At 67.6% G+C, this 56,648-nt stretch carries 50 protein-coding genes, 4 tRNA genes and 2 pseudogenes (1 of these 56 running past the window's edge); 23 read left to right on the forward strand and 33 right to left on the reverse strand.

Going from position 1 to position 56,648, the window contains the following annotated elements; translation table 11 throughout:
* The 6 genes from AC1DER_RS05935 to AC1DER_RS05960 form a co-directional block, all read right to left on the reverse strand.
* Window positions 1-164 (reverse strand): GTP-binding protein (locus tag AC1DER_RS05935; protein WP_441817727.1); only part of this gene is annotated, 164 nt, incomplete at its 3' end.
* 51 nt (window positions 165-215) lie between these two features.
* Window positions 216-291, reverse strand: a tRNA-Thr gene (locus AC1DER_RS05940).
* Window positions 292-328: 37 nt separating this feature from the next.
* Window positions 329-402: transfer RNA gene (locus AC1DER_RS05945), tRNA-Gly, on the reverse strand.
* A gap of 92 nt (window positions 403-494) precedes the next feature.
* Window positions 495-580 (reverse strand) — tRNA-Tyr (locus AC1DER_RS05950).
* Between the two features lie 140 nt (window positions 581-720).
* Window positions 721-1,764 (reverse strand): isoaspartyl peptidase/L-asparaginase family protein, encoded by a 1,044-nt coding sequence (locus AC1DER_RS05955; protein ID WP_477247744.1) that lies wholly within the window; start codon window positions 1,762-1,764, stop codon window positions 721-723.
* A gap of 95 nt (window positions 1,765-1,859) precedes the next feature.
* Complete coding sequence (locus AC1DER_RS05960; RefSeq protein WP_477247668.1) at window positions 1,860-2,900, reverse strand: cyanophycinase; 1,041 nt, start codon at window positions 2,898-2,900, stop codon at window positions 1,860-1,862.
* Window positions 2,901-3,161: 261 nt separating this feature from the next.
* Between AC1DER_RS05960 and AC1DER_RS05965 the strand changes: the two genes are divergently transcribed.
* Window positions 3,162-5,981, forward strand: a complete 2,820-nt coding sequence (locus AC1DER_RS05965) for a TonB-dependent receptor plug domain-containing protein (RefSeq protein ID WP_477247670.1) — start codon at window positions 3,162-3,164, stop codon at window positions 5,979-5,981.
* Window positions 5,982-6,079: 98 nt separating this feature from the next.
* On the opposite strand, the gene ychF is transcribed toward AC1DER_RS05965, so the two are convergent.
* From ychF to AC1DER_RS06005, 8 genes are all read right to left on the reverse strand, one after another.
* Entirely contained in the window at window positions 6,080-7,171 is a 1,092-nt protein-coding gene (gene ychF / locus AC1DER_RS05970; RefSeq protein ID WP_477247746.1) for a redox-regulated ATPase YchF, read from the reverse strand.
* Between the two features lie 60 nt (window positions 7,172-7,231).
* The gene (gene pth, locus AC1DER_RS05975; protein WP_477247672.1) at window positions 7,232-7,816 is read right to left on the reverse strand and encodes an aminoacyl-tRNA hydrolase; all 585 of its coding nucleotides are present in this window, start codon (window positions 7,814-7,816) and stop codon (window positions 7,232-7,234) included.
* Window positions 7,817-7,872: 56 nt separating this feature from the next.
* Complete coding sequence (locus tag AC1DER_RS05980; protein ID WP_477247674.1) at window positions 7,873-8,526, reverse strand: 50S ribosomal protein L25/general stress protein Ctc; 654 nt, start codon at window positions 8,524-8,526, stop codon at window positions 7,873-7,875.
* 124 nt (window positions 8,527-8,650) lie between these two features.
* Complete coding sequence (locus tag AC1DER_RS05985) at window positions 8,651-9,610, reverse strand: ribose-phosphate diphosphokinase (protein WP_441817688.1); 960 nt, start codon at window positions 9,608-9,610, stop codon at window positions 8,651-8,653.
* Between the two features lie 71 nt (window positions 9,611-9,681).
* Window positions 9,682-9,758 (reverse strand) — tRNA-Gln (locus AC1DER_RS05990).
* Window positions 9,759-9,811: 53 nt separating this feature from the next.
* Window positions 9,812-10,723: a 4-(cytidine 5'-diphospho)-2-C-methyl-D-erythritol kinase gene (gene ispE / locus AC1DER_RS05995; RefSeq protein ID WP_477247676.1), complete on the reverse strand. Its 912-nt coding sequence runs from the start codon at window positions 10,721-10,723 to the stop codon at window positions 9,812-9,814.
* Complete coding sequence (gene lolB / locus AC1DER_RS06000; RefSeq protein WP_477247678.1) at window positions 10,720-11,376, reverse strand: lipoprotein insertase outer membrane protein LolB; 657 nt, start codon at window positions 11,374-11,376, stop codon at window positions 10,720-10,722. Before lolB ends, ispE begins: the two co-directional genes overlap by 4 nt.
* Entirely contained in the window at window positions 11,373-13,073 is a 1,701-nt protein-coding gene (locus tag AC1DER_RS06005) for a tetratricopeptide repeat protein (RefSeq protein ID WP_477247680.1), read from the reverse strand. Before AC1DER_RS06005 ends, lolB begins: the two co-directional genes overlap by 4 nt.
* Before the next feature lie 127 nt (window positions 13,074-13,200).
* On the opposite strand from AC1DER_RS06005, the gene hemA reads away from it, so the two are divergent.
* The 7 genes from hemA (at window position 13,201) to ppk2 (ending at window position 19,852) form a co-directional block, all read left to right on the forward strand.
* The gene (gene hemA / locus AC1DER_RS06010; RefSeq protein WP_477247682.1) at window positions 13,201-14,481 is read left to right on the forward strand and encodes a glutamyl-tRNA reductase; all 1,281 of its coding nucleotides are present in this window, start codon (window positions 13,201-13,203) and stop codon (window positions 14,479-14,481) included.
* Window positions 14,482-14,535: 54 nt separating this feature from the next.
* On the forward strand, window positions 14,536-15,621 hold the full coding sequence (gene prfA, locus AC1DER_RS06015; protein WP_477247684.1) for a peptide chain release factor 1: 1,086 nt from the start codon (window positions 14,536-14,538) through the stop codon (window positions 15,619-15,621).
* A gap of 57 nt (window positions 15,622-15,678) precedes the next feature.
* Window positions 15,679-16,128 carry an N-acetyltransferase family protein gene (locus AC1DER_RS06020; RefSeq protein WP_477247686.1) on the forward strand — a complete coding sequence of 150 codons (450 nt, stop codon included), beginning with the start codon at window positions 15,679-15,681 and terminating at the stop codon, window positions 16,126-16,128.
* A gap of 4 nt (window positions 16,129-16,132) precedes the next feature.
* A complete protein-coding gene (locus tag AC1DER_RS06025) occupies window positions 16,133-17,830 on the forward strand; it encodes an O-linked N-acetylglucosamine transferase, SPINDLY family protein (RefSeq protein WP_477247688.1) in 1,698 nt (565 codons plus the stop codon).
* Between the two features lie 340 nt (window positions 17,831-18,170).
* Window positions 18,171-18,692, forward strand: a complete 522-nt coding sequence (moaB, locus tag AC1DER_RS06030) for a molybdenum cofactor biosynthesis protein B (RefSeq protein ID WP_477247690.1) — start codon at window positions 18,171-18,173, stop codon at window positions 18,690-18,692.
* Between the two features lie 39 nt (window positions 18,693-18,731).
* On the forward strand, window positions 18,732-19,076 hold the full coding sequence (locus AC1DER_RS06035; protein ID WP_441817697.1) for a helix-turn-helix domain-containing protein: 345 nt from the start codon (window positions 18,732-18,734) through the stop codon (window positions 19,074-19,076).
* The gene (gene ppk2, locus AC1DER_RS06040; RefSeq protein WP_477247692.1) at window positions 19,076-19,852 is read left to right on the forward strand and encodes a polyphosphate kinase 2; all 777 of its coding nucleotides are present in this window, start codon (window positions 19,076-19,078) and stop codon (window positions 19,850-19,852) included. The genes AC1DER_RS06035 and ppk2 overlap by 1 nt, the downstream gene beginning before the upstream one ends.
* A 25-nt stretch (window positions 19,853-19,877) precedes the next feature.
* On the opposite strand, the gene AC1DER_RS06045 is transcribed toward ppk2, so the two are convergent.
* From AC1DER_RS06045 to AC1DER_RS06055, 3 genes are read right to left on the reverse strand one after another with little or no spacing between them, the layout of a single operon-like run.
* Window positions 19,878-20,147 (reverse strand): acylphosphatase, encoded by a 270-nt coding sequence (locus AC1DER_RS06045; protein ID WP_441817699.1) that lies wholly within the window; start codon window positions 20,145-20,147, stop codon window positions 19,878-19,880.
* The gene (locus AC1DER_RS06050) at window positions 20,144-20,758 is read right to left on the reverse strand and encodes a TlpA family protein disulfide reductase (RefSeq protein ID WP_477247694.1); all 615 of its coding nucleotides are present in this window, start codon (window positions 20,756-20,758) and stop codon (window positions 20,144-20,146) included. Before AC1DER_RS06050 ends, AC1DER_RS06045 begins: the two co-directional genes overlap by 4 nt.
* Window positions 20,759-20,762: 4 nt before the next feature.
* Window positions 20,763-22,028, reverse strand: a complete 1,266-nt coding sequence (locus tag AC1DER_RS06055; RefSeq protein ID WP_477247696.1) for a YihY family inner membrane protein — start codon at window positions 22,026-22,028, stop codon at window positions 20,763-20,765.
* 120 nt (window positions 22,029-22,148) lie between these two features.
* Here AC1DER_RS06055 and wrbA point away from each other — a divergent pair, with 120 nt between their 5' ends.
* The 3 genes from wrbA to AC1DER_RS06070 all read left to right on the forward strand — a co-directional run bounded on the left by wrbA (window position 22,149) and on the right by AC1DER_RS06070 (window position 23,666).
* On the forward strand, window positions 22,149-22,742 hold the full coding sequence (gene wrbA, locus AC1DER_RS06060) for an NAD(P)H:quinone oxidoreductase (RefSeq protein WP_477357753.1): 594 nt from the start codon (window positions 22,149-22,151) through the stop codon (window positions 22,740-22,742).
* Window positions 22,739-23,068, forward strand: coding sequence for a DUF2069 domain-containing protein (locus AC1DER_RS06065; RefSeq protein WP_477247700.1), 330 nt, complete (start codon window positions 22,739-22,741; stop codon window positions 23,066-23,068). Before wrbA ends, AC1DER_RS06065 begins: the two co-directional genes overlap by 4 nt.
* 112 nt (window positions 23,069-23,180) lie before the next feature.
* Window positions 23,181-23,666 (forward strand): asparaginase domain-containing protein, encoded by a 486-nt coding sequence (locus AC1DER_RS06070; protein WP_477247702.1) that lies wholly within the window; start codon window positions 23,181-23,183, stop codon window positions 23,664-23,666.
* Between the two features lie 62 nt (window positions 23,667-23,728).
* Here AC1DER_RS06070 and AC1DER_RS06075 read toward each other — a convergent pair whose 3' ends face one another.
* The 6 genes and pseudogenes from AC1DER_RS06075 to sufT form a co-directional block, all read right to left on the reverse strand.
* Window positions 23,729-25,189 carry a S8 family peptidase gene (locus tag AC1DER_RS06075; protein ID WP_477357756.1) on the reverse strand — a complete coding sequence of 487 codons (1,461 nt, stop codon included), beginning with the start codon at window positions 25,187-25,189 and terminating at the stop codon, window positions 23,729-23,731.
* A 357-nt stretch (window positions 25,190-25,546) separates the two neighbouring features.
* On the reverse strand, window positions 25,547-25,819 hold the full coding sequence (locus AC1DER_RS06080; RefSeq protein ID WP_477247748.1) for a proprotein convertase P-domain-containing protein: 273 nt from the start codon (window positions 25,817-25,819) through the stop codon (window positions 25,547-25,549).
* Between the two features lie 81 nt (window positions 25,820-25,900).
* A pseudogene (locus tag AC1DER_RS06085) lies at window positions 25,901-27,628 on the reverse strand (S8 family peptidase); the annotation flags it as partial.
* A gap of 317 nt (window positions 27,629-27,945) precedes the next feature.
* Complete coding sequence (locus AC1DER_RS06090) at window positions 27,946-28,218, reverse strand: proprotein convertase P-domain-containing protein (RefSeq protein WP_477247750.1); 273 nt, start codon at window positions 28,216-28,218, stop codon at window positions 27,946-27,948.
* 90 nt (window positions 28,219-28,308) lie between these two features.
* Window positions 28,309-30,024: pseudogene (locus AC1DER_RS06095) on the reverse strand (S8 family peptidase); the annotation flags it as partial.
* Between the two features lie 684 nt (window positions 30,025-30,708).
* Window positions 30,709-31,266, reverse strand: a complete 558-nt coding sequence (gene sufT, locus AC1DER_RS06100; RefSeq protein ID WP_441817717.1) for a putative Fe-S cluster assembly protein SufT — start codon at window positions 31,264-31,266, stop codon at window positions 30,709-30,711.
* A 182-nt stretch (window positions 31,267-31,448) separates the two neighbouring features.
* Here sufT and AC1DER_RS06105 point away from each other — a divergent pair, with 182 nt between their 5' ends.
* Window positions 31,449-31,868, forward strand: coding sequence for a hypothetical protein (locus AC1DER_RS06105; RefSeq protein ID WP_477247706.1), 420 nt, complete (start codon window positions 31,449-31,451; stop codon window positions 31,866-31,868).
* A gap of 32 nt (window positions 31,869-31,900) precedes the next feature.
* Here the strand turns inward: AC1DER_RS06105 and pdxR are convergent, their stop codons facing one another.
* The gene (gene pdxR, locus AC1DER_RS06110; RefSeq protein WP_477247708.1) at window positions 31,901-33,337 is read right to left on the reverse strand and encodes a MocR-like pyridoxine biosynthesis transcription factor PdxR; all 1,437 of its coding nucleotides are present in this window, start codon (window positions 33,335-33,337) and stop codon (window positions 31,901-31,903) included.
* Window positions 33,338-33,455: 118 nt separating this feature from the next.
* Here pdxR and AC1DER_RS06115 point away from each other — a divergent pair, with 118 nt between their 5' ends.
* Window positions 33,456-33,986 carry a hypothetical protein gene (locus tag AC1DER_RS06115; RefSeq protein ID WP_477247710.1) on the forward strand — a complete coding sequence of 177 codons (531 nt, stop codon included), beginning with the start codon at window positions 33,456-33,458 and terminating at the stop codon, window positions 33,984-33,986.
* Here the strand turns inward: AC1DER_RS06115 and AC1DER_RS06120 are convergent.
* The 7 genes from AC1DER_RS06120 to AC1DER_RS06150 all read right to left on the reverse strand — a co-directional run bounded on the left by AC1DER_RS06120 (window position 33,983) and on the right by AC1DER_RS06150 (window position 48,097).
* Window positions 33,983-34,645: an ankyrin repeat domain-containing protein gene (locus tag AC1DER_RS06120; protein WP_477247712.1), complete on the reverse strand. Its 663-nt coding sequence runs from the start codon at window positions 34,643-34,645 to the stop codon at window positions 33,983-33,985. The genes AC1DER_RS06115 and AC1DER_RS06120 overlap by 4 nt on opposite strands.
* Window positions 34,646-34,647: 2 nt before the next feature.
* Window positions 34,648-36,135 (reverse strand): catalase, encoded by a 1,488-nt coding sequence (locus AC1DER_RS06125; protein WP_477247752.1) that lies wholly within the window; start codon window positions 36,133-36,135, stop codon window positions 34,648-34,650.
* 216 nt (window positions 36,136-36,351) lie between these two features.
* Window positions 36,352-38,865, reverse strand: a complete 2,514-nt coding sequence (locus tag AC1DER_RS06130) for a mechanosensitive ion channel domain-containing protein (RefSeq protein ID WP_477247714.1) — start codon at window positions 38,863-38,865, stop codon at window positions 36,352-36,354.
* A 193-nt stretch (window positions 38,866-39,058) separates the two neighbouring features.
* On the reverse strand, window positions 39,059-40,837 hold the full coding sequence (locus AC1DER_RS06135; RefSeq protein ID WP_477247716.1) for a S8 family peptidase: 1,779 nt from the start codon (window positions 40,835-40,837) through the stop codon (window positions 39,059-39,061).
* An 84-nt stretch (window positions 40,838-40,921) separates the two neighbouring features.
* Window positions 40,922-43,774: a YadA-like family protein gene (locus tag AC1DER_RS06140; protein WP_477247717.1), complete on the reverse strand. Its 2,853-nt coding sequence runs from the start codon at window positions 43,772-43,774 to the stop codon at window positions 40,922-40,924.
* A 250-nt stretch (window positions 43,775-44,024) separates the two neighbouring features.
* Window positions 44,025-46,889, reverse strand: a complete 2,865-nt coding sequence (locus AC1DER_RS06145; RefSeq protein WP_477247719.1) for a YadA-like family protein — start codon at window positions 46,887-46,889, stop codon at window positions 44,025-44,027.
* 176 nt (window positions 46,890-47,065) lie between these two features.
* Window positions 47,066-48,097: a helix-turn-helix domain-containing protein gene (locus AC1DER_RS06150; protein WP_477247721.1), complete on the reverse strand. Its 1,032-nt coding sequence runs from the start codon at window positions 48,095-48,097 to the stop codon at window positions 47,066-47,068.
* A 176-nt stretch (window positions 48,098-48,273) separates the two neighbouring features.
* Here AC1DER_RS06150 and AC1DER_RS06155 point away from each other — a divergent pair, with 176 nt between their 5' ends.
* From AC1DER_RS06155 to AC1DER_RS06185, 7 genes are all read left to right on the forward strand, one after another.
* On the forward strand, window positions 48,274-49,287 hold the full coding sequence (locus AC1DER_RS06155; RefSeq protein WP_477247723.1) for an AraC family transcriptional regulator: 1,014 nt from the start codon (window positions 48,274-48,276) through the stop codon (window positions 49,285-49,287).
* Window positions 49,288-49,404: 117 nt separating this feature from the next.
* Entirely contained in the window at window positions 49,405-50,157 is a 753-nt protein-coding gene (locus tag AC1DER_RS06160) for an RNA polymerase sigma factor (RefSeq protein WP_477247725.1), read from the forward strand.
* Window positions 50,158-50,170: 13 nt separating this feature from the next.
* The gene (locus AC1DER_RS06165; RefSeq protein WP_477247727.1) at window positions 50,171-50,515 is read left to right on the forward strand and encodes a hypothetical protein; all 345 of its coding nucleotides are present in this window, start codon (window positions 50,171-50,173) and stop codon (window positions 50,513-50,515) included.
* Window positions 50,512-50,934, forward strand: a complete 423-nt coding sequence (locus AC1DER_RS06170; RefSeq protein ID WP_477247729.1) for a DUF2231 domain-containing protein — start codon at window positions 50,512-50,514, stop codon at window positions 50,932-50,934. The genes AC1DER_RS06165 and AC1DER_RS06170 overlap by 4 nt, the downstream gene beginning before the upstream one ends.
* Window positions 50,935-51,054: 120 nt before the next feature.
* On the forward strand, window positions 51,055-51,930 hold the full coding sequence (locus AC1DER_RS06175) for a helix-turn-helix transcriptional regulator (protein WP_441817563.1): 876 nt from the start codon (window positions 51,055-51,057) through the stop codon (window positions 51,928-51,930).
* Complete coding sequence (locus AC1DER_RS06180) at window positions 51,918-52,451, forward strand: hypothetical protein (protein WP_477247731.1); 534 nt, start codon at window positions 51,918-51,920, stop codon at window positions 52,449-52,451. The genes AC1DER_RS06175 and AC1DER_RS06180 overlap by 13 nt, the downstream gene beginning before the upstream one ends.
* A gap of 93 nt (window positions 52,452-52,544) precedes the next feature.
* A complete protein-coding gene (locus AC1DER_RS06185) occupies window positions 52,545-53,027 on the forward strand; it encodes a hypothetical protein (protein ID WP_477247733.1) in 483 nt (160 codons plus the stop codon).
* Window positions 53,028-53,590: 563 nt separating this feature from the next.
* Here the strand turns inward: AC1DER_RS06185 and AC1DER_RS06190 are convergent.
* Entirely contained in the window at window positions 53,591-54,994 is a 1,404-nt protein-coding gene (locus tag AC1DER_RS06190) for an NAD(P)(+) transhydrogenase (Re/Si-specific) subunit beta (RefSeq protein WP_441817566.1), read from the reverse strand.
* Entirely contained in the window at window positions 54,991-55,305 is a 315-nt protein-coding gene (locus AC1DER_RS06195; RefSeq protein WP_441817567.1) for an NAD(P) transhydrogenase subunit alpha part 2, read from the reverse strand. Before AC1DER_RS06195 ends, AC1DER_RS06190 begins: the two co-directional genes overlap by 4 nt.
* A gap of 140 nt (window positions 55,306-55,445) precedes the next feature.
* Here AC1DER_RS06195 and AC1DER_RS06200 point away from each other — a divergent pair, with 140 nt between their 5' ends.
* The 3 genes in view from AC1DER_RS06200 to AC1DER_RS06210 are tightly spaced (at most 48 nt apart) and all read left to right on the forward strand, a layout consistent with a single transcriptional unit that may run on beyond the window.
* Window positions 55,446-55,811, forward strand: coding sequence for a hypothetical protein (locus AC1DER_RS06200; protein ID WP_477247736.1), 366 nt, complete (start codon window positions 55,446-55,448; stop codon window positions 55,809-55,811).
* A 48-nt stretch (window positions 55,812-55,859) separates the two neighbouring features.
* On the forward strand, window positions 55,860-56,450 hold the full coding sequence (locus AC1DER_RS06205; RefSeq protein WP_477247754.1) for an RNA polymerase sigma factor: 591 nt from the start codon (window positions 55,860-55,862) through the stop codon (window positions 56,448-56,450).
* Window positions 56,447-56,648, forward strand: partial view of a hypothetical protein gene (locus AC1DER_RS06210; protein ID WP_441817569.1) — the start only. Its footprint extends 221 nt past the window's final position; the window shows 202 of its 423 coding nt (coding positions 1-202); its start codon is at window positions 56,447-56,449; its stop codon lies off the right edge, out of view. Before AC1DER_RS06205 ends, AC1DER_RS06210 begins: the two co-directional genes overlap by 4 nt.

The raw sequence follows: 56,648 nt of genomic DNA on the forward strand, positions 1-56,648 counted from the left end.
TCCGGCGCTGCGTCGATCGCGTCGTACGCCTTGAACTCGCCACCGAAACGCTCCGCGCCCACCTTCGTCAGTGCCGCCGTCAGCGTGGTCTTGCCGTGGTCGACGTGACCGATCGTGCCCACGTTCACRTGCGGCTTGGTGCGCTCAAACTTACCCTTGGCCATGACAGTCGACTCTCGCTTAGGACGGTGTGCGTTGGTGGATCGCTTGGATTGTGGTGCTCACGAAAGGAATCGAACCTTCGACCTCCTCCTTACCAAGGAGGTGCTCTACCGACTGAGCTACGTGAGCAGATTGTGCCTAGCAGATGGGACGTCGCGGCGTTCAATGGAGCGGGAGACGGGAATCGAACCCGCACCATCAGCTTGGAAGGCTGAGGTTCTACCGTTGAACTACTCCCGCGCCGGAACCTACCTGCTTGGGTACTGCGCCGGCGGTTGGTAACGCCACCGGTTGGAACTGGGTTTACTGCCGACCTTGCGACCGGATGAAGCTGGTGGAGGGAGGTGGATTCGAACCACCGAAGGCGTAAGCCAGCAGATTTACAGTCTGCCCCCGTTGGCCGCTTGGGTATCCCTCCGTTCGGCCACCCACCGCAAATACGCTGCGAGGGGTGAAGAGCCAGCAATTTTGACGACGGTTGCGCGGCATGTCAACGGGGATTGATCGTCAAAGTGAGAAGACGGCAATCGCCGTGCCATCTGGCGCGCAATCCATCGCTCAGCGTGCCGGCGCGGCCCTGGGCATCTCCAGGGCGTCGCCTGAATAGATCGCCACGTGCGCAACACCGTCGTCGCCGATCCAGCCCCGGAACATGCCCTCGGTGTTGAACGGCATGGCCACCGCGCCGTCGGCGCCCAGCACAATCGCACCGCCGTCGCCGCCCATGGCCGGGATTTCCTTGTTGATGACGGCCGCGCCGGCCTGCTGCGCCGATTCGTGCAGGTATTCCATGCGCGCGCAGATCTCGCGGGCGGCGGACACGCGGATGTAGTACTCGCCCCAGCCAGTGCCTGATACCGCGCAATGCGCGTTGGCGTAGGTGCCGGCACCGATGATCGGCGAGTCGCCTACCCGCCCGTAGCGCTTGTTGGTCATGCCGCCGGTGGAGGTGCCCGCGGCCAGGTACCCCTGGGAATCGCGGGCCAGGGCGCCGACCGTGCCGAAGTGCCTGGCCGTCTCCAGGTCGGTGGAAGCCTGCTTGGCGGCCTCCTCGCGGAGGGCCTTCTGCAGCTGTTGCCAGCGCTTTTCGGTGCGGAAATAGGCCGGATCGACCAGTTCGATGCCCTGCTCGGCGGCAAAGGCTTCGGCCCCGTCGCCAACCATCATCACGTGCTCGGAATGCTCCATCACGGCCCGGGCCAGCAGGATCGGGTTGCGGACGCGGTGGACGCCGGCCACCGCGCCGGCGGCCAGGGTCTTGCCGTCCATCAGGGATGCGTCGAGCTCATTCTTGCCGTCATGGTTGAACACCGCCCCCTTGCCTGCGTTGAATTCGGGATCGTCCTCCAGCACGGTGATCGCGGCGGTGACCGCGTCGAGCGCCGGCTTGCCCGCCTTCAACGCCTCGTGACCCTTGCGCAGGGCGCGCTCGAGGGCCGCGCGGGCCCTGGCCTCGCTCTCCGGGGTCATGCCGCTGCGCTCGACCCCGGCGCCACCGTGAATGACCAGGACGGTGCCGGTTGTCCCGGCCGCCGCGGCAGAAAACGCGCAAAAACCAAGGGCAATTGCCAGGGCGGCGGACAGAGGGCGCAGAAGGGACATGGACGAGCCTCGAAGTGTGGAAGGCGCCGCCGCCAAGGCGACGGCTGCGTTGCGGATAAGTCCCGGCGACAGCGAAAGGCCGCCGGGTGGGTGGTCTAGCGTGCGCGGTCGCCCGGGTTGCCGGCAACGCCCGATCCGGCGACATCGCGGACGTCGAGCTTGCCGTCGACGACCTGCGCCAGCCGCTCGAACGAGGGCCGTTCGACCGCCAGCGCGGGGAACGTCAGGGTGCTGTCGACGCCCACGCCGGTGACCTTGACCGCGCGGTAGTCCAGCGATTTCCCGGTCCGGGCGCGCTTTGGCGCCCCCTCGGGCTGGACCAGCCAGGCGCTGCCGCCATTGGCGCTGAACACCCGCGCCCTGCCCTCGCCATCGATGCAGACGGCGGTCTGCTCGTCCACGCCCAGGCCGACGACATCGGCGTGTCCGCCCTGCCGCAGGTTGGCGACGAAGGCAATCAGGCGACCCAGGCGCTCGCGCTTGCCGAAGTGACTGTCGGTGATCACCCGCTCCAGGTAGGGCATGTGCAGGAACCCCTCGACCAGGGTGACTTCCGGCCCCAGCGGCTGGCCCATCGCCGTGGCCGAGTCGATGCTGCCGCCATCCATGGCCCCGTAGGCGTAGGCGCCCAGGATGGCCAGGCCGGCGCTGGTGCCGCCGATCGGCTTGCCCTGGCGCACGTGGGCGTCGATGGCTTCATTCAGAGGCGTGCCCTTCCAGTAGCGCACGTAATTGGACTGGTCGCCGCCGGCGAGGAATATACCGTCGGCGCTGCGTACCGCTGCCAGCACTTCCGGGTCGCTCGCTGCAGCGCGGTCCCTGAAGACGAAGGTGCGCGCCGAAGTAATACCGCCTACGTCGTGGAACCACTCGTCCTGCGCCTCGGTATCGCCGGACGCACGCAGGATCACCAGATGGCCATTGCCTGCGCGCTGCGCCATCCAGCGGAACGCATCGACCGGCCAGTCGCCACCGCCGACCAGCATCAGGCCGGGCTGCACCTTGCCGGGCGTGGCCGCCGTGGCGTCGCCGATTTCATAGGCGACATAACCTTTGCCGAGTTTGGCGGGAGCGCTAGGACTCCATGCGATGGAAGGCTGCGCCGCCATCAGCAGCACGCCGCAAAACAGAAACATCAGACGCAGGCTCAAGCGCATCCCAGGCTCCATGATTATCAAATGGCTATAAAAGTGGCAGGCGACCGTTTGTGCGCAATGCGCATGCGGACAGTTTCAGGCTATCCCGAAAGTCACTGCGCAAATACCCCCCCGACATAATAGGATGCAGGCAGGGGCGAAATACCAGTACCAAGCAGATTCGGCATTGGCTGCGCTTGCACGCGTGGTCCGCCAGGGGGCGTCGCACCTGAATATCCACCACGCAATGGGGAGAGGCAGATGCAGAAGAAGATGTTGGCCAGTTCGATCAATGCGCTGATTCTGGCGCTTGCATCGACGGGCGCAGTGGCGCAGACGAGCACCAGCCAGGCGAGCCAATCGCCAACGGATGATGCGCAGAATATCGAAACCGTCGTCGTCACCGGTTCGCGCATCGCGCGTTCGCAGATTGAAGGCCCGGCGCCGATTTCGGTGATCACCGCCGAAGAGATCAAGGCCGCCGGATTCACCAGCGTGCCCGACGTGCTCAAGTCGCTGACGCAAAATGGTGGCGAAACGCAGAGCCAGCAGTCTTCGAGCGGCGCCGATTTCTCCCCGGGCGCACAGCAGGTGGACCTGCGTGGCCTCGGTCCCAATCACACGCTGGTGCTGGTCAACGGCCGCCGCATCGCCGACTTCCCGATGCCCTACAAGGGCCGCAGCAACTTCACCGACATCTCCGGCATTCCGCTGGGCATGATCGATCGCATCGAAGTGCTGACCGGCAGTGCGTCGGCGGTGTACGGCTCCGACGCCATCGCCGGCGTGGTCAACTTCATCCTCAAGAAGCATGCCGACGGGACCACCATCGATTATCGCTACGGCGATACCGAGGACGGCGGCGCGCGTTCGAACCGGCTCAGCATCACCAGCGGTTTCGAAAGCGGCGGCTTCTCGGCGATCGGCAGCATCGAACTGACCGACCAGGATCCGCTGTGGGCCTACGACCGCAAGATCCAGGACTCATCGCTGGACAACCCCGATCCGGACCTGCGCATCCCGCGCCGAACCTTCCTGCGCTCGGGCTTCAACGGTTACCCGTACATCGATCCGGGCCAGGCCACCTGCGACAGCCTGTCGCATCTCAATGGCGGCACCACCGTGTACGGCGCGCGGCCCAAGTACGGCCCCTTCGACGATGCAATCGACGATTACGGCTTCGGCTACTACTGCGGCAGCGCCGAGTCGATCGGCTACGGCACGATCATCAGCGAGCGCAAGGGCGTCAACCTGTGGGGCTCGATGAGCTACCAGTTCGGCGACGGCCTGGAGTGGTTCGCCGACGTGCAGGCCGGCTACCACGAGGTCAAGCTGTTCCGTGACGTGACCCAGTGGAACTTCCAGGACGTCGACGGCAATGAAACCGGCGGCTTCTACAACGCCTTCACCGGCGAGTACGAGAACTGGTATCGCCAGTTCACGCCGGAAGAAATGGGCGGCCTGCGCAGCGGCATGGTCGAGACCACGCAGAAGACGCTCGGCGTGACGACCGGCATCAAGGGCACCTTCGCCCAGAACTGGGACTGGGAAGCCTCGCTGAGCCATTCGCAGTACAAGGCCCGGATCAGCTGGGAGCAGATCGTCGCGGCCAAGGCCAACGAGATGATCCTTGGGCCGCAGCAGGGCTATGACGATTACGGCTACGCGGTCTTCAATGCCGACCCGGCCAACTTCTACAAGCCGCTGACACGCGAGCAGTACGAAGCCATCTCGGCGCGCTCGGTCTACCACCCCGAATCGCGCACCGACACGCTCGCATTCACCGTCACCAATGCCGACCTGTTCGACATGAAGGGTGGCGCGGCCGGCTTCGCCAGCGTGCTGGAATTCGGCAACCAGGGCTACAACCTCAATCCCGATCCGCTGGCGCAGGAGTTCTACTACTTCAGCTGGAAGGACTCCGGTGGCGAAGGCACGCGCAACCGCTGGGCGCTGGCGTCGGAACTGCGCATGCCCGTGCTCGACAGCCTCAACGTCAGCCTGGCAGGCCGTTACGACCAGTACCGCTATTCGGACAAGGACCCGGGCAAGTTCACCTATAGCGCCGGCCTGGAGTGGCGACCGGTCGACAGCCTGCTGGTGCGCGGCTCCTACGGCACCGCGTTCCGCGCCGCCGACCTGCACTACGTCTACGCACAGATCGGCAACGACGAGACCAGCGGCACCGACTTCTACCGCTGCCGCACCGAGGAAGGCGGGATCGACGACTGCCGCTTCGACAGCGAAGGCCTGATCCGCACCCGCGAGGGCAACCGCGACCTCGACCCCGAGACCAGCACGGCCTGGACCGCGGGCATGGTGTGGTCGCCGCTGGCGGGCCTGGATTTCACACTGGATTACTGGAACATCCAGATGCGCGACCAGGTGCAGGACATGTCGGTGCAGGCGATCCTGTCGGATGAAGCCGATTGCCGCATCGGCACGACGATCACGGGTGCCGCCGTGGACCAGAATTCGCCGACCTGCGTGGATGCGATCTCGCGCGTCACCCGCCTGTCCAACGACGATCTGTACGGCATCTACGTCAACCCGATCAACATCGCCCGCGAGGACACCGACGGCGTCGACGCCAGTGCCCACTACCGCTGGCAGACCTCGATCGGCACGTGGACGGCCTCGGCCAATTACACCTGGGTCAACGACCACACGATCCAGCAGTTCCCGGGCGATCCGGTCATCGACGAGTTCGTGCTCAACGCCGGTTACGACGTGCCGCGCAACAAGGCCAACGTCGGCCTGGCGTGGGAGAAGAGCCGGTGGTCGGCGTCGTTGTTCGGCAACTACATCGGCAGCCTGCCCAGCTCTGACAACTACGACGGCGTGTGGAGCGGGGACTCGACCGGCCCGGCCTGGGTCGATTCGACCTGGTGGTACAACGCCACGGTCGGTTATCGCGCCACCGATCGTTTCAGCGTCACGCTGACCATCGACAATCTGCTCGACGATAATCCGCCGGTCGATCCGACCTATACCGCGTATCCCTACTACGACGTGTCGTGGTTCGATTCGCTGGGTCGCAGTTATTATCTGCAGATGACGTACAAGTTCGGCGGCGGCTGACCGTACCGCGCCGGAAAAAACCGGAAGAAAAAATGCCCCGCTTCGGCGGGGCATTTTCTTTTGCGCGTCACCCCGCGCTGGCGGAGTACTGCGTCGATTCAGACGTTGAAGCGGAAATGCAGCACGTCGCCTTCCTGGACGCGGTATTCCTTGCCTTCCAGGCGCAGGCGGCCGGCATCGCGGGCGCCGGATTCGCCCTTGTACTTGATGTAGTCGTCATAGGCGATGGTTTCGGCGCGGATGAAGCCCTTCTCGAAGTCGGTATGGATCACCGCGGCGGCCTGCGGCGCGGTCGAGCCGCCCTTGACCGTCCACGCGCGGACTTCCTTCACGCCGGCGGTGAAGTAGGTCTGCAGGCCCAGCAGCTTGTAGGCGGCGCGGATGACGCGGTTCAGGCCCGGCTCGTCGAGGCCGAGGTCGGTCAGGAAGGCGTCGCGGTCGGCGTCCTCGAGCTGGCTGAGCTCTTCCTCGATGGCCGCGCACACCGGCACCACCTCGGCGCCCTCGCCCACTGCGCGCTCGCGCACCGCGTCCAGGTGCGGGTTGTCGTGGAAACCGTCCTCGAGGACGTTGGCGACGTACATGACCGGCTTGAGCGTCAGCAGAAACAGGTCGCGCACCTGCAGGCGGTCGTCTTCCGACAGGCCCAGCGCGCGCGCCGGCTTGCCAGAATCCAGACCGGCGCGGACGCGGCCGAGCACTTCGACGCGGATCTTGGCGTCCTTGTCACCGGTCTTGGCCGTGCGCTCGGCGCGCTGCAGGGCCTTTTCCACCGATTCCAGGTCGGCCAGGGCCAGCTCGGTATCGATCGTTTCGATATCGGCGATCGGGTCGACCTTGTTGTTGACGTGGATGACGTCCGGGTTCTCGAAGCAGCGCACCACGTGGGTGATCGCGTCGACCTCGCGGATGTGGGCCAGGAACTTGTTGCCCAGGCCTTCGCCGCTGGCGGCGCCGGCAACCAGGCCGGCAATGTCGACGAACTCGACCGCGGTCGGGATGCACTTCTGCGGCTTGACGATGCCCGACAGCGCGATCAGGCGCGGATCGGGCACCGGCACCACGCCGACGTTGGGTTCGATGGTGCAGAACGGGAAGTTGGCCGCCGCAATGCCGGCCTTGGTCAGGGCATTGAAGAGGGTCGACTTGCCGACGTTAGGCAGGCCGACGATGCCGCATTTGATGCCCATGACGCTGTACTCGCTCTGTTGCGATGCCGGCGCGGCCGGCATCAAGAATGGGGGTGGAACTCAGGCCTGCGGCGTGTGCAGCCGCTTCATGGCCTCGTTGAAATCGCCGCTGACCGCCAGCGGCAACACATCCTGGGCGTCTTCGATGGCGCGCAGGATCATCGCCTCGTCGGCGCTGCCGGGACGGCCGAGCACCCAGGACGTGACGCGATCCTTATGGCCGGGGTGGCCAATGCCGACACGCAGGCGATGGTACTTGCCGTGGCCGAGCAGCTGGCTGATGTCGCGCAGGCCGTTCTGGCCGCCATGGCCGCCGTCGAACTTGATGCGGGCGACGCCGGCGTCCAGGTCGAGCTCATCGTGAGCGACCAGCATCTGCTCCGGCTCGATCTTCCAGTAGCGCAGGGCCGCGGTGACCGACTTGCCGGACAGGTTCATGAAGGTGGCCGGCTTGAGCAGCCAGACCGGCTGGCCGGCGATGTCGACCTTGCAGGTCTCGCCGAACAGCTTGGATTCCAGACCAAAGCGGGCGCCCAGGCGTGAAGCCAGGGCGTCCACAAACCAGAACCCGGCGTTGTGCCGGGTCCGGAGGTGTTCGGCGCCGGGATTTCCCAGGCCGACAATGAGGCGCAAACCGGCAGCCATCAGAGAGTCTCACGCAGTGGCCTGCCCGCGGATGCGGGCAGGCGCACGGGACGTGATTACTTCTCGTCCTTCTTGGCGGCCTTGGTCGCCGGCACTTCGGCCGGTGCCTCTTCCGAGGTTTCCTCGGTTTCGACGCGACCGTGCTTGGCCATCACGACGGCAACGTCGTGTTCCTTGCCCAGCTTCAGTTCCGGCAGCTCGACGCCCTTGGGCAGCTTGATGTCCGACAGGTGCACGACGTCGCCGACGGCCAGCTTGGCCAGGTCGACTTCGATGAACTCCGGCAGGTCCTTGGGCAGGCAGCTGACGGTGACTTCGTTGAGCTCGTGGGTGATGACCACGTCGGCGGCCTTGCCGGCCGGCGAGCTGTCCTGGTTGAGGAAGTGCAGCGGCACGGCAGCCTTCAGCGCCTGGTTCAGGTCAACGCGCTGGAAGTCCAGGTGCATGATGATCTGCTTGAACGGATGGCGCTGCATGTCACGCAGCAGGACCGGCTCGGCCTTGCCGTCGATCTCGAGGGTCAGGATCGAGGAGTAGAACCACTCGTTCTGCTGGGCGAGCCAGGTCTTCTCGTGGTCGAGCTGGACGGGCTGCGGCGCGGCAGTGCCACCGTAGACGATGGCCGGGATGCTGGCGGCATGACGAAGACGGCGGCTCGCACCCTTCCCTTCGACGCTGCGGCCAGTGGCCTTGAGGATGTGTTCAGACATTTGGATTACTCACTTTTACTGCAATGAACCCGTCTCGCGACGGGGATGAACGCTCACCCGCGACCAGGTGAGCGGCGTTTGCGGCAACGACCGGAGCCGTCGCCGCGAATTCTTGGCCGACGGCTCAGTCGACGTACAACGAGCTGACCGATTCGCCGAAGGCAACGCGGCGGATCGTTTCAGCCAGCAGCTCGGCAACGCTGAGCTGGCGGATCTTGTTGCAGGCCCTGGCCGCTTCCGACAGGCGGATGGTGTCGGTCACCACCAGCTCGTCGAGCTGCGACTTGGTCACGTTGTCGATCGCCGCGCCCGACAGCACCGGGTGGGTGCAGTAGGCGGCGACCTTGACCGCGCCGCGCTGCTTCAACGCAGCGGCGGCAGCGCACAACGTGCCCGCGGTATCGACGATGTCGTCGACGAGAACGCAGGTCTTGCCTTCGACGTCACCGATGATGTTCATCACCGTCGACACGTTGGCGCGCGGGCGGCGCTTGTCGATGATCGCCAGGTCGGCGTCGTCGAGGCGCTTGGCGATCGCGCGGGCGCGGACCACGCCGCCGACGTCAGGCGATACCACCACCATGTTGTCGGTGCCGTGCGCGCGCCAGATGTCGGCGAGCAGCAGCGGCGAGGCGTAGACGTTGTCGACCGGGATGTCGAAAAAGCCCTGGATCTGGTCGGCGTGCAGGTCGACCGTCAACACGCGATCGGTACCGACCGCGCTGAACATCTTGGCCGCCACCTTGGCCGTGATCGGCACGCGCGAGGAGCGCGGGCGGCGATCCTGGCGGGCGTAGCCGAAGTACGGCACCACTGCGGTCACGCTGGTCACCGAGGCGCGCTTGAGCGCGTCCACCAGCACCAGCAGTTCCATGAAGTTCTCGGCCGTCGGCGCGTTCGTCGGCTGGATCACGAACACTTCCTGCCGGCGCACGTTCTCTTCGATCTCGACCTGCACCTCGCCGTCCGAGAAACGGCTGACGAGGGCCTTGCCCAGACGGATGCCGAGCTCCTTGCACACCGCGTCGGCGAGCGGGCGGTTGGCATTGCCGCTGAAAATCAGCAGGTTCCGATCGTTTTGCACAGTGCTCTCCGCTTCGCTCTGACCGTGGGCGGTAATGGGGCTGCGATCCGCCGAAACGGAGCCGCGATGATTGGCAGGGGCGGTAGGATTCGAACCTACGAATGCCAGGATCAAAACCTGGTGCCTTGGGCCTCTTGGCGACGCCCCTGCATGAGGTACCAGCGGACAGAAGCAGGAATGAGCCGGAGCCTGGTGTGGCTGTTACTCGCTCCCCGCTCCTTCCCACCTGCTTCGGGCTTCCAGCAGCGGCGAGCGCGAGGCTCCCGTCGCCAGCCAGGCCCGAAGACCCGGCGGTAGTGCCACCAGGGCCGCCTCGGCGTCATCGCGTGATGCGAATTCGACGAAACAGCCGCTGCCAGACCCGGTCAGGCGCGGCGAACCGATCTGCGAAAGTGCTGCAAACACCGCCTCTACGGCGGGTTCGCGCACGCGCAATACCGGCTCGAACGCATTCCCGAGCGGCACACCCGAAACGAAGTCCGCTATTGTCGCGGGCGCGGCATCACGCGTCAATTCAGGGGCACGGAATAACGCGGCAGTCGGCGCGTGCACGCCGGGGTCGGCCAGGACGTACCAGGCGGGTGGCAAATCGATCGGGGCGAGCTGCTCCCCCACCCCTTCGGCCCAGGCATTGTGGCCGCGAACGAAAACCGGCACGTCGGCGCCCAACCGCAGGGCCAGTGCCGCGAGCCGTTCTTCAGCCAGGCCGGCGCCCCAGAGCGCGTCCAGCGCCACGAGCACGGTCGCCGCATCCGACGAACCGCCGCCAAAACCGCCGCCGGACGGAATGCGCTTTTCGACGATGATGTCGACACCAAGCGCGACGTTAGACTCACTTTGCAGCAGTTTAGCCGCGCGAACGGTGAGGTCGTCGGCCTCGGCGACGCCGGGCGCGCTGGAGCCGTGGCGACGGATCTGGCCGTCTTCGCGGGTCCGCAGCCGGATCGAGTCGCCCCAATCCAGCAGCCGGAACACGGTCTGGAGCAGGTGGTAGCCGTCGTCGCGGCGGCCGGTGATACGCAGGAAGAGATTCAGCTTGGCCGGGGCCGGCCACAGCGACCAGCTCGATCCGGGGCCCGGGACAGGGCCCGCGTCGGACGCGCCGGAACTCATTTGCCGGCGCCGAGCGACCACTGGTCAACGATCAGCCGAACCTTCGCCTGGCCGCGCGTGGCGACCAGACGGGTCGGCAGGACCGGGCCGTCGGCAGCCGGCTGCCACTGCTGGTATTCGATCGTCCAGCCGCCCTGCTGCAGGCGCGACGGCAGGTTGCCGGCGCCGTACTCGATGCTCGCCGGACCGTATCCAGCCGAGGTGGCGCCGATTCCGCGCACCCAGTCCGAAAGCGCGCGCACGGGCACGTCCCAGCCGGTGGTCGCCTGCAGCATGGACTCGACGTCCGCGCTCTCGCGGGTTCCGCCTTCGACGCCTTCCAGGCGCGCACCGCCGCCATCGCCGCTGAGGCGCCAGCTCTGGCGCGTGACCGGGGCGCTCAGGGAAATGTCGTACCGACCCTGCTGCTCCTGCCAGTCGATGCGACCGCTGCCGCCCTGCTTGCCGTTGGAGACGGCGATGCGGCCCGACAGCGTCCAGTCGCGGACCTCGCCACGGCGCTGGTCGTTGGCGTGCGCCTGGGCGGTGTCGACGGGCACGGCGGGGGCGCGAGTGGTTGTCGACGCGCAGCCGGACAGGACGCCGAGCGACAGCACGGCGGTCAACATCACCCTGGCCAGAGCGGCCACGGCAAACGCGGTCCGGACCTTCATGCTCCGGTCTTCTCCAGCGCACGCGCCAGCGAGCGGTTGTCAGGGTCGATCTTGCGCGACTGATCGAAGTACTTGCGCGCTTCATCCTTGCGCCCGGTCACCCAAAGCACTTCGGCCAGGTGGGCGGCGATCTCGGCGTCCTTCTGCAGGGTCAGGGCGCGGCGCAGCTCGACGATAGCCTCTTCGTTGCGGCCGAGGCGGTAGAGCACCCAGCCGTAGCTGTCGACGATGGCGGGATTGTCGGGCTCGGCGGTGCGTGCGCGCTCGATCAGCTGCAGCGCTTCCTGGTAGCGCGTGGTGCGGTCGGCCAGGGTGTAGCCAAGCGCGTTGAGCGCGGCAACATTGTCCGGCTCGGCCACCAGGATCTTGCGCAGGTCGGCTTCGGCGCGCGGGACATCGTCGTGGCGTTCCCAGCCCAGGGCGCGGGCGTAGAGGATTTCCGGGTCGTCCGGGAAGGCGGCCAGGCCGCGCGCGTAGGCGTCGAGCTCGCCCGGCTGGTCCTTGTCCTTCTCGTGCAGCGACGCCTCGAGCAGATAGGCGTCACGGCGGGATTCGTCATCGGCCGCAGCATCGGACTGCAGTTCGCGCAGGAGCTTGTAGGCTTCGGCATCGCGCTTGAGTTCGTGCAGCACGTTGGCGCTGCGCAGTCGCGCCGCCCAGCGCTGCTCGCCACCGGGAACGCCGCGGTACCACTCCAGCGCTTCGTCGAAACGGTCGAGGAATTCGGCCATCTGGCCCAGCAGGAGGCGACGCTGCGGAACCGGCTCGGCGGCAGACGAGCGCAGTTCTTCGTAGAGCCGGGTCAGCGATTGCTTGTCTTCGCTCTGCGCCAGCAGCGCGGCGCGCAGGGCGTAGGTCTGGTCGTCCTGCGGCCCCCTGGCCAGCACGGCTTCGGCGGCCTGGTAATCGCCCAGGCGGTGGTACTCGTCGGCGATCGCGCGTCGCAGCTCGGCGTCCTTGCCGGCCTGGTCGGCCAGCGATGCCAGCAGCTTGCGCGCCTCGTCTTCCTTGCCCGCCTCGCGCAACTGGCTCGCGCGCAGCAGGCCGACCCGCGCCTCGCCGGGGAAGCGTTCGACCACTTCGGCGACGATGCGCTCGACCAGCTCGGGCTGTTCCAGCCCCTGCGCCAGCCCGCCGAATGCCAGCCACGCCGGCAGTTTGTTGGGGATCGCGTCGTCCTTGACCAGGCGCTCGAGCAGGCGCGCGGACTGCTTCGGGTCGCGGGACCCGCCACTGAGCACGCCCAGCGCCTGGCGCCAGCCGCTGTCGCCCGGGGCGGCCAGCAATTGGGTCAGGTACTTGCGGGCGGCGCGTTCGTCGCCGCGGCGGATCGCCAGGACCGCCTCGGCTGCGGCCAGGTTGAGGCCGTCGCCACCCTGCTTGCGCCACAGCTCCAGGGCCTCGGCGGCACGCTTGTCGTCCTTGGCCAGAAGGGCGATCCGGGTGGCGCGCTCGGCCAGGGCGACATCCTCGGCGGCGCGGGCGGCGTCGAGATAGGACTTGGCGGCTTCGTCCAGGCGCCCGGACTGGAGGGCGAACTCGCCTGCCAGCAAGGGCTCCAGCGAAACGCTGGTGGGGTCGGCGACCGTGGCGGCCTTGCCCGGTTTGGCCCGTGCGGCGTGTTCGGCCGCGGAGAGCGGTGCGGTCGCCAGCGTGGCGACAAGGATGAAACAGAGCGTGCGCAAGGCAACGGGCATCGATCAAGCCTGCAAGGCAACCAGGACGGGACGGGGCCGGTAGAATGTCGGCCTCCGCGGTAGCCAGCAGCTTATCGCAAGCACCTGAACGGAAGAGGCCCCAGTCGGCGCAGTCCGGCGCGTTGAAATGAGTTTTTACGTACTAGGCATCAATCACCAGACCGCGCCGGTCAGCCTGCGCGAGCGCGTCGCGTTTTCGGCCGACTCGGTGCCGGCAGCACTCGAGGCGCTGCGGGCCCTGCCCCAGGTCAGCGAAGTCGCCCTGTTGTCGACCTGCAACCGCACCGAACTGTATGCGGTGGCGGACGACGACGGCCAGGCCCTGGCCGACTGGCTGGCCACGCACCCGGACGAGGTCGGCGACCTGCATGCCTACCTCTACCGCCATCGCGATGCCGAGGCCGTGCGCCATCTGTTCCGCGTTGCCACCGGGCTCGACTCGCTGGTGCTGGGCGAACCGCAGATACTGGGCCAGGTGAAGGATGCCTGGGCCAGCGCGCGCAGCGCCGGCAGTCTTGGCAGCCAGCTCGACCGCCTGTTCCAGCATGCCTTCACCACCGCCAAGCGGGCGCGCACCGACACCCGCATTGGCGCCAACCCGGTATCGGTGGCCTCGGCCGCGGTGCGCCTGGCGCAGGAATCGTTCGCCCGTCTCGAGGACTCGACCGTGCTGCTGATCGGCGCCGGCGAAACCATCGAACTGGCCGCGCGCCACCTGGTGCAGGCGCGCGCCAAGCGCCTGCTGATCGCCAACCGCACCCTGGCCCATGCGCAGGAACTGGCCACCCGCCACGGCGGCGTCGCCCTGCCGCTGAGCGAACTGGACAAGCACCTGGGCGAGGCGGACGTGGTGATTTCCGCCACCGCCAGCCGCGAGCCGATATTGCGCAAGGCCCAGGTCTCCGCTGCGCTGGCGACGCGCCGGCACCGGCCGATGCTGCTGCTCGACCTGGCCGTGCCGCGCGACATCGGCGCCGACGTCGCCGAGCTCAAGGATGTGTTCCTCTACACCGTCGACGACCTGGAGCGGGCGATCGAGGACAACCGGCGCGGCCGCCGCGAAGCGGCCACCGAGGCCGAAGCGATCGTCGAAATGCAGGTCGCGCGCTTCACCGAAACCCTCGCCGCCAGCACCCGCACCGCGCCGCTCAAGCGCCTGCGCGCGCACGGCGAATCGGCCCGGGCCGATGTGCTGGCCAAGGCGCAGCAGCAGCTCGCGGCGGGCCAGGATCCGCAGGAAGTGCTGAACTTCCTCGCCCACACCCTCACCAACCGCCTGTTGCATGCGCCGACCGTGGCGCTGCGCGAGGCGGCGCTGACCGGCAACGCCGAACTGGCGCGGGCAGCGGAGAAGCTGTTTCCCGAAAGCGAACCCGGAGTGGACCAGGGCGAACAGCGCGAAGCCTAGCGACCGTGGCGACCGCAGCACGCGTTCCCCACCCAGTCCACACCCGGTTCGCCCATGACCCCTACCCTGCGTCGCAAGCTCGAAGCCCTCGCCGAACGCCGCGAAGAACTCGAGCGCCTGCTGTCGGACCCCGGCGTGATCGGCGATGCCGATCGCTTCCGCAAGCTGTCGCGCGAATTCGCCCAGCTCGAACCGGTGGCCCATGCACTGGCCGCCGAAGCACAGGCCAGGCGCGACCTGGCGGCAGCCGAGGGCATGCGCGACGACCCCGAACTGAGCGAACTGGCGCAGGAGGAAATCGCCGCGGCCAATGCGCGCCTGCAGCAGCTCGATGTCGAACTGCTCGCGCACCTGGTGCCCAGGGATCCGCGCGACGAAGGCGACATCTACCTCGAGGTTCGCGCCGGCACCGGCGGCGACGAAGCGGCGATCTTCGCCGGCGACCTGTTCCGCATGTACGCGCGCTATGCCGAGCGGCAGGGCTGGAAGGTCGAGATCGAATCCAGCAGCGCCGGCGAGCACGGCGGCTTCAAGGAAGTGATCGCGCGCGTGGAAGGGCGCGGCGCCTATTCGCGCCTGAAGTTCGAATCGGGCACGCACCGCGTGCAGCGCGTGCCGGCGACCGAATCGCAGGGCCGCATCCACACCTCGGCGGCGACGGTGGCGATCATTCCGGTCGAGGCCGAGGGTGAACCGATCGAGATCAACCCGGTCGACCTGAAGGTCGACACCTTCCGCTCCAGCGGCGCCGGCGGCCAGCACGTCAACAAGACCGAGTCGGCGATCCGCATCACCCACGTGCCCAGCGGCGTGGTCGTGGAAAGCCAGACCGAGCGCAGCCAGCACGCCAACCGCGACAAGGCGATGAAGCGCCTGGCCGCGATCCTGGCCGAAGCGCAGGCGGCCAAGGCCGCCGCAGCGCAGGCGTCGATCCGCAAGCTGCAGGTCGGCAGCGGCGATCGCAGCCAGCGCATCCGCACCTACAACTTCCCGCAGGGCCGCATCACCGACCATCGCGTCGAAGGGCTCACGCTGTATGACCTGCCCAATGTCATCGAGGGCGACATGGAAGAACTGCTCGGCCGTCTGCAGCACGAACACCAGGCCGACGAACTGGCGCGCCTGACGCTCGATGCCTGAGCCGCGCCTCCCCTGGCGTCGCTACAATCGGCTCCACCCCGTGCCATCGGAACCGCCATGCCCCTGGAGATCACGCCCGCCACGCTGAGCGACCTCGACCAGCTCGCACCGCTGTTCGATGCCTACCGCGGCTTCTACGAGCAGCCATCGGACCTGGCGCTGGCCCGGCAATTCCTGCGCGAACGCATCGAGCACGACGAGTCCGTGATCTGGCTTGCGGTGAACGACGACGGCGCGGCCGGCTTCACCCAGCTTTACCCGACGTTCTCGTCGGTGCGCGCGGCGCGGGTGTGGGTGCTCAACGATCTGTATGTCGCCGCGAGCGCGCGGCGCCAGGGCGTGGCACAGGCGCTGCTGACCGCCGCGGCGATGTTCGCCCGCGACGCCGGTGCGATCCGCCTGGAACTTGAGACCACGCCCGACAACGGCCACGCCCAGGCCCTGTACGAATCCACTGGCTGGCGTCGCTACGACGACACGCTGCGCTATCACCTCGCCCTGGCCTGAGGCCGTGCACAACGACCCGCGCATCGAGTTGCGCCGCTCGCTCGAGCGCAACCCCGGCGACGCCTATGCCTGGATCGTGCTGGCCGAACACGAACTCGACCGCGGCGATGCAGCTGCGGGCGCAACCGCGGCGCGCCGCGCACTGACCCTTCAGCCCGGCCACCCGGAAGCGCTGGCGCGACTGGGCCGCGCGCAGTGGATGCAGGGTCAGCGCGGCGAAGCGGTCGCCAGCCTCCGCGCCGCCGCCGCCAACGCACCCGACCATCCCGGCATCGCCGTCTGGCTGGGCCACGCACTGGAGGACACCGGCGAAGCCGAGGCGGCATCGCAGGCCTACGCGCGTGCGCACGACCTGGCCCCGGACGAACCGCAACTGGCCGCCTACCTGCTGGCATGGCGACGAAAGCTTTGCGACTGGCGCGACCTGGACGCGCTTTCGCGCCAGGTACGCGGCGCGGTCAACGACGGACGCGCATCGGTGGAACCGTTCGCCTTCCTCAGCGAAGACGTCAGCGCACAGGAACAACTGCGCTGCGCGCGCCTGCGCGCGGGCATCGTGGCGGCCGCGGTACGACCCCTGCCGCCAGCGCAGCCGGTGGCCACCGGTGCGCCGATACGCGTGGGCTTCCTGTCGAACGGCTTCGGCGCCCACCCGACCGGCCTGCTGACGGCGGCGATGTTCGAACAGCTCAAGGCGCAGGCCGATCTGGAAGTGCATCTGTTCGCGCTCAACCGCGACGACGGCAGCCCGATCCGGAAGCGGCTGCACGCCGCAGCACACACGCTGCACGACGTATCGATGCGTCCGCACGCGCAGGTGGCACTGGCGATCCGCGATGCCGCCATCGAGGTCCTGTTCGACCTGCGCGGCTGGGGCGGCGGCGGTGCACCGGAAGTGCTGGCGATGCGTCCGGCACCGGTGCAGGTGAACTGGCTTGCCTACCCGGGCACGTCGGGCGCCCCCTGGATCGACTGCGTGCTGGCTGACCGCTTCGTACTGCTGGAGACGATGGCCGGGGATTTCAGCGAAACCGTGACCTGGCTGCCGCGCTGCTTCCAACCCTCGGACACGACCCGCGCGATCCCGCCGCCACCCTCGCGCGCACAGTGCGGACTGCCCGAACGCGGCGACAACGGCGAAGGCGTGGTGTTCTGCTGTTTCAACAACAGCTACAAGCTCAACCCGCGCAGCATGACGCGCGCACTGGCGGTGCTGCGCGAGGTCCCCGGCAGCGTGCTGTGGCTGCTGTCCGGCCCCGGCCTGGCCGACACACGCCTGGCTGAATTCGCACGCAGCAACGCAATCGACCCGGCCCGGCTGGTGTTCATGCCCAAGCAACCGCACGCCGACTACATGGCGCGACTCCAGCACGCCGACCTCTTCCTCGACACCGAACCCTACAACGCCCACACCACCGCATCCGACGCACTGTGGGCTGGTTGCCCGGTGCTGACGCGCCCAGGCGAAACATTTGCCGCGCGCGTCGCCGGCAGCCTCAATCATTACCTGGGCATGGACGACATGAACGTCGCCGACGATGCTGCATTCGTCGCGCGCGCCGTATTACTGGGACGTAACCCACCGACACTGACCGCACTCAGGCAAGAGCTGGCGCAGAAACGAACCAGCAGCGGCCTGTTCGACATGCACGGATTCGCAATCGATTTCGCCACTGCCGTGCGCGCCATGGCGCGCCGCTGACCCGCACGGACTACACCAACTCCGCAGGTCCGCAACTCCGTAGGTCCTCAGGTCCGCGGTCCGCAGCAAACGAAGACCGGGCCTCGACGCGCCGAGCGCCGGTCGCTGGGCTGGGATTGCTCCGCAGCGGGCCATGGATGGCCCGCGCCCCGCATCGGACAGGAGTCCGCCTAAGGGGCGGAGCAATCCCAGCCCAGCGGCCGGCGCCCCTCCGAAGGCCGACCACCCAAGCCCCAAAGCGCCCAAGCGCCCAAGCGCCCAAACACCCGACAAACCCCAGCACCAACGCGCGCCCAAACCTGCACTGCGACCACACCAACGATCGGTTAGGCTCGCCGCCATGACTGCCGAACGCGACCTGATCCCCCTCAACCTGTGCGTCCTGACCGTATCGGACACACGCACCCTGGCCGAAGACAGCTCCGGCGATTACCTCGTGCAATCGCTGACTGCCGACGGCCACCGCCTGGCCGACCGCCAACTGCTCCCCGACGACCGCTACCGCATGCGCGCCGTGGTATCGCAATGGATCGCCGATGACAGCATTGACGGCATCCTCGTCACCGGCGGCACCGGCTTCACCGGCCGCGACTCCACGCCAGAAGCACTGCTGCCGCTGCTCGACAAACAGATGCCGGGCTTCGGCGAACTCTTCCGCGCGATCAGCTTCGACGAGATCGGCACCTCCACCGTGCAGTCACGCGCCTTCGCCGGCCTCGCCAACGGCACATTCGTGTTCGCACTGCCCGGATCCACGTCGGCCTGCCGCACCGCCTGGGAAAAGATCATCCGCCACCAACTCGACGCACGCACCCGGCCGTGCAACCTGGCCACACTGCGTCCGCGCCTCAAAGAGCGCTGAGCCGATACAACCACGCCACTGGACCACCGGAGCCTGATCATGCCGTTGGACACCACCCTGCAACTGCTCGCCCGGGCCCGCGGCCTGAGCGCGGCCGACATCGCCACCGCCATCCCGCGCGCGGGCGTGGCCACCGTCAGCGCCTGGCTGCGCGGCGACAAGATGCCCGGCAAGGAGCAGCTCGACGCACTGGCGCGCGCGTTCGGCGTACCGGCCGGCGCGCTGCTCGCCGAACTGGCCAGCACCCTCGATCCGGCACGCACCCAGGGCGAGCACGCCCTGCTCAACGCCTACCGCGCCCTGTCCACGCGCCAGCAGGGCGCGCTGCTCGAAGTGGCGCGCAGCATGGCCGACACCGGCAGCAAGCGACGCAGGAGCAAGTAATGGCCGACCTCAAGCGCAAGCAATACGACGCCCTGCTTGAACCGCTGCAGATCGAGCTGGCCAACATGGCGCGCTGGCTCAAGCACGAAGGGCGGCGCCTGGTGGTGCTGTTCGAAGGCCGCGACACCGCCGGCAAGGGCGGCGCGATCAGCGCCATCTCCGAACATCTCAACCCGCGCCAGTGCCAGGTCGTCGCGCTGCCCAAGCCGAGCGAACGCGAAAGCGCGCAGTGGTACTTCCAGCGCTACGTGCCCTACCTGCCCGCGGCCGGCGAGATCGCCCTGTTCGATCGCAGCTGGTACAACCGCGCCGGCGTCGAACAGGTGATGGGGTTCGCCAGCGACGCGCAGGTCAAGGCATTCCTGCGGCAGACACCGACCTTCGAAAAGCTGCTGGTGGACGACGGCATCCTGCTGTTCAAGTACTGGCTGTGCTGCGACCAGGACGAACAGGAGCAGCGCTTCCTCGAGCGCCTCGACGACCCGCTCAAGCGCTGGAAGTTGTCACCGATCGATTTCGAGGCGCGCAAGCATTACGACGACTACACGCGCGCGCGCGAGGCGATGCTCGCCGCGACGCACAGCAAGCACGCACCGTGGACGCTGGTCGACTTCAACGACCAGAAGCGCGGCCGGCTGACGCTGATGCGCGACCTGCTCGACCGACTGCCCGATACACGCGTGAGCGAGGAGCCGATCGTGTTCGAGCCGCTGCATGGCAAGGCGAAGAAAGAGAAGTTCGGCGTGATCGAGCCGATCCGCACGCTGAAAGGCTAGCGTCCTGCGCTGCCCGGTCTACGGGTCAGGTGACAACAAAGTCCTCGCCGGCTTCCTGATCCAGCGCCGCCAGACGTTCGAGATCGTCCACGTGCGCGGTCGCCGGGCCCTGGCGCAACCACGCAGCGAGACGGTCGAGGGCCACGTCGTCGCCGGCGGCAAGCACTTCGACGCGACCGTCGGGCAGGTTCCTGGCAAATCCACGCAGGCCCAGCGCCAGCGCCTGGTCGCGCGTGGAAGCGCGGAAGAACACGCCCTGGACGCGACCGCTGACGATGAAGCGTGCCGCGCTCATGACTTGGTCGCGACGGCCGCGGGTTGTTCCTGCGGGCCGCCGGCCTTGGCGATCGCCGCCTCGATGTCGTGCGCGGTGACCGGCCCGAGGAACTTGTCGGCGATCTTGCCGTCGGGCCCGATCAGGTAGGTCATCGGCAGGCCGCGCGGGGTTTCGAATGCCGCCGGTGGATCAAAGGTGTCGATGATCGCCACCGGGTAGGCGACCGGATGCTTGACCAGGAAGGCGCGCATGTCGGCCGGCTCGATTTCTTCGTAGGCCAGGCCCAGCACTTCGATGTGCTCGCGCATCGCGTCGAGCGCCGACAGTTCCGGCATTTCCTTCAGGCAGGGCTTGCACCAGGTCGCCCAGAAGTTCACCACGACCCACTTGCCGCGATGCGCGGCCAGGTCGTAAGCCTTGCCGTCGACCGTGGCGATCTTCAGCTCGGGCGTGTCCGAGGGAGCGGCCGGCGTTGCCGGCGCGACCGGGGCAGTCGGCGCCGCGGCCTCTGGCTTCGCCGGCGCCTGTGCTTCCGGCGCCTGCTTCTGGCAGCCAGCGAGGAACACTGCGGCGGCCAGCACCGTCGCGGCGCATGCCCGGGCAGGGAGGGTGAGCGAACGGTTCGACATCGGACTAGACCTCTTCGGAATGGATGGTGGAGGCGCGGCGCTTGAGCAGCTCGCGCAGGGGAATGCGCAGTTCATCGAGAACGGCGATGGCCGAGCGTCCCAGTGCATCCTCGCGGCACGGCAGCACCGCCTCGGCGATCGGGATGCGCAGCTGGCAGGCCTCGTACAGTTCGGCCAGGGTGAGTTCGTCGAGGTCGCGGGTGAGCAGCCACTCGCCGTCCTCGGCGCGGCGCACGACATTGATCTGGTCGAGCTGGGCGAGCATCTGCTGCACCAGCGCATCGGTCAGCATCGGCTCGAGCTGCTCGATGTCGTCGATGTGCAGGCCGCCGCCCTTCCTGCGCGCGTCGTTGAAGCGACCGAGCAGGCGCAGCAAGCCATAGATTTCGTGGCCCAGCGGCAGGCGCATGCTGGCGGGCTGGTAGCGGAACGCCGACATCGACGAGGCCAGCGACGCGCCCAGCAGGATTGCGATCCAGCTCAGGTAGATCCACAGCAGGAAGATCGGCACGAAGGCGAGCGTGCCGTAGATCTTCGAGTAGGACCCGAAGTTGCCCAGGTACAGGCCGATGCCCCACTTCACCGATTCGAACAGGAACGTGGCCAGCATCGCGCCGGCGATGGCGTGCCGCCACTGGATCGTGCGGTGCGGCACCACCCGGTAGATCGCGGCGAAGGCAAGCAGTTCGATCGCGATCGGCGCCAGGCGCAGCAGCAGCCGCTGCAGCATGTGCCCGGCTTCGGTCTCGAAGACCGACATGGCGAAGAACCGTGCCGAGATTGCCAGGCTCGCCGCGGCCATCAGCGCGCCCAGGGTCAGCACGGTCCAGTAGACCAGGAAGCGCCCGACCTTCGGCCGGCCGCTCTTGACCCGCCAGATCCGGTTGAAGGTGGCCTCCACGCCGTTGAGGGTGATCAGCAGCGACACCACCAGGGCGATCACGCCGGCGGCGGTGAGCTGGCCGGCGTTGGCCGAGAACTGCTTGAGGTAGGACTCGACCGAGCGCGCCGCACTGGGCACGAAGTTGGAGAAGATGTAATCGCTGAGGCGATCGCTCCACTCGCCGAATACGGGGAACGCCGACAGCACGCCGAACACCACCATCGACAGCGGCACCAGCGCGAACACGGTCGTGTACGACAGGGCGCCGGCGGCCTGGAACAGGTTGTCGTCGAGGAAGCGTTTGGCGAGGAAGCGGAAGAAGGTGCCCGCGCGTGCGCGGTCACGCGCGCGCTCGCCCCAGCGGTTCAAGGTGTTCAGCGGCTCCATCGGGCGGAGGGTAACCGATGCGCGGGGAGCACGGGGTTATGTGGCGCCGCAGGTCACGCCCAGTCGCCACATCCTCTATCCTTCCCGGCTTACGGGATGCCCGCCTCACGAAGCAATGCGATGACCGAGATTCTGGTGCTCTATTACAGCCGCGGCGGTTCGGTGGCGCGTCTGGCGCGGCACATCGCACGCGGCATCGGCGAGGTCGAGGGCGTCAGCGCACGCATCCGCACCGTGCCGCCGGTGGCTGCGGTCACGCAGACCGCGGCGCCGCCGGTGCCGGAGGACGGCGCACCCTATGTCGAGGCGCGCGACCTGGTCGAATGCGCCGGCATCGCACTGGGCAGCCCGACCCGCTTCGGCAACATGGCCGCGCCGGTCAAGCATTGGTTCGACGGCCTCGGCGCGGAGTGGGCCAGCGGCACGCTGGTCGACAAGCCCGCCGCGGTGTTCACCTCCACCGCAACCATGCATGGCGGCCAGGAGTCGACCCTGCTGACCATGATGGTGCCCTTGCTGCACCACGGCTGCGTTCTGGTTGGCATTCCGTACACCGAGCCGGCGCTGACCACCACGCGCAGCGGTGGCACGCCCTACGGCGCCAGCCATGTCGCCGGCAGCGCCGACGACCCGCAGCCCAGCGACGAGGAAGCGCAGCTGGCCCGTGCCCTGGGCCGCCGCCTGGCGACGCTGGTCGCGAAGGTGGCCGCATGAGCGCGCGGCAGGTGTTGATTGCCGCGCTGCTGGCGCTGGCGGCGGTGTTCGTGGCCTGGTTTGCGCCGCAGCCATCGCCGCGGGCAGCCCTGGCCGTGTTCGCGCTGCCGCCGGTGCTGCTGGCGGCGGCGGCACTGCGGGGCAGCCGCAAGGCCGCGTTCTGGGCCGGCGTGTTCGCTCTGGGCTGGTTCAGCCACGGCGTGATGGTGGCCTGGTCGCGGCCGGAGGAACGCGGCCACGCCATCGCCGAGATCGTGCTGGCGCTGGTGATCATCTTCGCCGGCAACTTCCCCGGCCTGCGCGCGCGTTTCGCCCGCAAGCGCTGAATGCCCAGGGGGGCGAGCTGACAGCGCCTGCCGGCGCCAGGGCGGCGCTCGCGTGGCGATCGGACTGCGGCCGTATAATCGCGGCCACCTCCCCCTGCGCGCGCATCACACGATGGATCAGCTCTGCATCGTCACCACCGGCGGCACGATCGACAAGATCTACTTCGACGACAAGTCGGACTACCAGATCGGTGAGCCGCAGATCGGCGGGATCCTGCGCGAGCTGGGCGTCGCCTTCCAGTTCAACGTGATCCCGATCCTGCGCAAGGATTCGCTGCACATCACCGCCGAGGACCGCGAGCTGATCCGCGCCACCATCGCCGCCCAGCCCACGCGCCACATCCTGCTCACCCATGGCACCGATACGATGGTCGAGACCGCCAGGGTGCTGTCGAGCCTGGGCGACAAGACCATCGTCCTGACCGGCGCGCTGAGCCCGGCCCGCTTCCGCGGTTCCGATGCCGAGTTCAATGTGGGCTGCGCGGTCGGCGCGGTGCAGTCGCTGCCGCCGGGTGTCTACATCGCCATGAACGGCCGCATCTGGGACCCGACGAAGGTCCGCAAGAACGTGGCTGCCAATCGCTTCGAAGCGAACTGATCCGGCAGTCGCGGGACACAAGAGCGCCCCGGTCAAAGCCGGGGCGTTTTTTTGCGCGGGACTCAGGGCTGATGGGTCTGCTCCGGTTCCGGCGGGCCGACCGGAGGCAGCGGCGGAATCGTCGCATCCTGCGCGGCGATCGCGTTGACGATGCCCGCCCCGATTGGCTTCGACTGTCGCGTCTTCGCGGCCGAGGCCGTGGACTTCAGCAACGCCTCGATTTCGGCCGGCGATCTGGGCGTGGGCGCCACGGACTGGATCAACGCCACCACGCCGGTCACATGCGGCGCCGCCATGGAAGTCCCGCTCGAGAAGCCGTAGCTTTCGGCTTCGGGCCCGGTCCTGCCGCTGTTGAGGGTCGACAGGATGGCCACGCCCGGTGCGGCAACGTCGATCCCGGCTCCGTAGTTCGAGAACAGTGCGCGCCGACCCAGCCGCGTGGTCGCAGCCACGGCTATCACGTTCTTGCAGCCGGCTGGCGAGTGGCCGGCCACATCCTCGCCATCGTTGCCGGCGGCGGCGACCACGGTCGTGCCGCGGCCGACGGCCCGGTTGATCGCACGTTGCATCGTGGCGCCGCAGGTTCCTCGATGGCCCAGGCTCAGGTTGATGACTTCGGCCGGGTTGGCGTTGGCCGGCACGCCGTGGACGGCGCCGCCCGAGGCCCAGACGATCGCATCGGCAACGTCTGAGTCGTGACCGCCACAAGTGCCCAGTACGCGCACCGGAACGATCCAGGCGCCGTGCGCAACGCCGGCCACGCCCTTGGCGTTGTCGGTTACCGCGTCGATGGTGCCCGCGACGTGGGTGCCGTGCCAGTTGGAGTGTCGCGCCGGGTCTGCCTTGCCGCACTGACCTTCGCTGCGCCAGTTGCCCGGGTCGGAAGGATCGCTGTCGCGGCCGTCGCCGTCGTTGGACATCCGGGTACTGCTGATGAAGTCGTACCCGGCGATGACGTTCTCATCGAGGTCGCTGTGGCGGGTGATGCCGGTATCGAGCACCGCGACTACGGCGCCGCCGCCGTCATTGAGGCGCCACGCCTTGTCGGCGTGGATTCCGTTGCGGCCGCCCAGCCCCCACTGCATCCGGTAGCGCGGGTCGTCGGGTTCCCGGGTCGGCTGGTTGAGGTGATCGACCTCGACGTATTCCACGCCCGGGTCGCTGGCGATCTGGCGCATCAGCGAGGCCGCCTCGGCCCGATCCAGCTGGCGGCTGGAACTGACCACTTCGGCGCCGGTGGCGATGCGCCGAACGTGCCTGAGCGCGATGCCCTTGCCGCCCCTGCGCCCTCGCCGCTGCGAGGCGGACTCGAGCGAGCGCGTCATGGCGTCCGGATCCGCCTGGGCGGCACTGCCGTCGCGGTATTTGACGATGAAACGGTCGTAGTTCCAGCCTGCTTCCATGCCGGAAAGGTTGACGCGGGCCTGCTGAGCAGACGCCGGCGTGGTGGCCGCCGACAGGGCGACGGCCATGGTCGCGAACAGCGATCGCACGCGGATGGAACGTGGTGGTTGGACAGACATCATGGGAATCCCCAGGTTCGAACTGCGAAATGACAGCCGCCGCCAGGCTTGAGGCGCGCAGCTGGACGCAAGACAGTCATCGGCACCGCAGCGCGCTGCGGTATCGCCGGTCATCACACAGGTCGGAATCGGAAGGAACGATGTCCCGTCGGGCAGCGATTGCGTGGTGGCCGGTCCCGACCGGTGCGACGCACCAGTCGGGAAAGCGCGGCCCCACACCGCTACGGGCGAATGTACTTCGGTTCGCCAGCTGCGCAACACTGCGCAGACGAAGTGCCCTCGCGCGCAACAACATCGGCCCGGTTGCAGACGGCGCCGCGCGCATCTGCACGCCGCCGCAGGTCAGACCGGACCAGATCACAACGTCATGCTCCAGCCCTTGAGATAACCCACGTCGCCTCCGGCGTTGTCGTACACGCGCAGCATCCAGGTTCCCTTGATCGCTTGCCTGGACAGATTCAGCGAAACCGTCTTGCTGAGGTTGTCGACATGGCTGCCGTTGCGTTCGTGGAGGTCGTAGATCGAGCCGTCCGGCGCCAACAGTTGCACCCTCAGGTCACCCTGGTAGGTGTGCTCGATATCGAACGTCACCGAGGCATTCTTCGGGCCGCCCCCCCAGCGGGATGACACCGTGATCGGGCTGCTGGAGCTGGCGTGATCGTAGATCGGATAGTCGGCGTTGTTTCTGTAGGTCTGCGCACCGCCGCCGCTGTAGCTGCCGGTCAACGAAACGGCTCCAAAGGCGCTGTTTCCACGAAGCAGCACGTAGTACGTTCCGTCCTTGGTCGCCGCGATGTCGCACGTCTCGTTGTTGCCCTCGCTGGCGGATCTGCAGTCGTACGTAGCGGGTGTCGGCACACCGCCAAACCTGACGTACAGGTCGGCATCGCCGACACCATCCCTGGTGGTGAACCTCAGGCCCGAAGCTCCCGCAGGGACGTACAGCGAGTACATCTGTTCGCTGTTGACCGAGCCGCTGATGCGGGTTGCGACCACGCCGTTGTCGAGCCCGGTGGCGGCCGTCGATGGCGTGGGGCCGTTGGCCGCATCGACGGCCGCCTTTGCGCTGAGGATGCCCGGACCAACAGGTCGCGACGGTGTCGACGGGAACGCCGTGACGTTGCCTTTGATGAGCGCCTCGACCTGCGCCGGTGTCCTTGGCGTGGTGGCCACCGACTGGATCAGTGCAGCCACGCCGGAAACATGTGGCGCTGCCGTCGAAGTGCCGTTGTACGACGTGTAGGTCTCCGTGCCCGGCGTGGTGGCGCCGCTGTTGGCCGTGGACACGATGCCTGAGCCGGGTGCTGCGATGTCGATCATCGAGCCATGGTTGGAGAAGCTCGCGCGTGCGCCAGTGTCGGTAACCGCAGCCACGACGATGACGTTGTTGCAGTTGGCTGGCCTGAAACCGGCGACGTCGGATGAAACATTGTTGGCTCCCGTGACGATCGTGGTGCCACGGCCGACTGCTTCATCAATGGCGCGCTGGAAGGTGAATCCGCAATCGGCGACGTCGCCAAGACTGAGGTTGATGACTTCGGCTGGATTGGCATTGACGGGAACGCCACTGACAGCGCCGCCGGAAGCCCAGATGATGGCGTCGGTGATGTCGGAGTCGAACCCGCCGCACGTGCCCAGTACACGAACCGGGACGATCCTGGCGCCATGGGCGACACCGGCGACGCCGCGGGCGTTGTTCGTCACCGCGGCAATCGTGCCGGCGACGTGCGTGCCGTGCCAGCTCGAGGCCCGTGCGCGATGGATGCCACCGCACTGGTTGGCGCTGATCCAGTCTCCGGGGTCGCTGGCATCGCTGTCGCGTCCGTCGCCATCGTTGGACACACGGATATCGGCGATGAAGTCGTAGCCGGGCAGCACGTTCGCGTCGAGATCGCTGTGATCGACGATGCCGGTGTCGAGCACCGCCACTACCGTGCCGCTGCCGCTGGTGACGTCCCAGGCCTGGTTGGCCCTGATGCCAGGGGCACCGGAGAGTCCCCACTGCTCGCTGTATCGGGGGTCGTCGGGGACGATCTGCGCCTGGTTCACCTGGTCGATCTCGACATACTCGACGCTCGGATCGGCGCCAATCTGTCGCATCAGCGCCTGCATTTCGACACGGTCCAGCTTGCGATCGACGCGGATCACTTCTGCACCCGTCGCGGTGCGGCGAAGATGCTGAAGGTCTATCGCTCTGCTGCGGCCAAAGGTCGTGGCGGCGCGATCCAGCGACCTGCGCATCAGGGCACCATCGCGGTAGGCGTCGCTGTCGTCCTGGTATTTGACGATCAAACGGTCGTAGCCGCCCTCGGCCTGCATGCCGGAAACGTTCATGCGTGCCTGTTGAGCCGACGCAGGAGCGGCGATGGCGAACAGAACGATTGCTGCGGCAGTGCATAGCAGGTGTGCGCGGAACAGGTTCGGACGTCGGATGTCCATCTGGCATTCCTTTGTTGTGTGCGGACTCCGCAAATCCAGGCAACTACCCCAGGAGGCAGCGGGCTGCAGCCTCGCAGGGGTTCTGCCGGGGAATACCTGTCAGCTCAATCGCCCTCAACTGGGTGCGAATTGGCCCACCTTCGAAGACTGGCCCGCCCTGATTTGAAAGGGCGCGATTTCTTCACGCGCAAACCTGCGAAGCGTACCTGCGAATGAGTCGACAGTGGGGACGCCTCCGTGCATCGATCCGCCAAATTGAAACGCCCCGGCAATTGCCGGGGCGCTCAGGCGTGGCGCGGTGAATGCGCGTGCCCGTATCAGAACGTCACGCTCCAACTGTTGATGTAGCCCACGTCGCCGCCGGCATTGTCGTTGACGCGCAGCTTCCACGTGCCGTTGAGCGGTTCGCTGGACAAGTTCAGCGTGACCGTCTTGTTGACGTTGTCGGCGCTGCCGCCGGTGCGGTTGTGGATGTTGTAGAGCGAGCCGTCCGGCGCGACCAGGTCCACCTTCAGGTCGCCCTGGTAGGTGTGCACGATCGCGACCGTCACCGAGGCATTGCTCGGGGCGTTGCCGGTCCGGCCCGACACCGCGATCGGGCTGTCGACGGTGGCGTTGTCGTTGATCGTGAAGTCGGCGGTGTTGCTGTAGGTCTGCGTGCCGCCGCCACCGCCAGTGGTGTAGCTGCCGGTCAGCGACAGGCCCGAGTACGCCGCATAGCCACGCACCAGCACGTAGTACTTGCCGGCCTGCGCCGTGGCGATGTTGCAGGTCTCGGCATTGGTGCTGGTTTCGGACTTGCAGTCGTACGTGGTGGTGGTCGGGGCGCTGCCGAACTTGACGTACAGGTCGGCATCGCCGGTGCCACCGCTGGTGACGAACTTCAGGCCGGTGGCGCCGGCCGGAACGTCGAGCGAGTACAGCTTGTCGCTGCTGGCGGCGCCGCTGACACCGGTCACGGCCACGCCGTTGGTCAGCGGGGTCGTGGTCGGCGGCGGCGTGGTGCCGTTGGTGGCGTCGACGACGGCCTTGGCATTGAGGATGCCCGGGCCGATCGGCTGCGACGGCGTCGACGGGAACGCGGTGACGTTGCCCTTGATCAGCGCCTCGACCTGCGCCGGCGTCTTCGGCGTGGTCGCCACCGACTGGATCAACGCGACCACGGCGGCAACGTGCGGTGTCGCCATCGAGGTGCCGTTGTAGGACGCGTAGGTCTCGGCGCCCGGCGTGGTGGCGCCACTGTTGAGGGTGGACAGGATGTTCGAGCCCGGCGCGGCGATGTCGATCAGCGAACCGTAGTTTGAGAAGCTCGAACGCGCACCGGTGCTGGTGATCGAAGCCACCGCGATGACGTTGTTGCAGTTCGCCGGCGAGGCATTGGAGACATTGGTGTTGTCGTTGCCGGCGGCGATGACCAGGGTGGTGCCGCGACCGACCGCGCCATTGATCGCCGTCTGCGTGGTGGTGCCGCAGGCGCCGCTGCCGCCAAGGCTGAGGTTGATGACCTCGGCCGGGTTGGCATTGGCGGGCACGCCACTGACCGTGCCTCCGGACGCCCAGGTGATCGCGTCGGCGATGTCGGAGTCATAACCGCCGCAGGTGCCGAGCACGCGCACCGGGACGATCTTGGCGCCATGGGCAATGCCGGCAACGCCCTTGGCGTTGTTGGTCACCGCGGCGATGGTGCCGGCGACGTGGGTGCCGTGCCAGCTGGAGTTCTGCGCCGCGTGGGTGCCACCGCACTGGTTGGCGGTGACCCAGTCGCCCGGATCGCTGGGATCGCTGTCGCGGCCGTTGCCATCGTTGGACACAGCGGTGTCGATGATGAAGTCGTAGCCGGGCAGGATGTTGGCGCTCAGGTCGCTGTGGCTGGTGATGCCGGTGTCGAGCACCGCGACCACCGCGCCGCTGCCGTTGGTGACATCCCAGGCCAGGTTGGCCTTGATGCCGTAGGTGCCCGAATAGCCCCACTGCTCGCTGTAGCGCGTGTCGTTGGGCGTGAGCAGCGCCTTGTTGAGCTTGTCGACTTCGACATATTCCACGCTCGGATCGGCGGCGATCTGGCGCATCAGCGTCTCGGCCTCGACGCGGTCGAGCTTGCGCGCGGCGCGGACCACGTCGGCACCGGTGGCGATGCGACGGATGTGGGTCAGGCCGAACGACTTGCCGGCCGAACCGATCGCACTGCGCATGGTGGCAGCGTTGGTCTGGGCGGCGCTGCCGTCCTTGTACTTGACGATGAAACGGTCGTTGCCGCCGTTGTCGGCCTGCAGGCCGGAGAGGTTGATGCGGGCCTGCTGGGCCAGGGCCGGTGCGGCGAACGTGGCCGAAATGGCCACGACAGTGGCGACGGAGAGTGCGTGCATGCGGATGCGACGCGGGAGACGATTCGACATCGGATGGAACCCCCAAAAGTCAGGAACTTCGTGATGGTCGGGTCCGGCCTGCCGATGCGATCGCCTCGCCGCGAACGGATCGCTGCGAATCACCACCCCGGGGCCGGGCACGTTCGGCGGTTCGCCACGTCGAGGTGGCGACCGTTTGCTGCCAACAACCACGACCGCAGGCGGGCTGCGGCCGACCCGGGCATCACGCACGCACGCGGCCACCGGTACCGGGGCGTGGAGCCCCATCTGGCGCGGGGACGGCGAGGAATGCGCGCTGTCGGGCCTTGCACCCCGCCCGCCAACGGCTGCGACGAGGTCGAGAGCAGCCCCCTCCGCTCTCAAACCAGCTCAACGCAGCAATACCCCACCCCCCTACCGCCAATCGAGTGAACAGGGTTGGCACAGTCGCGGAAATGCGAACGTCATCGCGTTCAGCTTCTCGAGGCGCGTGTTCAGAAAAATGGAGCGAACGTCCATGGATTCCCGCCTTCGCGGGAATGACGGGTCCAGGGACGGAGACCGCGAAATGAGGGGCCGGAGCGTCGTCCGTCGGGTCGGGGATTGCGGAGCAGCGGGACATGGATGTCCCGCGCCCCGCATCGGACAAGGATGTCCGACTAAGGGGCGGAGCAATCCCCGACCCGGCGGACGACGCCCAACCGGAAGCCTCAGCGCAAAAGCAGCAGAAGCAACTCAGAACATCCCGGTTTCGAGGCGAGCCGCTTCCGACATCATGTTGCGATTCCACGGCGGATCGAACACCAGCTCGACATCCGCCTCGGCCACCGTCGGGATCATCTCGAGCTTGTCGCGCACATCGGCGACCAGGATGTCACCCATGCCACAGGCCGGCGCGGTCAGGGTCATGCGCACCTCGACCCGGCGCTTGCCCGCCTGCTCCGGATGCGCCTGGATGCTGGCCTCGTAGACCAGGCCCAGATCGACCACGTTGATCGGAATCTCCGGATCGAAGCACGTGCGCAACTGGCGCCACACCAACTGCTCGACCGCCTCATCGTCGGCGCCCTCGGGCAACTCCAACGGCTCCGGCGGCTCCTTGCCGATGGCATCGGCATCCCGTCCCGCGACGCGGAACAGATTGCCTTCGACAAACACGGTGTAGCTGCCGCCAAGCCCCTGCGTGATGTAGCCGATGCTGCCCGCGGGCAACGTCAACTGCTCACCTTGCGGGACCATGACAACGGCGCAATCGCGCTCGAAACGGACGGGTTCGCTGCTGCGGGAATACATGCCGGAGAGATTGGGGGTGCCGGAGGCTGGCACAAGGGCAGCGATTCTACCGGGGTTGAGCCACCGGGATGGGCAATCCCGGTCATGTACCCCGACAAGGCAGGCGAGAGAGCCGCCGGCCGCGAGCAACGTCCCCGGCCTCCCGGCTATGCTGTTGCATTGAACGTCCCCCTGAGTAGTCGATGACCCCACCCGCCCCGCCTGCCCGCCGCGCCTCGTGGTTTTCGTGGTTGTTGCTGCTACTGGGCGCCTGCGGGTTCGCCGCGGTATGGGTCCTGCTCAGCCTCTATAGCGGTCGCCAGAACGGCTGGATGGCGGTGCTGGGCGCACTCGACATCGCCTGGATGCTGCGCCTGGGCGGATGGCGTCCCGGCCCCGGCCGCCTCGTCGCGGGCGTGGCCGGTACCGCCACGATAGTGATCGCATCCAACTGGTTCATCACCGCGACCCAACTGGGCGCGATGCTCGGACTGCCACCCTGGGACTCGGCGATGCGCCTGGGCGTCCACCACGCCTGGATCCTGATGCAACTGGCCAACGGCGCCGCCGACCTGGCCTGGATCGCGGCCGGACTGGTCGTGGCAGCCTGGCTGTCCCGTTAGGGCCTGGCCCTGCGAAGCCAAGCCCCGCGAACCTACGCGGATTCGTCCAGGCACGCCTCGAACAGCGCCACCGCCTCGTTGATCTCGGCCACCGACAGCGCACCGTAGCCGAGCAGCAGGCCGGCGCGATCGGGCGGATCGAGGTAATACGGCGCAATCGAATACAGCCCCAGCCCCAGGCTGCGGGCGCGCGCGATGAAGGCTTCGCCCTGCTCGGCATTGCGCCCCTTCAGCCACACCACCAGATGCATGCCGGCGCGCGAGTCGTTGATCTGCAGGCGCCCGCGACTGCACCGCTGCAGGCCGCCGAGCAGCACCGCGCGCCGCTCCTTCAGGGTCTTCCAGGTGCGGCGCAGGTGCCGCTCGAAACCGCCGTCGACGATGAACCGCGCCAGCGCGGCCTGCTCGATCCCGGCCGATCCGAAATCGTCCTGCCACTTGGCGTTGACGTAGTCGCCGCGCAGGCCCGGCGGCACCACCAGGTAACCCAGTCGCAGCGACGGAAACATCACCTTCGAGAACGTGCCGACGTAGATCACCCGGGCACTGTCGTCGAGCGAGCGCAGCGCGGCCAGTGGCCGCGCGTCGTAGCGGAACTCGCCGTCGTAGTCGTCTTCCAGGATCCAGCTGCCGTGGCGGCGGGCGTAGTCGATCAACGCCAGCCGCCGCTGCAATGACAGCACCGCGCCGCTGGGGAACTGGTGCGACGGCGTCACGCAGACCAGCTTCGGTGCCGGCAGCGGCAGTTCGTCGCACAGCAATCCCTGCGCATCGACGCCGACGGTGCGCACGTGCGCACCGTGAATCTGCAGCGCCTCGCGCATCGCCGAGTAGTGCGGCTCCTCCAGCACGACCTCGTCGCCCGGATCGAGCAGCACGCGCGCGGTCAGGGCAACCGCCTGCTGGGTGCCATCGACGATGATCACGTCCTCGGGCTGCGCCTGCACGCCGCGGCGCCTGCCCAGGTAGTCGCAGACCGCTTCGCGCAGCGCCAGCACGCCCTGCGACGGCGGATAGTTTGGCGAGGTGTAGGCCGCGGCGTGCGCCAGTTCGCGCGACCACGCGCTGGTCAGCGCCGGATTGGTCAGCGGTAGCCCGTACTGGAAGGTGTAGCGCACGCCAGGGATGGCGCGGCCGGGAATGCGCAGGTGATCGTGGACGATGCGCGCGCGGCGGGCGAACTGCGACTGTGGCGGCAAGGGCGCATCCACCGCATGCAGCGGCCGCGCCGACTGCACCGGCGGGGTGACATAACTGCCGGAGCCGACCCGGCCGTCGACGAAGCCTTCCGCCCGCAGCTGGTCGTAGGCGGCCAGCACGGTGTTGCGCGACACGCCCAGTTCACGCGCCAGCTGGCGGGTCGCCGGCAAACGCGTGCCCTGGCTGACCCGGCCGGCAAAGACGGCGCTCTTGAGCGCGCGCGTCAGCTGCGCGTGCAGCGGACCGCGACCGTCGAGTTGCAGGTGCATGGCCGGCCTCCTGGAGGGCGTGGCGGATTGGCCCCATTCAAGCCTGATGAATTGGACCTTGCCAGTGCCACTTTGCCACGGCTCCATAGGGCCAATCCCGCGCCAACAGGATTCGAAGATGAAATCGCCCGCCCGCGACCCCGCCTCCTCGACCTCCTCGACGTCAGCCGCCCACTGGGAACGCCCGGCCGCCTGGGCCTGGATCCTGATCGGCGGCCTCACCGTCGGCGCCTTCGACCTGCTGTTCGCGATGATCTGGTGGGCGCCGCTGGGCACCTCGCCGATCCGCATCCCGCAGTCGGTGGCGGCCTGGATCATCGGCCGCGACATCGCCTTCGCCGGCGGCGCCACCACCGCCCTGTTCGGAGCCGCACTGCACTTCTACCTGATGACCGCGATCGTGGCGATCTACCACGTCGCCAGCCGCGGACGGCCGTGGCTGCTGCAGCACCCGCTGCGCAACGGCGCGATCTACGGCGCGCTGTGCTACGTGCTGATCCACGTCATCGCCGTACCGATGTTCTCGGCCGCGCCGCCGCGGCGGTTCCTGCTCGACTGGTCGGTCGCCTGCCTGCTTGCGCACATGCTGCTGGTCGGCGTGCCATGCGCGTTGTTCGCGCGCCGCTGGCACGAGGCGGGCGACGACTAGCGTTCGTTGTCAGCGCCACCTGAGTGGCCCTGGAACGGGGCGAACTCGCCGTTGGCCAGGCGTTCGGGAGAATTGCCCGCGGCATCTTCGGCGCGCATGTCCGCTCCGCTTTCCCGCAGCGCCTCGAGCACTTCCTTGCGGCGGAACAGCGCGGCGTACATCGCGGCGGTCTGGCCGGCATCATTGCGTTGATCCGGCGCACAGTCGGCACGCAACAGGCGCCGCGCGATCGCCAGCTCGCCTTTGAAGATGGCGCCCATCAGTGCGGTATTTCCACGATTGTCCTGCACACACGGATCTGCGCCGGCCGCGAGCAACTGTTCCACTGCCGCCGCGTGCCCATGGTAGGAGGCCAGAATCAGCGCTGTGTATCCCTTCTCGTCGCGGACATCGAGGTCGTAGCCTGCGCCGATGAATTCATCGAGCATGGCCTGATGACCGCTGCGCGCGGCGTCGAAGAAATACCCTTGCAACTGCGTGCGCAGCTGCGTTGCCTGCACTGGTTGCGCCTGGCCGGAGCCGCCCGGCTGTGCGCATGCGCCGCCGCTGGCCACGACCAGCGATAGAGCCAGGAAAAGTTGGGGAAACCGGTAAGTCCGCACGGTGATGCTCCGTCGGGGCGCGCATCGCGGCCCGCCGCGATGCGCGAGGAGAAACATCCTCAGTCCTGCAAGGCCGAGGCCAGTTCGCGGACACGGGCGATATCGCCCTTGGCCACGCGGGCGACACCGGTGCCGTACTGGGGATCGGCCTTGTACAGGAACGAGAGAATGATGTGCTTGCTCTCCTCGTCGCTGCCGGCCAGCGACTGGCCAAAGCTGCGGATCAGGTCCTGGCGTTCCTTCGCGTTGAAGGACCGGTACAGCTCGCCGGCCTGCCGGAAGTTCTGCTCACGCCGGATCTTCGCCTGCTGGGTGCTGCCGGCCAGTTGCAACTGGCTCAGGCGCGCGCCTGCGTCCTGGGGCCGCGGCTGCAACCGGCTCGGCTCGTAGTTGACGCCGGTGGTGGTGTGGCCGAAGTTGCCCGAACCGTCCTGGTTGACGTTGTTGATGGCCATCTTCGGTCGATTGACCGGCAGTGCCAGTCCGCTCGCCCCCAGGCGGTAGATCTGCGTGTCGGGATAGGCGAACAGCCGACCCTGCAACAAGCGGTCCTCGGACGGCTCGATGCCCGGCACCAGGTTCGCGGGGGAAAGCGCGACCTGCTCGGTTTCCTGGAACACGTTGTCGACGTTGCGGTTGAGCACCAGCTCGCCGATCTTCCGCTCCGGAACTCCGGTCCACACCTTGGTGGCGTCGAGCGGGTCGAAGTCGAACTTCGCCAGGTCGGCCGGCGCCACCACCTGGATCATCAGCTCCCAGCGCGGATATTCGCCGCGCTTGATCGCCGAGACCAGATCGTTGGTCAGTTGGCTGTAATCGCGCCCCTGGACCTGCTCGACCTGTTCCGGATCGAGGTTGCGGATGCCCTGCATGGATTTCCAGCGGAACTTGACGTAACTCACCTCGCCGGCGGCGTTGACCAGCTTGTAGGCGTGCACGCCGTTGCCGTCCATGAAACGGTAGCCGGCGGGGGTCCCGTCGTTGGAGTACAGGCGGGTCAGCGTATGCGTCGCCTCCGGCACGTGCGAGAAGAAGTCGAAACGGCGCGAGTCGTCGTCCAGGTTGGTGCGCGGGTCGGGTTTGACCGAATGCACCATGTCCGGGAACTTGATCGCGTCGCGGATGAAGAAGGTCGGGAAGTTGTTGCCGACCAGGTCCCAGTTGCCCTCGCCTGTATAGAACTTGACGGCAAAGCCATGCGGATCGCGCAGGGTCTCGGGCGAATGGTTGCCGTGCACGACCGACGAGAAGCGGACGAACACCGGCGTCTTCGCGCCTGGGCGGAACACCTGCGCCTTGCTCAGCGCGGAGAGGTCCTGCGTCGCCACGAACTCGCCATGGGCGCCGGTGCCGCGGGCGTGGACCACGCGCTCGGGAATGCGCTCACGGTCGAAACGCTGCAGCTTCTGCACCAGCTGCACATCCTGCAACAGCGCAGGACCCGTCGCGCCGGCGGTCTGGGAGTTCTGGTTGTCGCCAACCCTGGCGCCGTTGTCTTGCGTGAGGAACGATTGCGCGCTTGTCGTCTGGATGAAAGCTGCCGGCATCAACGCAAGCAATGCAAGGGTCGTGCGCGTTCCATGTCTCATGTGGCGTCCTGGCTCTGTGCTGGGGAGTCAGGAGCATCGGGGGGCCAGGAGGCGAAGAGAAATCACTTGTTCCAATCGGAACCATTCAGATCGGTAATGGCTGGTGAGGAGAACGGAACCATGCTGTTTCGCATGCATTATCCGCAATAACGGCTATTGACATGACGGGTCTGCTCACCCGGCCGGGCTCGGTTCTCCATCTTCGGCATCGCCGCCCGTGGCATCGCCCGATCGGTTCGGGGCCGATTGCATGAGCAAGGCACTCACCTCCTTCGACATGCTGCGCAGGTGCACGTCCTGCTGCGGGAACGGCATCTCGATGCCGGCATCGCGCAGTGCCGCATGCACGCGCGTGAGCAGTTCGCTGCGGATGCTGGTCCAGTTGTCGAAGTCGTAGGTCCAGGCGCGGATGGCGAAGTTCAGCGAGCTGGCGCCCAGCCCCGTGAACAGCACCACCGGCGCCGGCGACTTGGCCACGTGTGAGGTCTCGGTGCAGATCCTGGTCAGCAGCGCGATCACCTGCGACGGCTCGGAGCCATAACCAACACCCAGGTCGATGTCGACCCGCCGGCTCATGTCGAGCAGGGTCCAGTTGGTCAGCTTCTCCGACAGCAACGTGCCGTTGGGCACGACCACGTCGGCGCCGTCGAAGGTCTTGATGGTGGTGGCGCGCATGCCGATCTCGCGCACGCGGCCTGCGGTGCCGGTGATCTCGACCACGTCGCCGGGCTGGATCGGCCGTTCGAACATCAGGATCAGGCCGGAGACGAAATTGTTGACCACGTTCTGCAGGCCGAAACCGATGCCGACACCGAGCGCGCCGAACAGGAACGCCAGCTGCCCGACCTTGAAGCCGGCCGCGGCCAGCGCCACGAACAGGCCGATCAGCAGCAGGGCGTAGTAGCTCAGTGACGCCACCGAATTTCCGACACCGCGTGGCAGCGACATCTTCGGCAGCACCTGCTCCTGCAAGAGGAAGCGCACCGTGCGCGCGGTCCAGTAGGCGATGAACACCGAGACGGCGAACACCAGGATGTGGCCGAGGCTGAGCGAGATCTCGCCGAACTTCACCGAGTAGGTGAGGATCGACTCGACCACGCCATAGACCGGCCGGAAGATCCGGAAGCGGCTCATCGCGAAGACCACCCAGCCAACGATGGCGGCGATCTTCAGCAGGTTGTTCAACCCTCCCAGGATGGGCGCGGCATGTTCGCGGGCGAGACGGAAGCGCGAGCTGCTGCGATGCGCGATCAACAGCTGCAGGAGCGTGTTGAACACGGTGACGGCGGCATGCAGCACCAGGCCCAGGTAGCCGCTGTCGACGACGCCGGCAGTCAGCATTTCCGCCAGCGACACATTGCCGACGATGTTCGACACCGCCGATGCCGCCAGCAGGAATGTGGCGCCCCAGGCGATGCCATGGATGATGCGGCTCATCCGCGCCGCCGGATCTGACTGGGGCAGCGGCCGGCGCGAACGCCAAAGCAACCACAGCATGAACACCAGCGCCAGCAACGTCAGGCCAAAGTAGTACCAGCGATACATCAACGTGCTTGCGAGGAAGACGAAGCCCAGGCGCTCGAGCAGGTACAGGCCCGTGGCGACAAAGGGCCAGGGGCCCAGCAGGCGCTTGCTGTCCGGCGGCAGCAGGCGCAGCACCGGCACCAGCGCCACCAGCATCGCGATCTGGTGCGCCAGCAGCGGCGCATCGGGCTCGAACACGAGCACGCCCATCATCGACAGCAGGATCCATGACGACAGCGGCCGTCGCAGCACCCTCTCGGAGGCCGCGTTTTCCAGTCCGGTCGGTGCGCGTTTGCGCGCCCGCAATCCCAGCCAGATCAGCAATGGCAGCAACAACATCTGCAGCCAATGCAGCGCCCGCTGGTTGCCCAGGTCGGCTGCGGTGTACTGGGTGACAAAACGGCTCTCGATTTCCAGACCGGTGCGGATCGAGTCGAGCGCAGACTCGGAGTCGCGCTGCGTGTCCTGTGCGGCCCACAGCGGCGGTGCATCCAGCTTGACCAGGCGGCTGTCGATGTAGTCGATGGCGGCGTTGACGCCCTTCTGCCCGGCCTGGATCCGCGCCTGCACGGCATTGCCACGACGGCCCAGCGCGATCTGCTTCTCCAGCGGCGAGGACAGTGCCTGTTCGGCCTGCTTGAGGCGGGCGACCACCGAACCGATCCGGTCATCCAGCGCAGTGGCCAGGCTGCCTGCCTGGGCGGCGACCTTGGTGGCGTCCCAGTCGGCGCGGCGACGCGCGAGCTCGGCGGCGTCCTCACCGAACGGTGCGCTGGCCTGGCGCAGGTCGGACTGCCAGCGCGCGTACTGGCGGGCGTCGAACTTCCAGTGACGGTCGAGGCTTTCCAGGCGCATGACCGGAAGCGTGCGCAGGTCCTTGGAGACGAACAGCTTGGCCTTCTCGTTGACCGAACGCTCGATGGTGTCCAGGCGCGGCGCGAGATCCTTGCTCAGATCCTGCGTCCCCGCGCGCGCGATGACGTCCTGGGAGAAGCGTTCGTCGTCGTCGGCGCGGATCGGGATGTCGGCGACCGGGATGGCCGTGGGCCCCTTCTCCTTGGCGTCGACCAGGGTCGGCGCGGTCTGCGCGGACACCTCGGGGATGCCGAGCACTCCTGACAGGCACAGGACGAGGCAGGAAAGCAGGAGGGAAATACGCGACATCGTGGCTCCGGGCCAACAAAAGGGGACCGCTGCATGGAGCCGCAGCGAGGATGCTGCGGCAGAGCAAACCCCAGCGGAGCGGCATCGTCAACGCATGATGCCGCCCCACATCGCACTTTCACGCAACCATCACGGCTTCAGGCCGCGGGTTCGCTGCGGCCAGTCGCCTGGACCGGCCGCAGCCCTGTGCCACTTATTGCGTCGCCGCCTTCAGCGAAACACCGCTGAACGCACTCACGCCCAGTACCTTCACGTAGTACGCGCCGGCGGCCGGTGCGTTGAGCGTGATGGTCTGGTTGTTGCCCGGACGCTGCGAGATCGCGTCGTTGCTGATCGTGGTCGGCTCGCTGCCATTCTTGACCAGCAGCTTGACCTGACCCGTGCCGCCGTACGTGGTCACGTTGAGGCGCGACGTTCCTGCGGCAACCGGGAAGACGTAGACATAACCGTCGTTGGCATTGCCACGCAGGCCGGTCTTGGCAATCCCGTTGGACAACGGCTGGCCGCCGGTCCTGGCCACGATTACCGCGGCGCCGGCGTCGACGATGCCCGCACCCAGCGGCCGGTCCGGCGTGGTCGGGAACGGCCTGGCGGTCTGCTTCAGCAGCGCGGCCAGTTCGGCCGGGGTCTTCGGCGTGGTCAACGCGCTCTGCACAATGGCTGCGACGCCGGCGACGTGCGGAGCGGCCATCGACGTGCCGACCATGCCGCCGTAGCCGGCGACGGTGGGTACGGTCGTGCCCATGTTCACCGTCGACCAGATGTAGCCCTCGTTCTGCGTGGCGCCATCGTTGATGCCGCCGCCCGGTGCGGAGAGGTCGATGCGCGCACCGTAGTTGGAGTAGCTCGCCCGGCGGCCGCTGATGCCGGAGGAACCGACCGTGATGACGTTCTGGCAGTTGGCCGGCGAATGCTCCATGACCTCGCCATTGTCGTTGCCCGCGGCCACGACAATGGTGGTACCGCGCGAAACCGCGCTGTCGATCGCCGCCTGGGTCGGCGCATCGCAGGCACCGCTGCCGCCGAGGCTCATGTTGATCACTTCAGCCGGATACTGGTTGTCCGGCACGCCGTCGACGTGGCCACCGGAGGCCCACACGATCGCGTCGTTGATGTCGGAGTCGTAGCCGCCGCAGTGACCGAGCACGCGCACCGGCACGATCTTGGCGTCGCGAGCGACACCCGCCATGCCGACGCCGTTGTCGGTCACTTCGGCAATCGTGCCGCTGACGTGGCTGCCGTGCCAGGAACTGCTGCGCGCCGCGCTGCCGCTGTAGCACTGGTTGGCTTCCGTCCAGTCGCCGGTGTCAGCGCCGCCGGCGACACGGCCGTCGCTGTCACGGCCCGAGACTTCGTGGTCGATGATGAAGTCGTAGCCGGGCAGCAGGTTGGCCGCCAGGTCCGGATGATCGGTGACGCCGGTGTCGAGCACGGCGACCACGACGCCTGCGCCGGTGGCGCCAGCGTCCCATGCCGCCTGCACGCCAGCCCCACCGACCGGGTTGTTGAAGTGCCACTGGTACGAAGCGTAGTAAGGATCGTTCGGCGCCGCGGTGGCCTGGCGCAGGCGATCTGGCACGACGTATTCGACCGTCGGATCGGCCGCGATTGAACGCATCAGGTTCTCGGCTTCGACGCGGTCGAGCTTGCGTGACAGGCGCACCAGGTGGGCGCCGCTGCCGGCGAGTTGGCGCAGGTGGCGCGCGCGCGGCGCGGCCAATCCGGAACGCGCGGTGACGGCACGGGCCGCGACGGCGTCGAAGGCGCGTGTGAGCTGGCTGGCGTCAGTCTGCGCGGCGCTGCCGTTGCGGTATTTCACAATGAAGCGGTCGTAACCGGCGCTGTTGCCGCTGGTTGCGCCGGTATCGGCGCGTACGACTGCCGGCTTTCCAGCGGCGGCGGACAGGGCGGTGCCGGCTGCACCGGCGATGATGATGGCAGCCAGCGCCACCGTAAGGGTCTTTTGCTTCATGGGTAGGTCCCGGATGTGGTGGAGGTCGATCTAGGTCTGGACGTGATTGCCTGACGGGCGCCGCGAACGCGGCGCCCGCGGTGACTACCAGCTGAAGCCGGCGCCGGCGCCGAGACTGGAGTCTTCGCTGGTGAAGGCCGCACCGGCGGAAACGCTGGCGCGGTTGTTGTTGAACGCGCGCTGGTAGCCGACCGAGATGGCCGCTTCGCTGCCGTAGGTACCAACACCGACGCCAACGCGATTGACGCCCGACAGTCCCGAGGTGTTGGCCGACATCTGCGACATCGCCGCGCTCATCGCACCGACGCGCTGGATGCGCTCGTCCTGCTTGATGAAGCGGCTGTTGACGGTGTCCTGCCAATCATCCAGCGCCTGGAAGCGCGAGTCGGTATAGGCGTTGGCGCGCGTCAGCGTCTGCGTGTTGAGGTCGCGCACCTGCGCCACGTTGGCTGCGTCGGTATCGGCGGTGCCGGCGGCAACGTTCACGACCTGGCGCTCGCCACCGGCCGTGCCGACCGACACGGAGTTGGCGCGATCTGCCAACGAGCCCTGGCCGAGTGCGACTGCACCGGTTGCGGCTGCATCCACCACGGCGCCCTGGCCGAGTGCGGTTCCACCGGCGGCTTGCACCGATGCGCTCTCGCCCACGGCAACGGCGTTGGTCGCAGTGGCGGCAATCGTCGCGTTGGCGCCCACCGCGGTGCTGCCGTCGGCTTCGACGCGGGCATTGCCGCCCAGCGCCGTGTCGTTCGGACCCGCAGCGAAGGCACTGTTGCCGATCGCGATGCCATTGCTGCCCTGCGCGCTCGCCGACGAACCCATCGCCACGGCCTTGCTGCCAGCCGCCGACGATGCCTTGTCGCTGCCATCGCCATCGCCATCGACCGAGATCAGGTCGATCTGTCCGGCCGCGCCGCTCAGGCGATCGATATCGTTTTCAACGTTGTCCAGGCGGCCATCGACACCGTCGATGCGCGCGTTGGTGTCGCTCAGCCCCTGCTCGACGCCATCAACGCGTCCGTTGGCATCGGCCAGACCCTGCTCGACCGCATCGACGCGGACGCCGGCATCGCTGACACCCTGCGCGATCTGGTCGACGCGGTCCTGCACGCCATCGATGCGCGCACCGGCATCGGTCAGGCCTTGTGCGAGGTTATCGACGCGCGTGCCTACATTGGCCAGGCCCTGCCCCAGTTCCGCCGTGGCCGCGTTGAGCTGATTGACGTTGACGGCATCGGTGCCGTTCTTGCCGGCGGCGACATTGGTCACCTGCCGCTGGCCGGTTCCACTGCCGACCGATACTTCGCCTACCGAGTTCTGGCCGCTGAGGCGACCACTGCCATCGACGTAATCAACCAGTGCGCCCACCGTCGTTCGCGAACCGGCACCGAGCGCAACCGAGTTGGCGAACGAGGCATTGGCGGCCGCACCCAGCGCCAGTGCGTTCGGCGTCGCCGCCGCCACCTGGCTGTTGCTGCCCAGCGCGATCGAGCTGTCGCTGCCCGCGCCAGTCGGGCTGCCGGCCACGCGCGCATTGGGTCCCAGTGCCATCGCGCTGGCGGCATACAACACCTGCGCGTTGTAGCCAAGCGCCACCGAATTGCCCGCCTTCAGCGTGCTGAAATCGAAGGAGTCCGGGCGGAAACCGGGCTTGGTCGGATCGCCGCCACTGCCAGGCTTGAGCACCGGCGCAAGATCCACGACCGAAGCCTTGGTGCCCAGCGCCACGCTCTGCAGGCCACCGGCGTAGGAGGTGTTGCCGTAGGCCGAGGCGTTCTCCGATGCGACAGCGGCCGAGCCAACGACGGTGCCGTTGGCGGTGTACAGGTATTCGCCGTTGATCGTGGCCGGAGCGCCGACATATGGCAGGAAGCCGGTCGAGGCGCGCTGGCCGATGACCACATTGTTGTTGCCTGGGGCGACGGCGCTGTAGCCGATCGCGATGGAGTTGGTGCCCACGCCCGGTTCGATGCGACCGTTGACGTGATAGCCAGCCCAGTTGCCGATCGCGACCGAGTTGTCGCTGTAAGCATACGAGTTGGCACCCAGCGCAACCGCGTTGCCACCGGTCGCACGGGCGTACATGCCGATGGCCACTGGGGCATACGACTCCACCGGCGTGAGGCTCTTGACGATGTTGGTGTTGGCGTACACCGGCAGGTAACCGTCGGTGCTGGCGTACGTTCCGATCGTCACGCCCATCTCGGCCTCGGCGCGGGTGCCCGCGCCGATCGCAGTGGCTCCTGCGTACGTGGCCAGCGCCTGGCGGCCGAGCGCGATGGAGTTGAGTCCCGAAGCGATCGCGTTGGTGCCGACCGACAACGCGCTGGTGGCACTGGCGATCGCGCCGGTGCCGGCCGACATGGCGTTGTCTCCTGTGCTGTTGCCGCTGCCCAGCGCAAGCGCTCCTGCGCCGCTGGCGGTACTGCCGGAACCGAAGGCCGCACTGGCGTTACCGCTGGCGTTGGCGTTGCTGCCGATCGCCGTGCTGTCGTCGCCTTCGGCGATCGAGCCGTAGCCGTAGACACTGGAATTGGCGCCCACGGCGGAGGCGTTGAAGCCGGTGGCAGTGCTGTTCTCGCCGAGCGCGAAGGTGCCGGTGCCGAGGGCGACACTGTTGATGCCGCCGGCCCAGCTGTAGGCACCGAAGGCGGCGGCGTTGTCGGCGTCGGCCATCGCGTACGCGCCGACGGCGGTGGTTTCATCGCCCGTGGCTTCTGCAGAGGTGCCGATGGCGGTAGCGCGTGCGCCACTGGCAAGCGCGTTGACGCCGCAGCTCACGGCATCGGGATCGGTGGCGGCGCCAACGGGATTGCCCGACGAATCGACGCAGAACGATTGTGCGCCGGCGATCGCGGGCATCAGGCCCAGTGCAAGGACGATGGCGTGCGCCAGGCGCGCGGGACGCGGACGGCGGGCATCGGAAAGCAGGTTCATGGAATTCTCCAGCGACGGGACCAGGCCGCGTCGGTTCGGTTCGGTTGCATGGTGGTTTTGGCAGGCATGCGTCGCGGTTCCCCCAGAACGCATGCTTTCAGCCTATGCAGGGCAAATCCGCGTGGATTTGACTGCCGATACCAACGTTTGTCCGCGCGTACCAGGCGCACGCATGAACGGGGAGTGGCGTGATGCGGGCCAGAAATTGCACGGCGCCTGGTGAGCGGACGCCGTGCGATCACACAGCTGCTTACCAGCCGAAACCGACGCCCGCGCCCACCGAGGTGTCGTCACTGCTTGCTGCACCTCCCACGGTCACCGTGGCGCGGTCCGACAGGGCACGCTGGTAGCCGATCGACACCGCGCTGGCACCGTTCTGGAAACCGACGCCAACGCCGACGCGGTTCTGCGTGTGGATACCGGCGGCGCTGGTGGCCATGTTCAACATGGCGGCGCTCATCGCACCCTGCTGGTCGATGCGGTGGTCCTGCTGGTCCAGGCGCTCATCGACGCGGCTGCGCAGCAGGTTGAAGTCGTCGTCGAACGCCTGCAGTCGCGAGTCGGTGTAGGCGTTGGCCTGGGTCAGCGTCTGCGTATTGAGGTTGCGCACCTGCGCCACGTTGGCCGCGTCGGTATCGGCGGTGCCGGCGGCAACGTTCACGACCTGGCGCTCGCCACCGGCCGTGCCGACCGAAACCGTGTTGGCACGGTCGGCGACCGAACCCTGTCCGAGCGCGACCGCGCCGGTTGCCGTTGCATCGACGACCGCGCCCTGGCCCACCGCCGTACCGCTGGCCGCCTGCACCGATGCGCTCTCGCCGACAGCCACGGCATTGGTTGCCACCGCAGCGACAGTCGCGTTGGCGCCCACTGCGGTGCTGCCGTCGGCTTCGACGCGGGCGTTGCCACCCAGCGCGGTGTCGTTCGGACCGGCAGCGAAAGCGCTGTTGCCGATCGCGATGCCGTTGGCGCCCTGCGCGCTCGCCGACGAACCCATCGCCACCGCCTTGCTGCCGGTGACCACAGAGGCCTTGTCGCTGCCGTCGCCGTTGCCGTCGACCGAGATCAGGTCGATCTGTTCGGCCGCGCCGCTCAGGCGATCGATATCGCTTTCGACAGTGTCCAGGCGACCATCGACACCATCGATGCGGGCATTGGTGTCAGTCAGCCCCTGCTCGACGCCGTCAACGCGGCCATTGGTGTCTGCAAGGCCCTGTTCGACCGCGTCGACGCGCACGCCGGTATCGCTGACGCCCTGCGCGATCTGGTCGACGCGATCCTGCACGCCGTCGATTCGCGCACCTGCGTCGGTCAGGCCCTGGGCGAGGTTGTCGACGCGCGTGCCGACGGTCGCCAGGCCCTGCCCCAGTTCCGCCGTGGCGGCATTGAGCTGGTTGACGTTGACCGCATCGGTGCCGTTCTTGCCCGCCGCGACGTTCGTCACCTGCCGCTGGCCGGTGGCGCTGCCGACCGACACTTCGCCCACCGAGGCCTGGCCCGTGAGGCGACCGCTGCCGTCGACGTAGTTGGCGAGTGCGCCAACCGTCGTTCGCGAACCGGCACCAAGCGCAACGGAGTTGGCGAACGAGGCATTGGCGGCCGCACCCAGCGCCAGCGCGTTCGGCGTCGCAGCAGCCACCTGGCTGCCGCTGCCCAGCGCGATCGAATTGTCACTTCCGACGGCGCCGTTTGAAGTTCCGGCGACCCGTGCATTGGGACCGAGCGCCATCGCGTCGGCGGCGTACTGGACCTTTGCGTTGTAACCCATCGCAACGGAGTTCGACGACTTGAGGAGGCTGAAGTCAAGTGAGTCCGGCGCGTATCCCGGCGCAGTCGGGTCCCCTCCGGTACCGGCCCTGGCCACTGGCGAGATGTCCTGCACGCCCGCGCTGGTGCCAAGCGCGAGACTGCGCACGCTGCCTGCGACTGCGGCAGAACCCAGCGAAGTCGCGCTCTCGCTGGCAGCCGCGGTGGCGCCGATGGCCGTCCCGTTGGCGGTGAACAGATACTCGCCGGAGATCGTCGCCGGCGCGCCGGCCTGGCCGTAGTAGGCGGTCATGGCCTTGGAGCCCATCACCGTGTTGTTGCTTCCCGGCGCCACCGCGCTGTAACCCACTGCGATGGAATTGGCCCCGACACCTGGCTCGAGACGAAAACTCTGGTGGTAACCGGCGTAGTTGCCGATGGCAATCGCGTTGTCGTTGTAAGCATGCGAATTCGAGCCCAGCGCCACCGTGTTGTAGCCCTGTGCGACCGAAGCGAAACCGATCGCGACCTGTCCGGTCGCGTTGACCCTGTCGGGGCTCTTTACGACGTTGGTGTTGGCGTACAAGGAGAGGTAACCATCCGTGGTGGCCAGCGTTCCCATGGCGATGGCGTTATCGCTCTTGGCCCATGCCTCGGTGCCGATGGCAGCAGCGCCCCTGCCCGTGGCGAGTGAACCGTTGCCGAGAGCGAAGGCGCTGGTTCCCGACGAGACCGAATCCGCGCCCATGGCCATGGCGTAGTCGGCCTGCGCGTTCGCGCCGCCGATCGCGACCGAGCCGACGCCGCTGCCGGCGCTGCCGCTGCCCAGGGCCAGCGCATTGGCGGCACTGGCGCTGCTGCCAGCACCCAGCGCAACGCTGGCGGCGCCGCCGGCATTGCTGGCAGTGCCCATTGCCGTGCTGTCGTCGCCCTCGGCGATCGAGCCGTAGCCGTAGACACTCGAATTGGCGCCGACGGCGGAGGCGTTGAAGCCGGTGGCGGTGCTGTTCTCGCCCAGCGCGAAGGTGCCGGTGCCGAGGGCGACGCTGTTGGCGCCGCCGGCCCAGCTGTAGGCACCGAAGGCGGCGGCGTTGTCGGCGTCGGCCATCGCGTAGGCGCCGGTCGCGGTGCTCGCGTTGCCCGATGCGTAGCTCAGCGTGCCCAATGCGGTAGCGGCCGCGCCGCTGGCCAGTGCGTTGACGCCGCATGCCACAGCCTCGGGGTCAGTGGCCGCGCCGACCGGATTGCCGGACGAGTCAACGCAGAACGACTGCGCGCTGGCGATCGCGGGCACCAGGCCCAAAGCAAGGACAATGGCGTGCGCCAGGCGCGCAGGGCGCGGACGGCGGGTTGCGGACGGAAGATTCACGGAGTTCTCCATCGACGCGACTCGGCGCGCCGGTTCGATTGCATGAGGTAGAGGCGTGCATGCGTCGCGGTTCCCCCAGAACGCACGCTTTCAGCCTATGCAGCGAAATTGGGCGTGGATTTGATCGCCGGTCCCAACCTTTGACCGTGCGTACCGCGCGCACGCATGAACAGGCGTCAGTCGATCTCCGATGCCCTTGCCTGCCCCGGCGTCATGCCGAAGCGCCGCTTGAACAAGCGCGTGAAGGCGTGGAGATCGACAAAACCGTGGTGGAAGGCGATCTGGCCGATGTTGGCCTGTGCCGGCGCGGCGGCCAGCGCCGCCCGGCAACGCTGCAGGCGGGTCTCGCGCAGCAAGCCGAGCACCGTGAGCGACTGGGCGGAGAACAACCGGTATAGCGACGTGCGCGAACACCCGACCGTCGCCGCGATTTCATCCACCGACAAGTCATGGCGGCGGAAATGCGTCTGGATGTGCAGTTGCGCCTTGGCCAGCAGGATCTCGTGGCCGGCGCTGGAATCGCTGCGGCTGATTGCCGTCGCACGCAGGCCCATGGCCGTCTGGTCGACCATCGCCGACAGCACCCGCGCGCGAGCGCCATCGGCCAGCTCATCGCCACGCGCTGCGAGCAGGCGCAACTGCGCCTTGAGCGCGTTCGACAGCACCGGGTCGTCGATCGGAATGACGGCGCGCCCGGACTTCGCCCACGCTCGCTGATCGACAGGGAGCGTGTCGGACTGCATTTCAAGACCCGGCAACTGCAGGCACAGGTCGGAATGGGCAGTCCACTGGGCTTCCTTGACCGCGGTCGTATCGAGCAGGAACAGGTCGCCCTGGCCGACCTCCACACCGTCCCGCCGACCGTGTGCCCGGATGCGCGCCTGGCCCGCCAGCACGAATACCAGCCGCAGGTGCCCGCGCGTCGAGTCGAACGGCCGCACCCGCGCGGCCATCGCACGGCTGTGCAGGAAGCGCACATCGCCGTCCCCCCAGGTGCTGTACTCGCCGACGAACTGGTGCGCGCCCAGCGCATCGGACTGCACCTGCAGGTCCCAGTTGTAGCGCTCTCGCGATACCGCGCGCCATTGCTCGAGGGTGAAACGCGTCGAACCGTCGAAACGACCGGCGACGGTGGCCCGGCCGGACCGGTCCGTTCGCGGCGGACGGCGACGCGCCGCCTGTTCGGATTTTCGATCGCCTTCGGACATCGCGCGTACGCGGCTCGACCTTCATCGGGACATATGCCCGCCAAGTTCGGATTAGCGCAGGGATATCCAGTTCTGGCTTGGCCTGACGCGACAGATGTTTGCCCTCACGCGACAATCACCAGCGGGTGCGAATCTGCGACGCCATCAAGATCGCAGCTGCCCCTTTGCCCGGCCCTTTGATCCGCACCACCGCATTGACCAACTACCGCGAACTCGTGCGCGAGCTCGGCGGCAATCCCGAGGCGCTGCTGCGGCGCTTCAACATCGCCCCTGACCTGCTGGACGTGCACTACGCCATGGTGCCGCTGCAGTCGGTGGTGCAACTGTTCGAGCTGACCGCGACCGAACTGGACCGGCCCGATTTCGGCTTGTCCCTTTCGCGCGTGCAGGACTGGAACATCGTCGGCCCGGTGGCACTGATTGCCCGCAACTCCCCGGATGTCGGCGCCGCAATCGACGACTTCGCCCACTTCATCGGTTTCTACAGCCCCGGCGCCGTCTTCGAACTCGATCGCGTCAGCGACCCCGACGCGCCGCGCCTGACGTTCCGCTTCGAGGTTGGCAAAAGGTTCGAACCTGGCCGCCAGGCGGTGGAGCGTGCGCTGGGCCTGATGCACCACATCGTGGGAATGCTTCTCGACGACCCGGGCTTCCATGCGCAGACGGTGCTGTGCCGGCACGCCAGCGCACTTCCCCAGGTGCTCTATCGCAAGCATTTCGGCACCCGCGTGCTGTTCCTCCAGGAGGCCAATGCGCTGGTGCTGACCCGGCAGCAGATCGCACGTCCGATCGACAGTCACAACAAGATGATGCGGGCGTTCCTGGTCGACTTTGTCAGTCGCGAGATCGAGGAGCGCCCGCGCACCGCGCGCGAGCAGGTCACGGCCGCCATCGATCGCCTGCTCCCGACCGGGCGCTGCTCGCTGGTGGCGGTGGCGCAGCAGCAGGCCGTCCACCCGCGGACACTGCAACGCCAGCTGGCCGACGAGGGCCTGACCTTCCTGGGCCTGCTCGACTCGGTCAGGCGCGAGCGGGCGCAGGAGTACCTGGCCGAGCCAGCGATGCCGATGACCCAGATCGCCGGACTGCTGGGCTATGCCGAACAGAGCTCGTTCAACCACGCGTGCCGACGCTGGTTCAAGCAGGCACCGCAGCAGATCCGCCTGGCGCGTTCGTCAGATCCGCCGTGACGTCGGGCGCCTTGACGTCCGCCGCCTGACAGGCGTCTTATCCGGCCACGCGGGAACCTTTTGCCCTGGCCTGCGTCTGCGCAGTAGAGCAATGCCTTCGCCCAGGAGAGTTCGATCATGGCCCAGCCCGGCACCGAGCGGACCGTTGACTACGCTGCGCTGGATGACGCGCGGCTGGCGGCCCGGGTGGCGGCGGGCGACCGCGACGCGTTCTGCCACCTGATGCAGCGCTGCAACCAGCGTCTGTTCCGCACGGCACGCGGCATGGTCGGCAACGATGCCGAGGCTGAAGACATCGTGCAGGACGCCTACCTTCGCGCTTTCGAACACATCGCGACATTTCGCGGCGAGTCCTCACTGACCACCTGGTTGACGCGGATCGTGCTCAATGGCGCGCAAAGCCGGCTGAGGCAACGCCGCATGACCGTCGAGCTGGACCAGATCGATACCCTGCAGACCGACGGAGACCGTGTCGTGCCCTTCCCTTCCCGGTTCGTCAGCGAATCCACCGGCGGCGAAGACCCCGCTGCCGCCGCGTCACGCGAGCAGGTGCGACGCCTGATCGAACATGCCGTCGACGACCTGCCCGAACCGTTCCGCATCGTCTTCGTCCTGCGCGACATCGAAGGCTGCACGGTGGAGGAAACCGCAGGCAGCCTGTCCCTGCGCACCGAAACGGTGAAGACGCGCCTGCATCGCGCCCGGCGGCTGCTGCGCGCCGCCTTGAATGACACGCTGTCGGCGACGTTGTCGGAGGCGTTTCCGTTCCTGGGTTCGCGCTGCGCGCGCATCAGCGCCGCCGTGATGACCAGGATCGACGCCCTGGCGTCGGCCGACGACGACCAACCCACACACCCGCCCACCCACTGACGAGACTGTGACCATGCTGACGTATGCCCTGATCGTGTTCGCGATTGCCGCCATGGGCGGCCTGTTCCTGGCATCTCATGTTCTTCGCGGGCGACTGGCGCCGTGGGCGGTTTCCCTGATGCACGCACTGTTGGGTTTTTGCGGGCTGGTGATGCTGGTGTTGGCGGTCGGGCAAGGCGGCGCATCGGCACGTGTCACCGCGGCGCTGGCAGTGCTGGCGCTGGCAGCGCTCGGCGGCTTCTACCTGGCCTCGATCCATCTGCGCGGCAAGGTCGCCCCCAAGGCGGTCGTGTTCGTGCACGCGGGCGTGGCCGTGACCGGTTTCCTCGTGCTGCTCAGCGCCGTGCTGACGATATGAAGCATCCGTTGCACCCGGCCCTCGTCCACTTCCCGGTCGCGTGCTGGTCGCTGGCGACGGCCGCGGACACGGTCGAGCTGTTCCACGCAGCGTCCTACTGGCAGCTGTCCGGGCTGCTGCTGGCAATTGGCACCCTGGTTGCAACCGTAGCGATGGCGGCGGGCCTGGCCGAACTGCCGGACCTGGAGCCCGGCAGCACGCCATCGCGCGACGCCCGTCGCCACATGCTCCTGGCCGCAACGGCCTGGAGCTGCTACGCCGCCAGCCTGTTCCTGCGCATCGAGGAGGGAGCGCTTACGCGTCCGGGCGCGCTGGCGATCGGGCTGGGGCTGTTGGGATTCCTCAGCCTGTGCGGGGCGGGCTGGATGGGGGGCAGGCTGGTCTACGAGCACGGCATCGGCGTTCGCAAGCGCGGCTGAGGGCACGCCGGGAAATTGGCTCTGCCGATCCGGCGTCGAGTGGTTCTCCAATCTGCCGTTTCAGACCGATAGCGTGGTGCCATTGGCGCGCGAACGCATGCGCCGCACCGCGAGATCGTCATGGCCCTGCGCTGTCACGTACCTTCCGCTCCGGCGTCCACGCCGGCATTGCCCGACGATCGCTGCCTGCTGCTGACCATCGGCAAGGACGTGCCGCTGCGGCTGCCACGCAACGCGATATCGCTGTGGCTGCCATTGCGCGGCAACGTGCACTTGCTGGGCAGTGACTGCCAATGGCTCCTGCATTCGCACCAGTCGCAGCTGTGGTGCGGCGGAGCGGTGCAGGCGGAAGGGGGCAAGGACGCGCTATGGCTGTGCCTGGCTGGCAGCCCCGAGGCGTGGGCGCGCCACTTCGGCCATGCCCATGGCGGCCGTGAGCCACTGCCCTGGCAGCACGCGGCGCCGCGCCGCCTGCGTCGCCTGCTGCTGCAGGTGGCACGACGGCTGCGCGATGCACCGGCGGCCGGGTCCGACGAGGACAACGCGGTCGACGAGCTCGGCAACCTGCTGGTTGAACAGCAGCAGGCGATCGCCGCGCGCCTCCCGCGCTGTCGCGGCCGCAACCAGTCGCACCGGCGCCAGACCCTGCTGCGCCTGCTGCACGTGCGGCATCTGGTGCGCTGCCATGTCGACGCCGAAGAAGACTCGGAACCGTCCATCGACCTGACCTGGCTGGCCGAACGCGCCCACTACTCGTCTGGCCACCTGATCCGGATCCACCGCGAGGTGTTCGGCGAAACGCCGTCGGAGTACCTGGTTCGGCTGCGCAGTGCGCGTGCATGGCGACTGGTGCGCGAGACCGCGATGCCGGTCGGCGAGATCACCCAGGCGCTCGGCTTCGAGAGCCAGAGCGCGTTCTGCCGCGCCTTCAAGCACACCTTCGGCATGACCGCGACGCAGGCGCGCCGCAGCGAGTTGGACTCATGCGCAGCCTGAGCACATCGATCGAGCCCGGGGCGCGGCGCGCACTCACGTGGATGCTGCTGGGCGGGCTGTGCGCCGGCACGCTCGACATCGTCTTCGCCACCGGTTTCTGGGCGCTGCGCGGCGTTGCGCCGCAGCGGATCCTGCAGAGCGTGGCCGCAGGCGTGCTCGGCAAGGCCAGCTTCGGCGGTGGTGGCGCCAGCGCGATGCTGGGCCTGTTGCTGCATTTCATGATCGCGATCGCGATGGCCAGTGCCTACGCCATGGCTGCGCGCGATGCCACCGCACTGCTGCGGCACCCATGGCGTTACGGCGCGCTGTACGGACTGGCGTTATACGCGGTGATGTCCTTCATCGTCGTGCCGCTGTCGGCGGCGCCACGCAATGGCAACCCGTTGCCGCTTTGGGTCGCGTCGAGTGTCGTCGCACACGTGGTCCTGGTCGGCTGGCCCTGCGCCTGGTTCGCGCGACGCGCCTGGCTGGGCGCGTGGGGCTCGCCGCCTCTGGCGACGATGCTCGAACGTTCAGGCTGATCGTCCCGGCTTCGAAACGCCCGGCGCGCAGCGATCCAGGCGTCACCGGATTCCGCACGCGCCGCGGTTCCGCCCCTCTGCACGGAGACTGCAATGAACCACCTCGCCCCCGGACTGCTCGTCCTGCTCACTCTCGCCACTGCACCTGCCTACGCCCACGGTGGCGGCAACAAGTGCAAGAAGATCCACGCCGACCTGGTCGAAGTGTCGGCCACGGAAGGTTGCAACCCCGGTCTGTCGTCATGCTTCCTGGGCGAAGTCGACGGCAACCATGGCGTACGCGGCGTGACCCATTTCGCTGCCGACAGCGGCGCCGCGGGGCCGTCGACGTCGCCGGGTTTCATTTCCTACAGCGGGCCGTTCGAGTACCGCCTGGAGAAGGGCAACCTCACGATGCGCGAAACCGGCGTCACCACGTCCGGCCCGGTACCTGGCGTCGTCACGGCCTACCAGAAGATCGTCGCCGGAACCGGCGAGTTCGCCGGCGCGACGGGCTACTTCTTCGTCAGCGGCGAGAAGGACGGCCTGGGCCTGGTCGAAACCTTCATCAATGGCGAGATCTGCTCCCAGAAGTGATCCGCCACAAGCAGGGTTCTCCCTCCCCCCCTACCCCTCTTCCGGACGCGGGGGTTTTTTGGTGTTTTTGCGTGCGTGGTTGGTGGGGGAGGAGGTGGGGCGCATTTCGTGAACCTGCGCTTCGCTCCGTTGATCGTTCACGAAATACACCCCACCCCCTCCTTCACAAAGCTGCGGCGGTTTTATTGACCTCGCGTGTTGGTGGTCTTGCGCCGTCCGCGTGACGCAGCTGCGAGGGTCGGACCCGGGCTGCAGCGATCAAGGGCGGTGTCCGTGCCCTACTCATTCGCGCGTCCGCTCGGTGAGCTCGGTCCCGGACGCCCGCGAAAGGTTCAAGTAGTTTAAAAGCGACTGCCCGTCATTCCCGCGAAGGCGGGAACCCAGCGACGTTGACCTTGCCCCTTCATCCCCGCGAAGGCGGGAATGACGAAAAGCCCCTCAACCGTTTACGGGAGAGGGGTTGGGGTGAGGCCACCGAAGACCGGGCAATGAATGACTGAAGCGTCGTTCGACGCCAAAACGAAGGCAACGCTCCTGCAGTTGAAGCTTCCGCAGCTGACGCCTCAGTGCCCGCCGCCGTCCAGCGCCTTCAGCTCGCTCACCAGCGCGCTCGCCATCTCCGCGCCGTCGCCGTAGAGCATGCGCGTGTTGTCCTGGTAGAACAGCGCGTTCTCGATACCGGCGAAGCCGGTGCCCTTGCCGCGCTTGATCACGATCGTGTTCTTCGAATTGGTCACGTCCAGGATCGGCATGCCGTAGATCGGCGACGCCGGATCGGTCTTGGCGACCGGATTGACCACGTCGTTGGCGCCGATCACCAGCGAGACATCGGTGTTGGCGAACTCCGGATTGATGTCGTCCATGTCGGCGATCAGGTCGTACGGCACACCGGCCTCGGCCAGCAGCACGTTCATGTGCCCCGGCATGCGCCCGGCCACCGGATGGATCGCGAACTTCACCTTGACCCCGCGCTCCATCAACTTCTGGCTCAGTTCCCAGATCTTGTGCTGCGCCTGCGCCACCGCCATGCCGTAGCCCGGCACGATCACCACGCGCTCGGCATAGGCCATCATCGCCGCGACATCGCCAGCCTCGATCGGCTTCTGCGTACCGCTGATCTCCTGCGCCTGCCCGCCCCCGCCGAAGCTGGAGAACAGCACGCCGTGGATCGGCCGGTTCATCGCCTTGGCCATCAACTGCGTCAGCAGCGTACCGGCCGCGCCGACCATGGTGCCGGCGATGATCAATGCCTCGTTGCCGAGCACATAACCTTCGAACGCCACCGCCAGACCGGTCAGCGCGTTGTACAGCGAGATCACCACCGGCATGTCGGCGCCGCCGATCGGCAGCGTCATCAGCACGCCCAGCGAAAGCGCCAGCACGAAGAACGCGATGATCGCCGGCGTGGCGAGCGTGTTGATGGCGATGCCGCCCATCACGATCATCGCCACGAACACCGCCAGGTTGAACAACTGCTGCCCCGGGAACACCACACGCTTGTCCAGGCGTCCGTCGAGCTTGGCCCAGGCAATGATCGAACCCGACAGCGACACCGAACCGATCGCCGCGCCGATCACCGCCAGCACCAGCGATGTCATCGGCGGCGCCTGGCCCTCGCCGGAGAAACGCAACAGCTCGACCGCACCGATCGCCGCCGCCGAACCGCCACCCATGCCGTTGTACAGCGCAACCATCTGCGGCATGTCGGTGATGGCGACCTTCTTGCCCGACACCCACGCCGCTGCGGTACCGATACCCAGCGCCAGCACGATCAGCGCCATGTTGTGCAGGCCCGGCAGCAGGAACGTCGCCACCGTCGCGATCACCATGCCCAGGCCGGCCCAGCGGATGCCGCTGCGCGCACTGACGGGCGAGGCCATGCGCTGCAGGCCCAGCAGGAACAAGGTGGCGGCAACGAAATAGCTGGCCGCGGCGATCCACGCGAATGCGTTCTGGACGCCGCTCATGCCTTGCCTCCGCTCTGGCCGGCGCCGGGCTTGCGGCTGGCCTTGAACATTTCCAGCATGCGCTCGGTGACGACGTAGCCACCGGCGGCATTGCCGGCGCCGAGCAGGACGGCGACGAACCCGATGACCTTTTCCAGCGTCGTGTCGGCATGGCCGAGCACGACCATGGCGCCGATCAGGACGATGCCGTGGATGAAGTTGGACCCGGACATCAGCGGGGTATGCAGGATCACCGGCACCCGCGAGATGATCACGTGGCCGGCGATGGCCGCCAGCATGAAGATGTACAGAGCTACCAACCCGTCACCCATCATCCGTACCCCATCTCGATGTCTCCCGCATCATAACCGCGGATGAACGCGGCGCCAGCGCTGTCAACCGCCGCCACCGGCGGGCGTTGTCTCCCCCGCAGGACGGGCCATGCCGGCTCGTCGGACCGGGAGAAACCGCAATGAGGCATGCAGCACGCAAGCGCACGCTGTTGGCAGCACTCGGGATCGTGTGGTTGATGACCGCCCCCAGCGCATTCGCCGGCGACCGGGGCGACCGGGTCGAGCAGCGGATGGACCGCAAGGGCGACCGCATCGACGCGCGCCTGGACGCCCGTGGCAACCGCATCGACCACCGCCTGGACCAGCGTGCCGCCTGGCAGCAGGCACTCGGCCATGACCGCCGCGCCTACCAGCTGGACAGGAAAGGTGACCGCATCGAGCGCCGCCTGGACCGCCGCGGCGACCTCGCCGATGCGCGCTGGGACCGTCGTGGCGACCGCTTCGACGCCCGCTGGGATTATCAGCATGGAGACCGTCGGCATTAAGCCAGGCCCCGTATGCTTCGACCCGTGAGCCGCGAACCCGAAGACAACGTGCTGACCGCCACTGCGGCGCAGGCACACGTGCGCGCCGCCTCCAGCGAGGAGGCGGTCGCGCGCTTGCCGGCATCGCTGGAGGAGTTCCTGGCGGGTGTGGGCACGCGCGCCTTCCGCTTCGCCGAACTCGGCCTTCGCCAGCGCGAGGATTCGCTCGACGCCGTGCAGGACGCGATGATGAAGATGCTGTCCTACCGCGACCGCCCCGCCGAGGAATGGACGCCGCTGTTTTGGAGCATCCTGCGCAGCCGCATCGTCGATGTTCAGCGCCGCCGCACGTTCCGCCTGCGCTGGCTGATGCCGACGCCGCATTTGGACAAGAACGGGCGCGACGACGGCCCCTTGGACTGGGCCGACGACGGCCCCGATCCGTCGCGCACGTTCGACGGACGCGAGGCCTACGCCAAGCTGTCCGAAGCACTGGCAACACTGCCGCGCCGGCAACGCGAGGCCTTCAGCCTGCGCATCCTGGAAGAACTCGACGTCGCCACGACCGCGCGGGCGATGGGCTGCAGCGAAGGCGCGGTCAAGACACACCTGTCGCGCGCACGCGAAGCGCTGCAGCGACAACTGGAGGACTGGCGATGAGCCGCAACGAACAAGACGAGCGCACCGCTGACGAGCGCGCATTCGACCAGGCCATGCGCCGCCTGCACGCGCAGGCCGTGGACCAGGTCTCGCCGGCGACACGCACGCGCCTGCGCGTTGCGCGTCAGGCAGCCACCACCCCGGCGTCTGCGCGCGATCGCCGCCGCGGCCCGGGCTGGGTGATGGCCAGCGGCTTCG

This window comes from Lysobacter sp. 05T417, assembly GCF_056396405.1.

Bases quoted from the DNA above. Each gene is read 5' to 3' on its own strand.
- ppk2 (WP_477247692.1), top strand. From the start codon at position 19,076: ATGGCCGACCTCAAGCGCAAGCAATACGACGCCCTGCTTGAACCGCTG.
- pth (WP_477247672.1), bottom strand. From the start codon at position 7,816: ATGGCTGCCGGTTTGCGCCTCATTGTCGGCCTGGGAAATCCCGGCGCC.
- AC1DER_RS05960 (WP_477247668.1), bottom strand. From the start codon at position 2,900: ATGTTTCTGTTTTGCGGCGTGCTGCTGATGGCGGCGCAGCCTTCCATC.
- prfA (WP_477247684.1), top strand. From the start codon at position 14,536: ATGACCCCTACCCTGCGTCGCAAGCTCGAAGCCCTCGCCGAACGCCGC.
- AC1DER_RS06115 (WP_477247710.1), top strand. From the start codon at position 33,456: ATGAAATCGCCCGCCCGCGACCCCGCCTCCTCGACCTCCTCGACGTCA.
- sufT (WP_441817717.1), bottom strand. From the start codon at position 31,266: ATGTATTCCCGCAGCAGCGAACCCGTCCGTTTCGAGCGCGATTGCGCC.
- AC1DER_RS06035 (WP_441817697.1), top strand. From the start codon at position 18,732: ATGCCGTTGGACACCACCCTGCAACTGCTCGCCCGGGCCCGCGGCCTG.
- AC1DER_RS06005 (WP_477247680.1), bottom strand. From the start codon at position 13,073: ATGCCCGTTGCCTTGCGCACGCTCTGTTTCATCCTTGTCGCCACGCTG.
- AC1DER_RS05965 (WP_477247670.1), top strand. From the start codon at position 3,162: ATGCAGAAGAAGATGTTGGCCAGTTCGATCAATGCGCTGATTCTGGCG.
- AC1DER_RS05955 (WP_477247744.1), bottom strand. From the start codon at position 1,764: ATGTCCCTTCTGCGCCCTCTGTCCGCCGCCCTGGCAATTGCCCTTGGT.
- AC1DER_RS06165 (WP_477247727.1), top strand. From the start codon at position 50,171: ATGCTGACGTATGCCCTGATCGTGTTCGCGATTGCCGCCATGGGCGGC.
- hemA (WP_477247682.1), top strand. From the start codon at position 13,201: ATGAGTTTTTACGTACTAGGCATCAATCACCAGACCGCGCCGGTCAGC.
- AC1DER_RS06190 (WP_441817566.1), bottom strand. From the start codon at position 54,994: ATGAGCGGCGTCCAGAACGCATTCGCGTGGATCGCCGCGGCCAGCTAT.
- lolB (WP_477247678.1), bottom strand. From the start codon at position 11,376: ATGAAGGTCCGGACCGCGTTTGCCGTGGCCGCTCTGGCCAGGGTGATG.
- AC1DER_RS06020 (WP_477247686.1), top strand. From the start codon at position 15,679: ATGCCCCTGGAGATCACGCCCGCCACGCTGAGCGACCTCGACCAGCTC.
- AC1DER_RS06075 (WP_477357756.1), bottom strand. From the start codon at position 25,189: ATGTCTGTCCAACCACCACGTTCCATCCGCGTGCGATCGCTGTTCGCG.
- AC1DER_RS06055 (WP_477247696.1), bottom strand. From the start codon at position 22,028: ATGGAGCCGCTGAACACCTTGAACCGCTGGGGCGAGCGCGCGCGTGAC.
- AC1DER_RS06065 (WP_477247700.1), top strand. From the start codon at position 22,739: ATGAGCGCGCGGCAGGTGTTGATTGCCGCGCTGCTGGCGCTGGCGGCG.
- AC1DER_RS06170 (WP_477247729.1), top strand. From the start codon at position 50,512: ATGAAGCATCCGTTGCACCCGGCCCTCGTCCACTTCCCGGTCGCGTGC.
- AC1DER_RS06120 (WP_477247712.1), bottom strand. From the start codon at position 34,645: ATGTTTCTCCTCGCGCATCGCGGCGGGCCGCGATGCGCGCCCCGACGG.
- AC1DER_RS06180 (WP_477247731.1), top strand. From the start codon at position 51,918: ATGCGCAGCCTGAGCACATCGATCGAGCCCGGGGCGCGGCGCGCACTC.
- ispE (WP_477247676.1), bottom strand. From the start codon at position 10,723: ATGAGTTCCGGCGCGTCCGACGCGGGCCCTGTCCCGGGCCCCGGATCG.
- AC1DER_RS06045 (WP_441817699.1), bottom strand. From the start codon at position 20,147: ATGAGCGCGGCACGCTTCATCGTCAGCGGTCGCGTCCAGGGCGTGTTC.
- AC1DER_RS06105 (WP_477247706.1), top strand. From the start codon at position 31,449: ATGACCCCACCCGCCCCGCCTGCCCGCCGCGCCTCGTGGTTTTCGTGG.
- AC1DER_RS06195 (WP_441817567.1), bottom strand. From the start codon at position 55,305: ATGGGTGACGGGTTGGTAGCTCTGTACATCTTCATGCTGGCGGCCATC.
- AC1DER_RS06130 (WP_477247714.1), bottom strand. From the start codon at position 38,865: ATGTCGCGTATTTCCCTCCTGCTTTCCTGCCTCGTCCTGTGCCTGTCA.
- ychF (WP_477247746.1), bottom strand. From the start codon at position 7,171: ATGGGCATCAAATGCGGCATCGTCGGCCTGCCTAACGTCGGCAAGTCG.
- AC1DER_RS06070 (WP_477247702.1), top strand. From the start codon at position 23,181: ATGGATCAGCTCTGCATCGTCACCACCGGCGGCACGATCGACAAGATC.
- AC1DER_RS06160 (WP_477247725.1), top strand. From the start codon at position 49,405: ATGGCCCAGCCCGGCACCGAGCGGACCGTTGACTACGCTGCGCTGGAT.
- AC1DER_RS06200 (WP_477247736.1), top strand. From the start codon at position 55,446: ATGAGGCATGCAGCACGCAAGCGCACGCTGTTGGCAGCACTCGGGATC.
- AC1DER_RS06185 (WP_477247733.1), top strand. From the start codon at position 52,545: ATGAACCACCTCGCCCCCGGACTGCTCGTCCTGCTCACTCTCGCCACT.
- moaB (WP_477247690.1), top strand. From the start codon at position 18,171: ATGACTGCCGAACGCGACCTGATCCCCCTCAACCTGTGCGTCCTGACC.
- pdxR (WP_477247708.1), bottom strand. From the start codon at position 33,337: ATGCACCTGCAACTCGACGGTCGCGGTCCGCTGCACGCGCAGCTGACG.
- AC1DER_RS06125 (WP_477247752.1), bottom strand. From the start codon at position 36,135: ATGCCGGCAGCTTTCATCCAGACGACAAGCGCGCAATCGTTCCTCACG.
- AC1DER_RS06135 (WP_477247716.1), bottom strand. From the start codon at position 40,837: ATGAAGCAAAAGACCCTTACGGTGGCGCTGGCTGCCATCATCATCGCC.
- AC1DER_RS06150 (WP_477247721.1), bottom strand. From the start codon at position 48,097: ATGTCCGAAGGCGATCGAAAATCCGAACAGGCGGCGCGTCGCCGTCCG.
- AC1DER_RS06175 (WP_441817563.1), top strand. From the start codon at position 51,055: ATGGCCCTGCGCTGTCACGTACCTTCCGCTCCGGCGTCCACGCCGGCA.
- AC1DER_RS05980 (WP_477247674.1), bottom strand. From the start codon at position 8,526: ATGTCTGAACACATCCTCAAGGCCACTGGCCGCAGCGTCGAAGGGAAG.
- wrbA (WP_477357753.1), top strand. From the start codon at position 22,149: ATGACCGAGATTCTGGTGCTCTATTACAGCCGCGGCGGTTCGGTGGCG.
- AC1DER_RS06140 (WP_477247717.1), bottom strand. From the start codon at position 43,774: ATGAACCTGCTTTCCGATGCCCGCCGTCCGCGTCCCGCGCGCCTGGCG.
- AC1DER_RS06050 (WP_477247694.1), bottom strand. From the start codon at position 20,758: ATGTCGAACCGTTCGCTCACCCTCCCTGCCCGGGCATGCGCCGCGACG.